General features: G+C 62.7%; 54 protein-coding genes (1 of these 54 running past the window's edge). 24 read left to right on the top strand and 30 right to left on the bottom strand.

Features of this window, described 5'->3' with window-relative positions:
* The 3 genes in view from JQ609_RS29685 to JQ609_RS29675 are tightly spaced (at most 26 nt apart) and all read left to right on the top strand, a layout consistent with a single transcriptional unit that may run on beyond the window.
* Positions 1-81 carry the 3' portion of a thiamine pyrophosphate-binding protein gene (locus JQ609_RS29685; RefSeq protein WP_212276313.1) on the top strand. 1,719 nt of this gene lie to the left of the window's left edge, so the window shows 81 of its 1,800 coding nt (coding positions 1,720-1,800); the start codon falls outside the window, past its left edge; its stop codon occupies positions 79-81.
* Between the two features lie 19 nt (positions 82-100).
* Positions 101-805, top strand: a complete 705-nt coding sequence (locus JQ609_RS29680; RefSeq protein WP_212214209.1) for an SDR family oxidoreductase — start codon at positions 101-103, stop codon at positions 803-805.
* 26 nt (positions 806-831) lie between these two features.
* The gene (locus JQ609_RS29675) at positions 832-1,215 is read left to right on the top strand and encodes a cupin domain-containing protein (protein ID WP_212276312.1); all 384 of its coding nucleotides are present in this window, start codon (positions 832-834) and stop codon (positions 1,213-1,215) included.
* A 13-nt stretch (positions 1,216-1,228) separates the two neighbouring features.
* On the opposite strand, the gene JQ609_RS29670 is transcribed toward JQ609_RS29675, so the two are convergent.
* From JQ609_RS29670 to JQ609_RS29655, 4 genes are all read right to left on the bottom strand, one after another.
* Positions 1,229-1,453 (bottom strand): hypothetical protein, encoded by a 225-nt coding sequence (locus JQ609_RS29670; protein WP_212276311.1) that lies wholly within the window; start codon positions 1,451-1,453, stop codon positions 1,229-1,231.
* 180 nt (positions 1,454-1,633) lie between these two features.
* Positions 1,634-2,434 (bottom strand): SDR family NAD(P)-dependent oxidoreductase, encoded by an 801-nt coding sequence (locus tag JQ609_RS29665; RefSeq protein ID WP_212276310.1) that lies wholly within the window; start codon positions 2,432-2,434, stop codon positions 1,634-1,636.
* 1 nt (position 2,435) lies between these two features.
* Positions 2,436-2,990 (bottom strand): carboxymuconolactone decarboxylase family protein, encoded by a 555-nt coding sequence (locus JQ609_RS29660; protein WP_212214197.1) that lies wholly within the window; start codon positions 2,988-2,990, stop codon positions 2,436-2,438.
* Between the two features lie 63 nt (positions 2,991-3,053).
* Complete coding sequence (locus tag JQ609_RS29655) at positions 3,054-3,998, bottom strand: hypothetical protein (RefSeq protein ID WP_212276309.1); 945 nt, start codon at positions 3,996-3,998, stop codon at positions 3,054-3,056.
* A gap of 213 nt (positions 3,999-4,211) precedes the next feature.
* Between JQ609_RS29655 and JQ609_RS29650 the strand changes: the two genes are divergently transcribed.
* Together JQ609_RS29650 and JQ609_RS29645 are read left to right on the top strand one after the other, a co-directional pair.
* Positions 4,212-7,685: an indolepyruvate ferredoxin oxidoreductase family protein gene (locus tag JQ609_RS29650; RefSeq protein ID WP_212276308.1), complete on the top strand. Its 3,474-nt coding sequence runs from the start codon at positions 4,212-4,214 to the stop codon at positions 7,683-7,685.
* Positions 7,686-7,826: 141 nt separating this feature from the next.
* A complete protein-coding gene (locus JQ609_RS29645) occupies positions 7,827-8,240 on the top strand; it encodes a hypothetical protein (RefSeq protein WP_212276307.1) in 414 nt (137 codons plus the stop codon).
* Positions 8,241-8,250: 10 nt separating this feature from the next.
* Here JQ609_RS29645 and JQ609_RS35680 read toward each other — a convergent pair whose 3' ends face one another.
* A complete protein-coding gene (locus JQ609_RS35680) occupies positions 8,251-8,379 on the bottom strand; it encodes a hypothetical protein (protein ID WP_283813476.1) in 129 nt (42 codons plus the stop codon).
* Between the two features lie 137 nt (positions 8,380-8,516).
* Between JQ609_RS35680 and JQ609_RS29640 the strand changes: the two genes are divergently transcribed.
* Together JQ609_RS29640 and JQ609_RS29635 are read left to right on the top strand one after the other, a co-directional pair.
* Positions 8,517-9,335 (top strand): aldo/keto reductase, encoded by an 819-nt coding sequence (locus tag JQ609_RS29640; RefSeq protein ID WP_212214185.1) that lies wholly within the window; start codon positions 8,517-8,519, stop codon positions 9,333-9,335.
* A 101-nt stretch (positions 9,336-9,436) separates the two neighbouring features.
* Positions 9,437-10,609 carry an acetyl-CoA C-acyltransferase gene (locus tag JQ609_RS29635; RefSeq protein WP_212214181.1) on the top strand — a complete coding sequence of 391 codons (1,173 nt, stop codon included), beginning with the start codon at positions 9,437-9,439 and terminating at the stop codon, positions 10,607-10,609.
* Between the two features lie 96 nt (positions 10,610-10,705).
* Here the strand turns inward: JQ609_RS29635 and JQ609_RS29630 are convergent, their stop codons facing one another.
* A complete protein-coding gene (locus tag JQ609_RS29630; RefSeq protein ID WP_212276306.1) occupies positions 10,706-10,936 on the bottom strand; it encodes a hypothetical protein in 231 nt (76 codons plus the stop codon).
* A gap of 334 nt (positions 10,937-11,270) precedes the next feature.
* Here JQ609_RS29630 and JQ609_RS29625 point away from each other — a divergent pair, with 334 nt between their 5' ends.
* A complete protein-coding gene (locus JQ609_RS29625; protein WP_212276305.1) occupies positions 11,271-12,551 on the top strand; it encodes an amidohydrolase family protein in 1,281 nt (426 codons plus the stop codon).
* Between the two features lie 4 nt (positions 12,552-12,555).
* On the opposite strand, the gene JQ609_RS29620 is transcribed toward JQ609_RS29625, so the two are convergent.
* Positions 12,556-13,800, bottom strand: coding sequence for a PLP-dependent aminotransferase family protein (locus tag JQ609_RS29620; protein WP_212276304.1), 1,245 nt, complete (start codon positions 13,798-13,800; stop codon positions 12,556-12,558).
* A 347-nt stretch (positions 13,801-14,147) separates the two neighbouring features.
* On the opposite strand from JQ609_RS29620, the gene JQ609_RS29615 reads away from it, so the two are divergent.
* The 6 genes from JQ609_RS29615 to JQ609_RS29590 all read left to right on the top strand — a co-directional run bounded on the left by JQ609_RS29615 (position 14,148) and on the right by JQ609_RS29590 (position 21,874).
* Positions 14,148-15,869, top strand: coding sequence for a cation:proton antiporter (locus JQ609_RS29615; protein ID WP_212214169.1), 1,722 nt, complete (start codon positions 14,148-14,150; stop codon positions 15,867-15,869).
* Positions 15,870-16,087: 218 nt separating this feature from the next.
* Entirely contained in the window at positions 16,088-16,831 is a 744-nt protein-coding gene (locus JQ609_RS29610) for a hypothetical protein (protein WP_212276303.1), read from the top strand.
* A gap of 335 nt (positions 16,832-17,166) precedes the next feature.
* Positions 17,167-18,243 (top strand): 3,4-dihydroxy-2-butanone-4-phosphate synthase, encoded by a 1,077-nt coding sequence (ribB, locus tag JQ609_RS29605; protein WP_212214147.1) that lies wholly within the window; start codon positions 17,167-17,169, stop codon positions 18,241-18,243.
* A gap of 172 nt (positions 18,244-18,415) precedes the next feature.
* Complete coding sequence (locus tag JQ609_RS29600) at positions 18,416-19,630, top strand: acyl-CoA dehydrogenase (RefSeq protein ID WP_212214143.1); 1,215 nt, start codon at positions 18,416-18,418, stop codon at positions 19,628-19,630.
* A 166-nt stretch (positions 19,631-19,796) separates the two neighbouring features.
* Positions 19,797-20,723, top strand: coding sequence for an MBL fold metallo-hydrolase (locus JQ609_RS29595; RefSeq protein ID WP_212276302.1), 927 nt, complete (start codon positions 19,797-19,799; stop codon positions 20,721-20,723).
* A gap of 35 nt (positions 20,724-20,758) precedes the next feature.
* Positions 20,759-21,874 carry a murein L,D-transpeptidase family protein gene (locus JQ609_RS29590; protein ID WP_312014910.1) on the top strand — a complete coding sequence of 372 codons (1,116 nt, stop codon included), beginning with the start codon at positions 20,759-20,761 and terminating at the stop codon, positions 21,872-21,874.
* Positions 21,875-21,958: 84 nt separating this feature from the next.
* Here JQ609_RS29590 and JQ609_RS29585 read toward each other — a convergent pair whose 3' ends face one another.
* The 4 genes from JQ609_RS29585 to JQ609_RS29570 form a co-directional block, all read right to left on the bottom strand.
* Positions 21,959-22,852, bottom strand: coding sequence for a L,D-transpeptidase (locus JQ609_RS29585; protein ID WP_212276301.1), 894 nt, complete (start codon positions 22,850-22,852; stop codon positions 21,959-21,961).
* A 221-nt stretch (positions 22,853-23,073) separates the two neighbouring features.
* Positions 23,074-23,919 carry a DUF1499 domain-containing protein gene (locus JQ609_RS29580; RefSeq protein WP_212214121.1) on the bottom strand — a complete coding sequence of 282 codons (846 nt, stop codon included), beginning with the start codon at positions 23,917-23,919 and terminating at the stop codon, positions 23,074-23,076.
* 148 nt (positions 23,920-24,067) lie between these two features.
* Complete coding sequence (locus JQ609_RS29575) at positions 24,068-24,967, bottom strand: LysR family transcriptional regulator (protein ID WP_249119741.1); 900 nt, start codon at positions 24,965-24,967, stop codon at positions 24,068-24,070.
* Positions 24,968-25,306: 339 nt separating this feature from the next.
* The gene (locus JQ609_RS29570; RefSeq protein ID WP_212276300.1) at positions 25,307-26,935 is read right to left on the bottom strand and encodes a fatty-acid--CoA ligase; all 1,629 of its coding nucleotides are present in this window, start codon (positions 26,933-26,935) and stop codon (positions 25,307-25,309) included.
* 82 nt (positions 26,936-27,017) lie between these two features.
* On the opposite strand from JQ609_RS29570, the gene JQ609_RS29565 reads away from it, so the two are divergent.
* Positions 27,018-28,124, top strand: coding sequence for an extensin family protein (locus JQ609_RS29565; protein ID WP_212276299.1), 1,107 nt, complete (start codon positions 27,018-27,020; stop codon positions 28,122-28,124).
* A 284-nt stretch (positions 28,125-28,408) separates the two neighbouring features.
* On the opposite strand, the gene JQ609_RS29560 is transcribed toward JQ609_RS29565, so the two are convergent.
* The gene (locus tag JQ609_RS29560; protein WP_212214104.1) at positions 28,409-29,092 is read right to left on the bottom strand and encodes a L,D-transpeptidase; all 684 of its coding nucleotides are present in this window, start codon (positions 29,090-29,092) and stop codon (positions 28,409-28,411) included.
* A 399-nt stretch (positions 29,093-29,491) separates the two neighbouring features.
* Here JQ609_RS29560 and JQ609_RS29555 point away from each other — a divergent pair, with 399 nt between their 5' ends.
* Positions 29,492-30,469: a magnesium transporter CorA family protein gene (locus tag JQ609_RS29555; protein ID WP_212214101.1), complete on the top strand. Its 978-nt coding sequence runs from the start codon at positions 29,492-29,494 to the stop codon at positions 30,467-30,469.
* 269 nt (positions 30,470-30,738) lie between these two features.
* On the opposite strand, the gene JQ609_RS29550 is transcribed toward JQ609_RS29555, so the two are convergent.
* From JQ609_RS29550 to pdxH, 3 genes are all read right to left on the bottom strand, one after another.
* The gene (locus JQ609_RS29550; RefSeq protein WP_212276298.1) at positions 30,739-31,002 is read right to left on the bottom strand and encodes a hypothetical protein; all 264 of its coding nucleotides are present in this window, start codon (positions 31,000-31,002) and stop codon (positions 30,739-30,741) included.
* Positions 31,003-31,075: 73 nt separating this feature from the next.
* On the bottom strand, positions 31,076-31,828 hold the full coding sequence (locus tag JQ609_RS29545) for an SDR family NAD(P)-dependent oxidoreductase (RefSeq protein WP_212214099.1): 753 nt from the start codon (positions 31,826-31,828) through the stop codon (positions 31,076-31,078).
* Positions 31,829-31,844: 16 nt separating this feature from the next.
* The gene (gene pdxH / locus JQ609_RS29540) at positions 31,845-32,498 is read right to left on the bottom strand and encodes a pyridoxamine 5'-phosphate oxidase (RefSeq protein WP_212214096.1); all 654 of its coding nucleotides are present in this window, start codon (positions 32,496-32,498) and stop codon (positions 31,845-31,847) included.
* Positions 32,499-32,626: 128 nt separating this feature from the next.
* Here pdxH and JQ609_RS29535 point away from each other — a divergent pair, with 128 nt between their 5' ends.
* Positions 32,627-33,025: an RT0821/Lpp0805 family surface protein gene (locus tag JQ609_RS29535; RefSeq protein WP_312014768.1), complete on the top strand. Its 399-nt coding sequence runs from the start codon at positions 32,627-32,629 to the stop codon at positions 33,023-33,025.
* Positions 33,026-33,173: 148 nt separating this feature from the next.
* A complete protein-coding gene (locus tag JQ609_RS29530) occupies positions 33,174-34,124 on the top strand; it encodes a DnaJ C-terminal domain-containing protein (protein ID WP_212214093.1) in 951 nt (316 codons plus the stop codon).
* A 372-nt stretch (positions 34,125-34,496) separates the two neighbouring features.
* Here the strand turns inward: JQ609_RS29530 and JQ609_RS29525 are convergent, their stop codons facing one another.
* The gene (locus JQ609_RS29525; RefSeq protein ID WP_212276297.1) at positions 34,497-35,273 is read right to left on the bottom strand and encodes an anti-sigma factor; all 777 of its coding nucleotides are present in this window, start codon (positions 35,271-35,273) and stop codon (positions 34,497-34,499) included.
* A gap of 82 nt (positions 35,274-35,355) precedes the next feature.
* The gene (locus JQ609_RS29520; protein WP_209846728.1) at positions 35,356-35,844 is read right to left on the bottom strand and encodes an RNA polymerase sigma factor; all 489 of its coding nucleotides are present in this window, start codon (positions 35,842-35,844) and stop codon (positions 35,356-35,358) included.
* Between the two features lie 253 nt (positions 35,845-36,097).
* On the opposite strand from JQ609_RS29520, the gene JQ609_RS29515 reads away from it, so the two are divergent.
* Together JQ609_RS29515 and aroC are read left to right on the top strand one after the other, a co-directional pair.
* Complete coding sequence (locus JQ609_RS29515) at positions 36,098-36,697, top strand: histidine phosphatase family protein (RefSeq protein ID WP_212276296.1); 600 nt, start codon at positions 36,098-36,100, stop codon at positions 36,695-36,697.
* Between the two features lie 103 nt (positions 36,698-36,800).
* Positions 36,801-37,886: a chorismate synthase gene (gene aroC / locus JQ609_RS29510; RefSeq protein WP_212276295.1), complete on the top strand. Its 1,086-nt coding sequence runs from the start codon at positions 36,801-36,803 to the stop codon at positions 37,884-37,886.
* A 112-nt stretch (positions 37,887-37,998) separates the two neighbouring features.
* Here the strand turns inward: aroC and JQ609_RS29505 are convergent, their stop codons facing one another.
* A complete protein-coding gene (locus JQ609_RS29505; protein WP_212276294.1) occupies positions 37,999-38,199 on the bottom strand; it encodes a hypothetical protein in 201 nt (66 codons plus the stop codon).
* Between the two features lie 171 nt (positions 38,200-38,370).
* The gene (locus JQ609_RS29500) at positions 38,371-38,904 is read right to left on the bottom strand and encodes an isoprenylcysteine carboxylmethyltransferase family protein (protein ID WP_212214079.1); all 534 of its coding nucleotides are present in this window, start codon (positions 38,902-38,904) and stop codon (positions 38,371-38,373) included.
* Positions 38,905-40,136: 1,232 nt separating this feature from the next.
* Here JQ609_RS29500 and JQ609_RS29495 point away from each other — a divergent pair.
* Positions 40,137-41,324 carry an adenylate/guanylate cyclase domain-containing protein gene (locus JQ609_RS29495; protein WP_212276293.1) on the top strand — a complete coding sequence of 396 codons (1,188 nt, stop codon included), beginning with the start codon at positions 40,137-40,139 and terminating at the stop codon, positions 41,322-41,324.
* A gap of 19 nt (positions 41,325-41,343) precedes the next feature.
* Here JQ609_RS29495 and clpS read toward each other — a convergent pair whose 3' ends face one another.
* Together clpS and JQ609_RS29485 are read right to left on the bottom strand one after the other, a co-directional pair.
* Entirely contained in the window at positions 41,344-41,649 is a 306-nt protein-coding gene (gene clpS / locus JQ609_RS29490; RefSeq protein ID WP_211999152.1) for an ATP-dependent Clp protease adapter ClpS, read from the bottom strand.
* A gap of 39 nt (positions 41,650-41,688) precedes the next feature.
* A complete protein-coding gene (locus JQ609_RS29485; RefSeq protein WP_212276292.1) occupies positions 41,689-42,960 on the bottom strand; it encodes a tetratricopeptide repeat protein in 1,272 nt (423 codons plus the stop codon).
* A 294-nt stretch (positions 42,961-43,254) separates the two neighbouring features.
* On the opposite strand from JQ609_RS29485, the gene JQ609_RS29480 reads away from it, so the two are divergent.
* Complete coding sequence (locus tag JQ609_RS29480) at positions 43,255-44,124, top strand: DUF1194 domain-containing protein (protein ID WP_212276291.1); 870 nt, start codon at positions 43,255-43,257, stop codon at positions 44,122-44,124.
* A gap of 83 nt (positions 44,125-44,207) precedes the next feature.
* Here the strand turns inward: JQ609_RS29480 and JQ609_RS29475 are convergent, their stop codons facing one another.
* The 9 genes from JQ609_RS29475 to JQ609_RS29435 all read right to left on the bottom strand — a co-directional run bounded on the left by JQ609_RS29475 (position 44,208) and on the right by JQ609_RS29435 (position 54,517).
* Positions 44,208-45,461 (bottom strand): methyltransferase, encoded by a 1,254-nt coding sequence (locus JQ609_RS29475; RefSeq protein WP_212276290.1) that lies wholly within the window; start codon positions 45,459-45,461, stop codon positions 44,208-44,210.
* Entirely contained in the window at positions 45,454-46,209 is a 756-nt protein-coding gene (locus JQ609_RS29470) for a TlyA family RNA methyltransferase (protein ID WP_212209002.1), read from the bottom strand. Before JQ609_RS29470 ends, JQ609_RS29475 begins: the two co-directional genes overlap by 8 nt.
* 3 nt (positions 46,210-46,212) lie before the next feature.
* On the bottom strand, positions 46,213-46,776 hold the full coding sequence (locus JQ609_RS29465; RefSeq protein ID WP_212209003.1) for a nucleoside 2-deoxyribosyltransferase: 564 nt from the start codon (positions 46,774-46,776) through the stop codon (positions 46,213-46,215).
* 99 nt (positions 46,777-46,875) lie between these two features.
* A complete protein-coding gene (dxs, locus tag JQ609_RS29460) occupies positions 46,876-48,822 on the bottom strand; it encodes a 1-deoxy-D-xylulose-5-phosphate synthase (RefSeq protein ID WP_212276289.1) in 1,947 nt (648 codons plus the stop codon).
* 325 nt (positions 48,823-49,147) lie between these two features.
* On the bottom strand, positions 49,148-50,446 hold the full coding sequence (locus JQ609_RS29455) for a hypothetical protein (RefSeq protein WP_212276288.1): 1,299 nt from the start codon (positions 50,444-50,446) through the stop codon (positions 49,148-49,150).
* 142 nt (positions 50,447-50,588) lie between these two features.
* Positions 50,589-50,840: an exodeoxyribonuclease VII small subunit gene (locus JQ609_RS29450; RefSeq protein ID WP_065730974.1), complete on the bottom strand. Its 252-nt coding sequence runs from the start codon at positions 50,838-50,840 to the stop codon at positions 50,589-50,591.
* Between the two features lie 79 nt (positions 50,841-50,919).
* A complete protein-coding gene (locus JQ609_RS29445) occupies positions 50,920-51,846 on the bottom strand; it encodes a histone deacetylase family protein (protein ID WP_212209006.1) in 927 nt (308 codons plus the stop codon).
* Positions 51,847-51,950: 104 nt separating this feature from the next.
* A complete protein-coding gene (locus JQ609_RS29440) occupies positions 51,951-53,612 on the bottom strand; it encodes a bifunctional UDP-sugar hydrolase/5'-nucleotidase (protein WP_212276287.1) in 1,662 nt (553 codons plus the stop codon).
* 143 nt (positions 53,613-53,755) lie between these two features.
* Entirely contained in the window at positions 53,756-54,517 is a 762-nt protein-coding gene (locus JQ609_RS29435) for a crotonase/enoyl-CoA hydratase family protein (protein WP_212209008.1), read from the bottom strand.
* Between the two features lie 134 nt (positions 54,518-54,651).
* On the opposite strand from JQ609_RS29435, the gene JQ609_RS29430 reads away from it, so the two are divergent.
* Both JQ609_RS29430 and JQ609_RS29425 read left to right on the top strand, forming a co-directional pair.
* Positions 54,652-55,605 carry a ring-cleaving dioxygenase gene (locus tag JQ609_RS29430; RefSeq protein WP_212209009.1) on the top strand — a complete coding sequence of 318 codons (954 nt, stop codon included), beginning with the start codon at positions 54,652-54,654 and terminating at the stop codon, positions 55,603-55,605.
* A gap of 4 nt (positions 55,606-55,609) precedes the next feature.
* Complete coding sequence (locus JQ609_RS29425) at positions 55,610-56,302, top strand: phytanoyl-CoA dioxygenase family protein (RefSeq protein ID WP_212276286.1); 693 nt, start codon at positions 55,610-55,612, stop codon at positions 56,300-56,302.
* Positions 56,303-56,423 lie beyond the last annotated feature (121 nt).

Here is a 56,423-nt window from a genome sequence, read left to right as displayed (position 1 = left end):
CCCACGGGCGCCGGCGTCTGGGAATTGCCCGGCCTTGGCCAAAGCAAGGCGGGCATCGGCACCCGCTATCAGCCCGTCTGACTTGAACTGAGGAGAGCGCATGTTGCTTGCAGGCAAGAAAGTCGTCGTCGTCGGTGGTTCCTCCGGCATCGGTCTTTCGACCGCGGAAATGGCCAAGCGCGAGGGCGCCGACGTGATTGTTTCGTCCCGGAATGTCGAGCGCCTCGACAAGGTGGCGGAAAAGCTCAACGCGATCGCGATCCCGGCCGATGTCACCAGCGACGAAAGCATCGCTAAGCTGTTTCGCGCCTGCGGTCCGGTCGATCATGTCGTGGTCACGGCAGCCCAGCTTCGCACCGGTCCGTTCAAAACGGTCGCGATGGACGACGTGCGGTCCACGATGGAAAGCAAGTTCTGGGGCGCATGGCGGGTGGCGCGATCGGCAGAGATTCGCCCCGGCGGATCGCTGACATTGGTCTCAGGTTTCCTCAGCGTTCGCCCACGGCCGAATTCGGCCATCGTCAGTGCGGCCAATGGCGCGCTCGAATCGTTGGCAAAAGCGCTGGCGCTCGAACTGGCACCGGTGCGCGTCAACGCCGTCTCGCCCGGCGTGATCGATACGCCGATCCGCGCCGCGATGCCGGAGGAGGCGCGCCGTGATATGCTCGCCAAGACCGCCGCGGCGTTGCCGGTCGGCCGGGTCGGGATCGGCGACGATATCGCGCGGCAAATCCTGTCGTTCATGGCGAACGGCTTTGCGACGGGATCGATCGTCTATATCGACGGCGGCGCGCTGGTGATCTGATCGTCGCGGTAACTGAGGAGCACCATATGGCATCAGAGGATCACGGCGCTTTCATCCGCAATATCGCCGAAGTGCCCTGGCGCGAGTTCCCCAATCATTTTGGCGGCGCACTGTCGAAACCGCTTGTCATGCCGGAGACGGCGGGCTCGCGTCATATCGACTACCGGATTTCGATGTATCAGCCGATGGCCCATGTCGCGCGGCACAAGCACAGGATTCAGGAACAGATCTATCACGTGCTCGAGGGCGAGGGGTTGATGGAAATCGCCGGCAAGAACCACATCGTGCGCAAGCACGATTTTATTTTCCTGCCGCCCGGAGTGGACCACGCCATCTCGAATTCCGGCCTGGTCGATCTGGTGTTCCTCGTCATCACATCACCGGTGACGGATGACGAGAAGCCGGTGTGACACGACGGCGACATTACGCCGCAAGATCAAGCAGCAGACACGATGAGCCTCTAATCAGCACCTTGCGTCCGTTTGACGTGAGGACCGGCACATCGCCGTTGATCGCAACGAGTCCAAGCGCAATCAGGCCTTGAATGGTGAATCGATTCATCCGCTGTGGCCGGGATGTGGAGTTGCGCAAGTTCTTCAACACTTCCCACTGGTCGGGCGTCAGATCGTAGTCGACTTCGTCGTTCATGGCGTCCAAAGACTCCTCGCATTCTCAAGGCGCGTGATAGCCGCCGCTCATGAAATTCATGCGACCACAACGAGTCAGGATTTGGACGTGCAATGATGCGCCGTCACATCATCGTGTCATTGGAAACCTTCAACTGTTCCGAATCGTGACGTGCTGCACTGCGTCAATGCGCCATAATCCTTAACCGCGCCGCACGCTGGCGCCGCCGTCGACCGGTAACGTCACGCCGGTGATGAAACTTGCTTCGTCGGAGGCAAGGAACAGCGCGGCATTGGCGACGTCCCAGCCGGTGCCCATCTTCTGGCGCAGCGGAACCTTGCTGTCGCGCTCGGCTTCGACCTCGGCGCGGGTCTTCTTGAATTCGCGCGCGCGGGTATCCACCGCCATCGGCGTGTTCATCAGCCCGGGCAAGATCACGTTGGCGCGAATGCCGTATTGCGCGTTCTGGTAGGCGAGCTGTTCGGTAAAGGCGATCATCGCCGACTTGGTCGCCTTGTAGGCCACATACGGATAAGTGGTGATCGCGGCCATCGAGGAGATGTTGATGATGCTTCCGCTCTGTTGCTGGCGCATGATCGGGATCACATGCTTGGCGGCGAGAATGCAGCTCTTCAGATTGATCGCGACGCAACGGTCGAACGCCTCCTCGGTGATATCGAGCAGTTCGGCGTCGCCGCCGGACAGGCTGACGCCGACATTGTTGTGCAGGATATCGACACGTCCCCACCGTCGATGCGCATCCGCCACCATCGCCTTGATGTCTGCATTCCTGGTGACGTCGGCCTTGAAGGCGATCGCCGTGCCCTGTTTGGCCGCGATCAAGTCGACGGTCTCTTGTGCCGATTCGAGATGGTGATCGACGCACAGCACCCTGGCGCCCTCGCGTGCGAAGGTGAGCGCGGTGGCGCGGCCGTTGCCGATACCCTCGCCGGGGCTCTGGCCGGCGCCGACGACGATGGCGACACGATCTTTCAGACGCATTTCATTCCACTCCCGGGATCGGGTACTGTTGCAGTACCTCTTTGTAATAGGGCTCGTTGTCCATCTTCATCGTGGCCAGCACGCGGACCACGGCGCAGTAGAACGCGATGGTGACCACGAGGTCGGTCATGTGCTCGTCGGAGAGGTCTTGCTTGATCTCGGCGAAGGTCGCATCCGACATCGCAAGCTCGCGCACCATCTCGCGGGCGCCGCGCAGGATCGCTTTGGCTGATGGTTCGAGGTTCGAGGGTTTTCCGTCGGTCTCGGCCATCATCGCCTTGATGTCGTCATCGGTGACGCCGAACTCCTTGCCGATCTTGACGTGATGGGTGAATTCGTATTCCGACTTCTCCATCCAGCCGACCTGCAGGATCGCAAGTTCGCGCAAGCGCGGGTCGAGCTTGCTCTTGTGTCGGATGTAACCGCCGAGGCCGGAGAAGGCGCGCGCCATGTCAGGCGAGTTGACCAGCAGCTTGTGCAAATTGGTGTTGCGCTTGAGCATGTCGCGATATTCAGGGGCGACCTGGTCGGCCTCGAGATAGGGCAGGCGGGCCATTTTATTGTTTTCCTTATTGGCAAGTTCGTCCGGCCGCGTCGGACGCGGCCGCGTTAGGTCGGCTCAGCCGTAGAGGGCTTTATGCTCGCTCGCGTAATTGGCGTAGGAATCCTTGATGCTCGCGAGATTGAGCAGCATGGTGGCGACGGACGTGTCGTCGGCGCCGAATACCGTGGTGCGCACCCACATGCTCTCGGTCCGGCGGCTGCCGCTCAGCGCAACGACCTCGCGTTCGGTGACGTAGTTCTCGCCGGCGAATAGTGGCCCGCGCAGCAGGCGGATTTCCTGATCCGCGAACAGTCCGACCGCGGGGCCTCGTACCGGCAACTGATCCTCGCGCGCGCGGTATTGAAACAGCACGCTCAGCATCTCCATGGGGATGATCGCCCGGCCCCAGGGATTGAGCTCCTGCGAATAATACGCCGAAGGCTCGGTGATCACCTTCAGCTTCTCGGCCAGTGAAAACGGATAGAGATCGCCCATGTTCTGGTCGAAATCCATTCTCACGGTTTGCCGGCCGGTCTTCATGCCGACCTTGAGGTCGGCGAGGATCACGGGGTCGGTGAGCGGCTTCAGTTCGCCGAGCCGCCGGTGCAGTGCGGTTTCCGTCCCGTCACCGCCGACCGACGCGGTGCCGCGCAAGATCTCGGTGCCGTCGCGTTTGGTCATGCCGATGGCGCAAACGGTCTGGCCTGGCTTCGGCTTCTCGATATTGGCCTGGACTTCCTCGCCCTCGAAGGCTGGGTTGCGATAATGCGCCGAGAGACAGCCGGTCTCGAACCAGGCCTGGCCCCAGATCCGTTCGCACAACGGCGCGAACTGGCTGAAATGGGTCGGGCCTTCGATGGTGCCACCCTGAAAGCCAAGCTTTTGCGCTGTCGCATCGTCGTGGATCGAGGCGTGCGAATCGTAGACCTGCGCCTGCAGCATCTGCTTTGGGCTCCGCCACGGCCCGACCAGCACATCGCCGCTCTCCAGTATTTCGGTCGTGAATGCCGCTTCTGTCATCTCTAAGCTTTCCTTGGCTCTCCCGTTTGCCGCCAGCGTTTCAAAGAAGAGGGGGTTCGGCAAGGGTGAGGGCGAAATCCACATCGCAGCCGAGATATGTCCTGCCGCCATGCATTCAGGCTGGGCACGCATAGCAAAACCGGTGCATTCTGACCCCCAATTAGACCGGTTCAAAATAGCCGGCAGAGCGATAGACGCGATGGGGAGCGAAAAATGGCGTTGATGGACGTTGGGCTGGACGACAAGTACCGGCTGGATGCGAAGCGCATCTTTCTTTCCGGTACGCAGGCGCTAGTCCGGCTGCCGATGTTGCAGCGCGAACGCGACCGCGCGCAGGGGCTCAACACCGCGGGTTTCATCTCGGGTTATCGCGGTTCACCGCTCGGCATGTACGATCACGCGCTGTGGCGTGCGAAATCCTTCCTGAGGGAACACAACATCGAGTTCGCGCCCGGCCTCAACGAGGATCTGGCGGCAACGGCGGTGTGGGGCAGCCAGCAGGTCGGAATGTTCCCGGGCGCCAAGGTCGATGGCGTGTTCGGCATCTGGTACGGCAAGGGTCCCGGCGTCGATCGCTCGATGGACGCGCTCAAGCATGCCAACTCGGCCGGCACTTCGCCCAATGGTGGCGTGATCGCGCTGGCCGGTGACGATCACGGCTGCCAGTCCTCGACGCTGGCACATCAGAGCGAACAGGTTTTCGCGGCAGCATTGATGCCGGTGGTCAACCCTGCGACGCTGCAGGACTATCTCGACCTCGGCATTTTGGGATTTGCGCTGTCGCGTTATTCCAGTTGCTGGGTTGGTTTCAAGGCAATCTCGGAAACGGTTGAGAGTTCGGCCTCGATCGTCAGCGATCCCGACCGCATCAAGATCATCACCCCCAGTGATTTCGAGATGCCTCCGGGTGGTTTGTCGATCCGCTGGCCGGATGCGCCGCTGGAGCAGGAGCGCAGGCTTCACGGCCCGAAGATGCAGGCGGTCGCCGCCTTCACGCGCGTCAATCGCTTCGACCGGATCGTGCTGGATTCGAAACCGGCGCGGCTTGGCATCATGGCGACCGGCAAGGCCTATCTCGACCTGCGCCAGGCGCTGGCCGATCTCGGTATCACCGACGCCGAAGCGCAGGCGCTGGGACTGCGCATCTACAAGGTCGCGCTGACCTGGCCGCTGGAGGAGCACGGCGCACGCGCGTTCGCCGAGGGCCTGCAGGACGTGCTTGTGGTCGAGGAGAAGCGCGGCTTCATCGAGGATCAACTGCTGCGCATCCTCTACAATGTCGATGCTATGAGGCGCCCCTCGGTGGTCGGCAAGCGCGACGAGACCGGCGCGATGCTGCTGCCAAGCGAAGGCGAACTCACGCCCACCATGGTCGCCGCCGCCGTCGTGGCGCGGCTCCGCCGGCTCGGCCATCGCAGCCCGGCGCTGGAACAGCGCCTGGCAAAACTCGAGGCGTTCGACCGGCCCGCGGAGGGCATTGGTGCTGCAAAGCTGCAGCGGACGCCGTATTTCTGCTCGGGCTGCCCGCACAACACCTCCACCAAAGTGCCTGAGGGCAGCCGCGCGATGGCCGGCATCGGCTGTCACGGCATGGCGCTATCGGTGCCGAACCGCCGGACAGCTACGATCTCGCATATGGGCGCGGAAGGCGTCACCTGGATCGGGCAGGCGCCGTTCACCAGCGAACAGCACGTGTTCCAGAATCTCGGCGACGGCACCTACACGCATTCGGGCTTGCTGGCGCTGCGCGCGGCTTCCGCCGCCGGCGTCAACATTACCTACAAGATCCTCTACAACGACGCTGTCGCGATGACCGGCGGCCAGCCGGCCGAGGGCGGCCTGACCGTGTCGCAGATCGCGCACCAGGTTTCCGCCGAAGGCGCCAAGCGGCTTGCGATCGTCTCCGATGATCCCGAGAAATACCCCAGCAATTATTTCCCCGCGGGCGCCACTGTTCATCACCGCCGCGAACTCGACGCCGTGCAGAAGGAACTGCGTGACGTCAAGGGCCTCTCGGTTCTGATCTACGACCAGACCTGCGCCGCCGAAAAGCGCCGCCGCCGCAAGCGCGGGCTCTATCCGGATCCGCCGAAGCGTGTCTTCATCAATGAGCGCGTCTGCGAAGGCTGCGGTGACTGCTCGGCGGCTTCCAACTGCGTCTCGGTGCAGCCGCTGGAAACGGAACTCGGCCGCAAGCGCCGGATCGACCAGTCGAACTGCAACAAGGATTTCTCCTGCATCGAGGGCTTTTGTCCGAGTTTTGTTACCGTGCATGGCGGCAAGTTGCGGAAGGCCGATCGTGCTGCGGCTGATCCGTCGGCGTTGTTCGCCGATCTGCCGCTGCCGACACTGCCTGCGCTGGACGGCGCGTTCAACATCCTCGTCACCGGCATCGGCGGCACCGGCGTCATCACCATCGGCGCGTTGCTCGGCATGGCCGCGCATGTCGACGGCCGGGCCTGCTCGACGCTCGATTTCACGGGATTGTCGCAGAAGAACGGCGCGGTCATGAGCCACGTCCGCATTGCGCCCTCGGCGGACGATCTCGCCAATGTCCGGATCGGACCCGGCAGCGCCAATCTCATTCTCGGCTGCGACATCGTCGTCGCCACCAGCATCCCGGCGCTGAGCCGCGCCGAGCGCGGCCTGACGCGCGCGATCGTCAACGCCGACCTGTTGCCGACCGCAAGTTTTGTCATTGATCCCGATATCGATTTCCAGGCCGGTGCGATGCGGGACGCGCTCAACGAGGCCGTCAGCGCAACCGATCTCGATATCCTCGACGCGACCGGTCTTGCCTCATCCCTGATGGGCGACAGCATCGCGACCAATTCCTTCATGCTCGGCTTTGCATTTCAGCGCGGCGCGATTCCGCTGTCGCTGGAGGCGATCATGAAGGCGATCGACCTCAATGGCGCGGCGATCGAGATGAACAAGCTGGCGTTCTCCTGGGGCCGGCTGGCCGCGCACGACCTGCAACGCGTGGTCAGCGCCGCGCGCTTCAAGGCGCAGGGCGCCGCACCGGTCAAGCGGACGCTGGACGAGACCATCGCTCACCGTGCCGGCTTCCTGACCGATTACCAGAACGAGGCCTATGCGAAGCGCTACCTCGCCGAGGTCGCGCGCGTGCGTGCCGCCGAAGCCAAGGCGTCGCCCGCGGCGCAGGACCTCACCGAAGCCTTTGCAAAGGGCCTGTTCAAGCTGATGGCCTACAAGGATGAGTATGAGGTGGCTCGACTTTATTCCGACGGTGAGTTTGCAAAAGCGTTGAAGGAGCAGTTCGACGGCGATCCGGGCGTCAAGGTCAATCTCGCGCCGCCCCTGTTGGCGAGCCGCGACAAGGTGACCGGGCATTTGCGCAAGCGCGAATTCGGTGGCTGGATCCTCAAGGCGTTCGATGTCCTGACGCGCTTCAAATTCCTGCGCGGCACCGCGTTCGATCCGTTCGGCTATACCTCCGAGCGCCGGATGGAGCGGGCATTGCCAGGCGAATATTCCGACATGATCCTCCGCCACCTCGACACGGCCAAACCACAGGACTGGCCGCGGCTGGTGGCGCTGGCGAAGACGCCTGACCTGGTGCGCGGCTACGGCCACATCAAGGAGGCCAATGTCGCGCGCTACCGCCAGGAATGCATGCGGCTGCAGGGCACGATCGGGCAGCCGGTTGCGCAAGCCGCGGAATAGGTTCCGGGGAACGGGCCGCGGATTTTTCGCGGCCGCCGTAGTTAGCAGGTAACCTTGCCGAAAATTTCGGCTGGAAAAGGCCTGCCGGCTTCCTACATGTTCCCGGTTATCGTTATTTTTAGTCATTTCAGGAGGCCCATAATGGTCCTGAAGAGCGCTTTAGCTGCAGCGGTTTACACGGGGTTTTTGGCATTGGCCGGCTCCGCGACGGCGGCCGAGTATCGTCCGGGTGAGTTGCTCAGCCTTGATCTTCCGAGCGCCGTATTTTCGCCCAAGCGAATCGGGCCGGAGGCGCGGTTCGGGCCGGTTCGGATCGAGGCAAGGTCGGAGGACACGGAGGCGGATCTGGATTCGACCATCTGGCCCAAGCTGCCGCCACGCAAGGCGCATGCCGCCAAATCTCAGGCCGAGAAGTCCGGCACTGAGGCGCCGCGCGCCGCAGCGCGTGCCAAGCTGGCGAAGCCGCGCCACAATCCGCTCGATGCGCAGGCGCGCGATACCCGGATTCAAACCTGGCCGTGCAGGTCCGGCGGCATCTGCAACTGGCAGCGATAGAAGCGGTCGATCAGGGCTTTCCGATCAGAAAGAAGACAGCCACGATCAGTACCGAGAGCGTCGTGATCACGCCGAGCACGGCGGCGGCGATCGCCGGCAATTGATGCGAATCCAGCCATCGTTGCAACGCGTTGCCCATCGCTCTTCCTGACCCGATCTTGATTTGCCCAGCGCCTTGCGGGCAGTCTATTTATAGCGGTCAATCCCACGCAATCCAATGCCGTCCATGCGGCTTTCGTCTTCCCCCGCGACACCTTACGCCTTTGGGAGCATTCAATGGAAAATCTGCAAACGCAGGGCATTGCCCTGCCGAGGCTTGGGCTTGGCACCTTTCGCCTGCAAGGCGATGCCTGCCGCGCTGCGGTTGAAAGCGCGATTGCGCAGGGTTACCGCCATATCGACACGGCTGAAATGTACGGCAATGAGGAGGCGATCGGTGCTGCAATCGCGGCTTCGCGCGTCGCGCGAACGGACCTGCATGTCACCACCAAGGTCTGGAACGAAAACCTGGCGCCGGACGCGATCCGCCGGGCGTTCGATGCTTCCCTGAAGAAACTGCGGCTCGATCAGGTCGATCTCTATCTGGTGCACTGGCCGTCGCGGAACATGAACCTGCCGGCGATGTTCGAGACCTTGATGAAGCTGAAGCAGGAGGGCCGCACCCGCGCCATCGGGGTCGCCAATTTCAACATCGCGCTCTTGAAAACCGTGGTCGAGGAGATCAAGGCTCCGATCGCCTGCAACCAGGTCGAATACCACGTGATGCTGGATCAGACAAAACTGCGCAAATATCTCAGCGCCAAATCGATTCCGCTGGTTGCCTATTGCCCGCTGGCGCAGGGCCGCGTGGCGTCGGACGAGACGCTGACCGCGATCGGTCGCAAGCATAATGCCAGCGCCGCACAGGTGGCCCTGAAATGGTTGCTCGATCAGGACGGCGTCGCCGCGATCCCGAAGGCCTCGCGCGCCGAAAGCCAAAAGGCCAATCTTGACGCGCTGCAACTGCGGCTTGATGACGACGATCGAAAGGCAATCGCGGCCTTGCCGAAGGACAAACGTTGTGTAAATCCCGCCTTCGGGCCGGCGTGGGATTGAAGGCGATTCCTCCTTTTCCGTCCGCCGGAATTCAAGGTTTTTCGCTACACACGGGCTGAGGTCCAGTCCATACTGGGTGGCATCAAAGGGAGATCTAGAAAATGCGTGAAGCTGTTATCGTTTCCTATGCACGTACGGGGCTGGCGAAGTCCGGCCGCGGCGGGTTCAATATCACCCCTCCGATGTCCATGGCGGCCCACGCCATCAAGCACGCGGTCGAGCGCGCCGGCGTCGACAAGGATTACGTCGAGGACTGCTATCTCGGCAATTGCGCGCACGGCGCGCCCAATATCGGCCGCCAGGCGGCGCTGCTGGCTGGCATGCCAAAGTCGACGGCCGGCGTTTCGGTCAACCGCTTCTGCTCCTCGGGGCTGCAGACCATCGCGATGGCCGCCAACTCGATCCGTTCGGACGGCGCCGACTGCATCGTGGCCGGTGGCGTTGAAAGCATCTCGATTCCCGGCGGCGGCTCGCCCAAGGAATCGATCGATCCGGATCTGCTCAAGGCCGCGCCCGACATCTTCATGGCGATGATCGATACCGCCGACATCGTCGCCGAGCGCTACAAGCTCAGCCGCGAATACCAGGACGAGTACTCGCTGGAATCGCAGCGCCGCATGGCCGCGGCGCAGCAGGCCAACAAGTTCAAGGACGAAATCGTCCCGATGAAGACCAGGATGAAGGTGGTCGACAAGGCGACCAAGGCGGAAAGCATCGTCGACTACACGGTCGATCGCGACGAGTGCAACCGTCCCGAGACCACCATGGAAGGCCTCGCCAAGCTCGAGCCGGTCAAGGGCCCGGGCAAATACGTCACTGCCGGCAATGCCAGCCAGCTTTCGGACGGTGCGGCGGCTGTCGTGCTGATGGAAGCCAAGGATGCCGAAAAGCGCGGCCTGCAGCCGCTCGGCCGTTTCGTTGCCTGGGCGGCGGCGGGCTGCGAGCCGGATGAGATGGGCATCGGCCCGATCTTCGCCGTGCCGAAGCTGTTGAAGCGCCATGGCCTCAAGATCGACGACATCGACATCTGGGAATTGAACGAAGCCTTCGCGAGCCAGTGTCTGTATTCCCGCGACAAGCTCGGCATCGACCCCGAGAAGTACAATGTCAACGGCGGTTCGATCGCGATCGGCCATCCCTTCGGCATGACCGGCGCGCGGCTCACCGGCCACATATTGCAGGAAGGCCGTCGCCGCAAGGCGAAGTGGGGCGTCGTCACCATGTGCATCGGTGGCGGCCAGGGCGGCGCAGGCCTGTTCGAAATCTACAGCTGATCGGCCGTTACAAGCCGCTTCGCTGAACAAGCTTGACGATCATACGAACAAAAAAATGGCTCCGCGAGGAGCCATTTTCCGTTGAGGCGCAAGTTCTCAGTAACGATAACGTTTCTTGATCACGACCGTGTTGCGATGATGACGGTGTCCGCGATGGTAGCCGCGGTCGTGATGACGGCGGTATTCGGCCCGCGCACCATGACCATGGTGATGATGGCCGTGGTAACCGCTGCCTCGCTTGATCACAACGGTCTGAGCGCTAGCAATCGACGGCGCCGCAACGATGATCGCGGCAACGGCCGCAAGCACATATCCAAACTTCCTCATAGTTCTCATCCTCTTTCAATTGAGCGGAGATGTAACATTGCGGTGACACGAACGTTCCCGAGGGAACTCGAAGAGAATTCTGAATGTCTATTAAGCAAGGATCTGCGGATGCAATGCGTGCGTTGGTTCCAGGCACGAGCACGTTTCTTTAGTCCAATGAATCACGCTCGACACATTGCGTTTGCACGTAGCCGTTCCGGACAATCGCGATCCCACGGACCGTCCAGCCGCATGGTTATTGATACCCGTGTGGGTTGATCGCATGCGCCGGCTTGCGGAAAGCCCGGTCCCGGCGCATCATCGCGCCATAAAAATCATATGGGGGAGCGATGCCATGAGCGGGTTTTCACGCCGTGATTTTCTGAGCCTGACCGGGTCAGCCACCGTTGCCGCGATGTCCGCACCGGCCAATGCCGCGATGGGACCGAACGACAAGTTCGACCTTGTGATCAAGGGTGGCGATGTGCTCGATCCCAGCCAGTCGCTGCGAGGAAAACGTGATATCGGCATTCGCTGGGGGATGATCGAGGCGGTTGAGGCCGATATTCCGGCGGCACGAGCCTCCAAGACCATCGACGCCACCGGCAAACTGGTGACGCCGGGATTGATCGACCTGCACTCCCACGTCTATCCCTATGGCTCGGGGATCGGCATTCCGGCCGACGAATTGGTGCAGGCCCAGGCAACGACGACAGTGGTGTCGGCAGGGGATGCCGGCGTCAACAATCTCGCCGCGCTCCGCCGTTACATCGTGGCGCAATCGCGCGCGCGGATTTACGCCTTCGTCCATATCGCCAATCACGGTCTGTCGGGCTTCCCGGTGGCCGAACTCTACAACATCGACCACGCGCAGCTCGACGCCTGCGCGATGGCGCTGGCCGAGAATCCGGACTTCCTGCTCGGCGTCAAAGTCCGGATGTCGGAGAATGTCATCGCCAGGCACGGTCTCGAACCACTGAAGCGAGCCATCAAGGCCTGCGAGATGTGCGGCTGGCCGGCCAAGATGATGGTGCATATCGGTGGCGTCGAGACCAGGGAGTTGATGTCGCAGATTCTCGATCTGCTGCGGCCGGGCGACGTGCTGACTCATGCCTATTCCGGCGCACCGAACATCGGCGGCGTCTTCACCAACATCGTGCAGGATGGCAAGCTGCTGCCGGCAGCGCTTGCCGCCAAGCAGCGCGGCGTGATGTTCGACGTCGGGCATGGCGGCGGCAGCTTCGATTTCACGGTGGCTGAGCCCGCGATCGCGGGCGGCTGCCCGCCCGACACGATCTCGTCCGATATCCACGTCTTTTCCGGCAACTCGCCCGGCATGCCGTATCTGCCGAACGTGATGAGCAAGTTCATCCCGCTCGGATTTACCGTGGAGCAGGTGGTGGCGATGGCAACCTCGGCGCCGGCCAAGATCATCAACCGCGCCCCGAAAATCGGCACGCTGCAGGTCGGCGCGCCCGGCGACGTCGCGATCATGGAGCTGGTGGAGGCGCAGGTCTCGTTCGTCGATACCCGCAACAACAAGCGTGAGGGCAAGCTGCTGCTGAAACCGGTGCAGACCGTGATCAACGGCGTGCCGTTCGGGAGGCCGTATCAGGCGCCGTTCGCGGTGCGGTAGAGTCTCATATGCGCGCCCGTTTCTCCACGTTGGCGCTGCGCTCGGGCACGCCGAATTCCTTGCGGCAGACTTCCGCGAGCACGGCGACGCCTTCGCGGATCTGCTCATGGGAGGGGCTGGCAAAGCACAGCCGCAACCGGCTGCCGGCATAGGACTTGTCGGTCGACCATTCCGGCCCCGGGTTGATGGCGACGCCGGCGGCCAATGCAGCCTGATACAGTTTCAGCGTATCGACATTGTCGGGGAGTTTGACCCACAGGAAGATGCCACCCTTGGGATCCTCGAACTCGGCTGATGTGCCGAACTGCTCGTTGAGCGCCTCCATCAGCGTGTCGAGCTTGGCGCGCAGGCCGCGTGTCAGCTTCGGCACGTGGGTTTCGAAATGCGGCGCGCAGAATTCCGCCAGCACCATCTGCTCCAGCGCGCCACTTCCGGCATCGGTCTTCAGCGCCAGCATCCGCGACATCATCTCCCAGGGCGCGACGATGAATCCGACCCGCAGCGCCGGCGCAATCGATTTGGAAAACGAGCCGATATGGATGACGCCGCCTTGCTTGCTCATCGCATATATCGCGGGCGGGCGCTGGCCGTTCCAGATCAGGTCGGCGTAGCAATCGTCCTCGAAGATCGGCACGCCGTACTCCTGCGACAGTTTTATCATTTCGGCGCGCCGCTCCTCCGGCAGGATCGAACCGGTCGGGTTCTGCACGGTCGGGATGGTGTAGATGTATTTCGGCATGATGCCGCGGCGCTTGTGGTCGGCCAGCGCGGCCGCCAGCGCATCCATCCGCATGCCCTCGTCGTCGAGGGGAATGCCGACTGTCTTGACGCCGAGCCGGGTCAGCCGGCTCAGCGAGCCCTGATAGGTCTCCTGTTCGATCAGCACGGTATCGCCGCGCGCCAGGAGCGTCGCGTTGACGAGGTCGAGCGCCTGCAGCGAACCGGAGACGATCATGACGTCGTCGGCGGTGCAGCCGATGCCGGCATCGCGCTTGAGTTTGCCGGCGAGGAATTCGCGCAGGGGGCGGTAGCCCTGCGGGCCGCTGGCGAGGCCGTAGGTCGCGAGCGTCTTGCCCTCGCGCTGGAGCACGGCAGTCATCGCCTCGATCAGGCCATCGACCGGCACCTGGTCGGGATCATTGTTGCCGCCGACGAAACTGTATTTGGCCAGACCCGTCCACCGCGCCGCCGGCGCCGGCAATCCGGCCGGCAGCAATGGTGCGAAATCGAAAATTGATGCGGTAGACATTGGACATTCACTCCCGTTTTGTTTTTCGTTGAGACGGCCGCTGGCGCGGCCCTCCGGTATTTGGTTAGTTCTTGCCGGTGATCTTAGTCGGTCGCCGCCGGGGGATGAAAGCGGAATGTCTGCTATCGATGCTGCCCGATATGCGGGGGTGCGTGCGGGGTTCGCCGTCAGGAACCTTCTAAAATTGCCGGATGCTGCCGGCCGCCTGCGCCTGAGCGTCCGGTGCGGAAAGGATCGACAGGCAGGCAAGAATCGCTAGAAAGAGACCTGTCAGGCGGATATGACACATTGCTCGTTTGACCATTGCGCCCCGGCCTCTAGGTTGCAATGAGGAAAAGTCAGGAAATATGCACGAGCTTATCGGCGATATCACTTTATGCATCCTGTTTGCCTGGGTGCTTGGCTTGCTGGCCCATTTTACCCGGCAGCCGCTGATCCTCGCCTACCTTATCGCCGGGTTTGTCATCGGTCCATTCGGCATGAAATGGGTCCATTCCAAGGACTCGATTCACGTCATTTCCGAACTCGGCCTGATCTTCATGCTGTTCATGATCGGGCTGGAAATCGACCTGAAAAAGATTGTGCGCGCCGGCAAGGTCATCTTGTTTGCCGCGGGCGGGCAATTGGTCGGCGGCTGCCTGCTCGGGATCCTGTTCTTCTGGGGTATCGGGCTGTCGATGGGGGCGGGCCGTTTCGACGCGCTGTATCTCTGCGTCGCCTGCGCGCTCTCCTCGACCGTCATCATCGTCAAGGTGCTGTACGAGAAGCGTGAACTCGATACGCTGCCCGGCCGCATCACGCTCGGCGTCCTGGTGCTGCAGGACATCTTCGCGATCCTGTTCCTGGCGGTGCAGCCGAGCCTCGACAATCTCCAGGTGAGCGTGATCCTGATCTCGATCGGCCGGGTCGGCGTGCTGGTCGCGACCGCGTTGGTGTTGAGCCGGTATTTGCTGCCAAGACTTTTTCACCAGATCGCGCGGCGGCCGGAGTTGATCCTGCTCGGCGCCCTGGCCTGGTGCTTCCTGATCGGCGAGATCGCCGAACGCTTGCATCTGTCACGCGAGATGGGCTCGCTGGTCGCCGGCGTCTCGCTCTCGACATTCCCCTATGCGCTGGACGTCACCGCCAAGGTGACGACGCTGCGGGACTTCTTCATCACGCTGTTCTTCGTCGCCTTGGGCATGACCATTCCCATTCCCGGCGCGTCGGTGATTTGGCTGGCGCTGCTGATTGCCGCCTTCACCGTCGTGAGCCGCATCGTGACGACGTTTGTGCCGCTCTACCTGATGAAACAGGGTCTGCGCGCCAGCCTGTTGCCGGCGATCAATCTGGCGCAGATCTCGGAGTTTTCGCTGGTCGTGATCCAGACCGGTGTGGTCGCGAACCATATCGGCACTGAGACTTCGAGCGCGGCTTCATTCGCCTTCGTCATTTTGGCCGTGATCAGCACCTTCGTGATGGGCAAGAGCGATGAGATCACGCGAGCTCTGATCAATCCGATGAAGAAGATCGGCCTGCGCGATCTCGATCACGGCCAGGGCGAGGCCGTACATGAGGGCGGCCACGAAGCCCGCCGCATTGTCATTCTCGGCTTCTTCCGCGCTGCGAGCGCGCTGCTGGCCGAAATCGAGCGGCAGAATCCGCTCGTGCTCGAACAGATCACCGTGATCGATTTCAATCCCAACGTGTTCCGGACGCTGGCCGATCGCGGCCTGCACGTGATCTATGGCGATATCAGCAATGTCGATACGCTGCTGCATGCCGGTATCGGCAAGTCGGAGCTGATCATCCTGAGCGTGCCGGACTCGCTGCTGAAGGGCGCCAACAACGAAAAGCTGGTGCGGCACGTCCGCACTCTCAACCCATCAGCCAAAATCGTGGCGACCGCGGATATGCTTCGCGACGTCAATGATCTCTACGCAGCCGGCGCCGATTACGTGACCGTAACGAGGGTCAGCGACGCCCACGAACTCTATACCGTGATCGAGGCAGCGCAGGCGGGATTGCTGGGCGAGAAGCGCGCCGAAATGGACACGCTGCTCGCCGAGCGCAAGGAAGTGCTGCCGTAAGGCCTTCTGCTCGCAGATGGGAGCGGGATGTGGACGTGTGACGTCCCGCACGCATCCGCTTGAACCGGATTTAATGCAGCCGACACTGAGTACCGTATGGCGCGCCATTTCCTGGCGGCAAAGAAATTTCATTCGGTATGCGGTTATCATTATCGTCATCAAACAGCGCTCGTGCATCGGGCCTGGCGTCCCCGTCGTCCACGCTGTTCGGTTGCCTGATGGCGGGAACGGCCGCGATCCTGTTCCAGCTGACGCTCGGCACGCTGGTCGTTGCGTACACGCCGGTCGTGCCGTGGATCATCGGCGTGTTCCTGCTCGGTCTGCCGCTGGCCTTCGGCGTCACGCGATCTCGGCCCGGCCTGTTCATGCCTGCGGTCGCGATCATGACGTTGACGGGCGTGTCGCCGGTCTTTGTCGTGGATGCCCCCTTGTGGGGCCGCATCGTCAATCTGCGTCTGGTCGACGATATTCCTGAAGGTGTCGGCGTTGCCGGCTACACCGCGCCGCGCTGGCGCGTTGCAGGCGAGTTCGCAAGCGAGGCGCGCTTGAGCGGCGGTCGTGGCAGCAAGAGTTATGGCACCCGCCGTCTTGCGCCGCTGGTCGGCGAGGGCTGGAGACCGGAGCTTCTCGTCGAGGTCTGGGTCGCGGGCGAAATCAGGGATTCCGGACGCATTCTCGCCTCGCATCCGCAATTCTGGAACGAATCCGGCGGCGAATATGTCCGGTTCGTCGGCGTGGCCGTATCCGGTGCGCAGATCATCGCGCACGATGCGGCCATAAAATTCGGCCTCAAGACCCTGGATGAGCCGCTGATCGTGACCCGTGCCCCTTCGGTTGCAGGCGCCCTCGCAGCGCAATACCGGGCCATTGCGCGGATCGCCGCCGTGCCCTTGCTGGGGTGGGCCTTCTGCATCATCCTTGCTGCAGGCTTCGCCAAATGGCGCGAGCAGCGCGGGCGGTGAGTTCTCGCGCTACAGGCTGCTTTCCTGCGCTGGTGCGCCAGCGCTGAGGTCGTGCCGAGCCCGATCGTGTAGCCGTCCGGCTGGGCGTGGATGACGGCCCCCGTGCCGATGGTGGCGGAAGCGGTGGGACTGGCCTGCGGCCCCTGCCATCAGGGCGAACCCCGCCCATGCCGTCAGCTGGAAATTCAACCGAAAATGCATATGTCTCTTCCCCGAGTGCCTGCCGATTTCGTACAGCGAAACGCTTCGGCGACGTTCTGCCCCGCGTATTGATGCTGGCGCGGGCCCATGAGTCCGGCTAATGCACTCCCTGTCCAAAGCGAGAATTTGAGAAAATGGCCGATACGATCCAGGAAGTTCTGCAAGCCTTTGCCAAGGGCGAACTCGTCGTCGTCACCGATGATGACGACCGGGAGGGTGAGGGCGATCTGATCGTCGCCGCCTCGCTCTGCACCGCCGAGAAAATGGCGTTCATCATCCGCCATACCTCGGGCATCGTCTGCGCGCCGATCACGCAGGAAGACGCGCGCCGGTTCCGGCTCGATCCGATGGTCGCGCATAATGATTCCAACCACACCACCGCCTTCACCGTCTCGATCGACTACAAGCCCGATGGCGGCACAGGTATTTCGGCTGACGAGCGCGCCTCCTGCTGCCGGGCGCTGGCCAACCCGAACGCCGGCGCCAGTGATTTTGCCCGGCCCGGTCATATCTTTCCGCTGATCGCCCGCGACGGTGGCGTGCTGCTGCGTTCCGGTCATACCGAGGCCGCGGTCGATCTTTGCAAGCTCTCCGGCCTGCCGCCGGTCGGCGTCATCTCCGAGTTGATGAACGACGACGGCACCGTGATGAAGGGCATGCAGGTCGCAAAATTCGCCGCCACCCACAAGCTCAAGCACGTCACGATCGCTGACATGATCGCCTACCGCCAGGCGCGCGAGAAGCTGATCGAGCGGGTCGCAACGTTTACGACGGATAGCCCGATCGGGCCGCTGCAGGGCTACGCCTACCGTTCGCCGTTCGATGAGATCGCGCATGCCGCCTTCGTCTATAACGGCATCGGCGACGGCAAGAACGTGCTGACGCGGCTGCACAAGCCCAACATCGTCAAGGACCTGTTCACCGGCCAGGCGCGCATGCAGATCGTGCTGAACCATTTCAAGCAGGCTGGCCGCGGCGTGCTGGTGTATTTGCGCGACGGCGCCGCCGGCGTTCCGGTCGAGCCGGTCGGCGAACAGAAATCCGCCGAGGCCGATCGCAACCGACAATGGCGTGAAGTGGGCGTCGGCGCGCAAATATTGCGCGACCTCGGTATCACTTCGATCCGGCATCTGACGTCGTCGGTACACGACTACAAGGGACTGTCCGGTTTCGGGATCGAGATCGTCTCCAACGAACGGCTCGAAGGGTAGCCCGTCATTCCGGGGCGATGCCAAGCATCGAGCCCGGAATCTCGAGATTCCGGGTTCGCATCTTCGATTCGCCCCGGAATGACGGCGAGGCCCAATTCAATTGCGCTTCGGACGATAGCGCACTAATTTGGCCGCCAATTCCAATCAGGACAGTGATGCGAAAGGGATTTTTATGAGCGTGCGCCCTCAGTCCAAGGACAAACCGACATCGGCGGGTTTCCAGTGGGACGATCCGTTCCTGCTCGATGAGCAGCTTACCGAAGACGAACGCATGATCCGCGACACCGCGCGTGCCTATGCGCAGGACAAGCTGCTGCCGCGCGTCACCAAGGCCTATCTCGAGGAAAAGACCGATCGCGAGATCTTCAACGAGATGGGCGAACTCGGCCTGATCGGCATCACGCTGCCGGAAGAATATGGCTGCGCCAGTGCAAGCTATGTCGCCTATGGCCTGGTGGCGCGCGAGATCGAGCGCGTCGATTCCGGCTATCGTTCGATGAACTCCGTGCAGTCCTCGCTGGTGATGCATCCGATCTACGCCTATGGCGACGACAGCCAGCGCAAGAAATATCTGCCCAAGCTTGCGACCGGCGAATGGGTCGGCTGCTTCGGGCTGACCGAGCCGGATGCCGGCTCCGATCCCGGCGGCATGAAGACCCGCGCCGAGAAGGTCTCCGACGGCTACAAGCTGACCGGCAGCAAGATGTGGATTTCCAACGCGCCGATCGCCGACGTGTTCGTGGTCTGGGCCAAGTCCGCCGCGCATGACAATCAGATCCGCGGCTTCATCCTGGAAAAAGGCATGAAGGGCCTGTCGGCGCCGAAGATCGGCGGCAAGCTTTCGCTGCGCGCCTCGATCACCGGCGAGATCGTGATGGACGGCGTGGTGGTGCCCGAGAGCGCGCTGTTGCCCAACGTGTCCGGCCTGAAGGGACCGTTCGGCTGCCTCAACCGCGCCCGCTACGGCATCTCCTGGGGCGTGATGGGCGCCGCCGAGGATTGCATGGCGCGCGCGCGCCAATACACGCTCGAGCGCAAGCAGTTTGGCCGGCCGCTGGCGGCAACCCAGCTGGTGCAGAAGAAGCTCGCCGACATGCAGACCGAGATCTCGCTGGGCCTGCAGGCCTCATTGCGGGTCGGCCGCCTGATGGACGAGGGCAAGGTCGCGCCGGAGATGATCTCGATCGTCAAGCGCAACAATTGCGGCAAGGCGCTCGACATCGCCCGCGTCGCCCGCGACATGCATGGCGGCAACGGTATCCAGATCGAATATCACGTGATGCGCCACTCCTCGAACCTGGAAACCGTCAACACCTATGAAGGCGCCCACGACGTCCACGCCCTGATTTTGGGCCGCGCGATCACGGGCATCCAGGCGTTTTCGTAAAGGCAAACTCTATCCAATCGTCATGGCCGGGCAGAAGCGCGAAGCGCGTCTTCGCGCTAGATGTCCCGGCCATCAACGTCTTGGACGCCGCGAGAAGAAAGACGTGGATGCCCGGGACAAGCCCGGGCATGACGGAGCAAGAACCCCACGCTGCGAGCATTCCTGCATGGCCGAAACCGAAGACGAAACCATCCCGTTCAACCGCGACTTCCCGCTCAAACCTGGCGTCGTCGACGAAGCCCGCCCTGGCGTACGGCGGGTGCTCTGCGACAATCCGAGCCCCTTCACCTTCACCGGCACGGTCAGCTACATCGTGGGCAAGGGCAAGGTTGCGATCATCGATCCCGGCCCGAACAATGAGGCGCATGCGAAAGCGCTGCTGGACGCCGTCCGCGGCGAAACCGTGACGCATATCCTGGTCACCCATACCCACAACGACCATTCGCCGAACACCGCGCGGATCAAGGCCGCGACCGGCGCGCCCGTCTACGCCGAGGGGCCGCACCGCGCCTCGCGGCCGCGCTTCGAGAGCGAGAAGCACAATCCGGAATCGGGGGCCGATCGCAATTTCCGGCCGGACATCGAGGTCAAGAACGGCGACACCATCGAGGGCTCCGGCTGGGCGCTGGAAGCGGTGGCAACCCCCGGCCACACCGCTAACCATCTGGCGTTCGCCTGGCCCGAGCGGAAGATCAGTTTCGTCGGCGACCACGTGATGGGCTGGTCGACCTCCATCGTGGCCCCGCCTGATGGCTCGATGATCGACTACATGGATTCGCTGGCGCGGCTGGAGAAGCGCCCGGAGGATCTGTATTTCTCAGGCCATGGGCCGGAAATTCCGGAAGGCCCGCGCTTTGTGCGTTTCCTGACCCGGCACCGCCGCGCCCGCGAAGCCTCGATCCTGCATCGTCTTGCCAAGGGCGAGACCGACATCCCGAACATGGTGCGCGCGATCTATATCGGCCTCGATCCGCGGCTGACCGGTGCCGCCGGCTATTCCGTGCTGGCGCATCTGGAAGACCTCGTGTCACGCGGCATCGTGGCGACCGACGGCGATCCCGTGATCGGCGGGACCTATCGGATGGCTTCCTAGAACGAACCATCTTTCGTCACGTTCGAGGTACAGCAGTGATCCGCGCCATGGTCCGACGTGCGCTTGTACTGATCGCGGCATTTGTCGCAGGGCTGACGCCGGTCACGTGCCTTGGCGAGGGCAACAATCGGTTACCGACCAAGGCAACAAAGGAACTTCCTCCTGAACTGCTCTCGCTGCTCCAACAGAAGAAGATGCCCAAATATTCACCTATCGTGGTGCGCCTTTTCAAGGAAGAGGCGGAGCTCGAAGTCTGGAAACAGGACACCACTGGCCGTTTCCAGATCCTCAAGACCTATCCGATCTGCCGGTGGTCGGGCGATCTTGGACCGAAGCTGCACGAGGGCGACCGTCAGGCTCCAGAGGGATTCTATACAGTTACACCTGAGTTGATGAATCCCAACTCCAGCTTCTATCTTTCGATCAACCTTGGCTACCCCAACAGATTCGACAAGGCGAACAACCGCGACGGCAGCTTCCTCATGATCCACGGCGACTGCTGGTCGAGCGGTTGCTATGCCATGACCGACGAACAGATCAGCGAGATTTATTCGCTGGCACGCGACTCATTCCTCAGCGGGCGACCGTCGTTCCAGGTCCAGGCCTATCCGTTCCGCTTGACGCCGGCGAATTTGGCGCGGCATCGAAATAGTCCGAACCTGGCCTTCTGGAAAATGCTCAAGATCGGCAACGATCATTTCGAGACGACGCAACTCGAACCCAAGGTGGACGTGTGCAATCGCCGCTATGTATTCGATGCGCAACCTCCCCCAAATTCGCCGCATCCTCTTGTGTTCAATGCATCGGAAAAATGCCCCTCCTTTGTCGTCAATCCGGAAATCGCGCGGCGGGCGCGGGAAAAAAATCGCATCGACGAGCTCGAATACTCCCGATTGGTTGAAGACAATTTGCCGGTCGCCCCGATCTACAGCGGTTTGGACGGCGGAATGAACAAGGCTTTTCTGGCGCGGTTTCCGGGCAGAGTGACGCTTGCGAAAGTGATGCCGTATGCATCTTACCTGCCGCAATTGCCACCGATCCCCTGGATCGACAACGATGGCTCGTTGACGAGCAAATGGTTTGGCGTCTCGTTCTCCAAGCCGATTGTGTGCGATCCGGCTCGTGCCAGCTTCCCATCGGGCCGGTGCTGAACTCTTGTCCAACGTCCGCCATGGGCCAGACGCTGACTTAAAAGCGGCGACCCGAATGTTGCAGACGAAGGACGGAGGACTGAGTTACTGGACCTCGGCGATCTTCGGTCCAGATGACGGCATCTGCGCGTTGTTTGTCGGGGGCCGGTTCGACGGCAATGCCGGGTCCGGCAATCGGAAAGCGGCGCCGGGCGGCGCTCCCTGGGATGGTCGACGGGCAGCGGTTACAGGAAGCACGATCACTTTCGCTCCGACTTTCACCCGCTCATAAAGGTCCACGATGTCCTCGTTGGTCAGCCGGATACAGCCGGACGAAACCTGCTTCCCGATCGTATCGGGCTTGTTGGTGCCGTGAATTCTATATTCGGTCTCGCCCAGATACATCGCCCGGGCGCCGAGCGGGTTGCCGGGGCCGCCTGCCATGAACCGCGGCAGATAAGGCTGACGCACCAGCATATCTGCAGGCGGACGCCAATCCGGCCATTCTGTCTTGCGGGCCACCGTCTGTTCACCGGACCAGGTGAAACCTTCGCGGCCAACACCGATGCCGTAGCGCATTGCTTGCCTGTCGTTCAGAACGAAATAAAGGAATGTGTTTTTGGTATCGATGATCACGGTGCCCGGCGTTTGGTGGCTGGCGTAGTCAATCACCTGCCGAACAAATGCTCCGGGAGCGTCAGCGGCTTTTGGCGGTTCGACCGGAGGCGCGGGAGGCAAAATCGGAGCCGGAGCTGGAGCTGGAGCCAGAGCCAGAGCCGGAACTGTCGCTGATGCATGAACTGGAGTTGCCACGTAAACCGGAGTTGACGACGCCAGAGCCTGGTGCGCGGACGGCTTTCGGGTCGGTTGCACGCTCGTCGGGCGCCACAGCAAACTGTACCCCAATGCGGCGAGCGCCACGGCGCCAACTGCAACTCTCGCGACCATTGGTAGTGCGAGCGTCGCCTTTGCCTTTCCACGTTTGGCCCGCTTGCTCATATCTTTCTCCAGGTCACCATGCCCAGAAGAAGTACCCAGCAAAATTTAAGAAACTTCGAAGCGATTGCGCTCGCACTGGAACCGTTAGCGGTGGTTAACGCCGAACTCTCATTCGGCAACATAAAAACTGGGCGGAGCAGACACGCTCCGCTGGGTCAATAGCGTCTATGGGCCCAGGAAGCGCCAAGTTCGCAAAGGAGGATTGAGCCGCAGCCAGCGCGCTACTGCTTCTTCACCGTCTTGGCCGGTGCCTTCGCGGGCGCCGCCGGTTTCTTGGCGGCCGGCTTGGTGTCGGCCACGGTGTTGATGTCCGCGATCAGCTTGGTGATGCGTGAGGCGTTGCTGCCGAGATCGCTGTCGAAATAGCGCGATGCGGAGCGGATATCGACGCGGGAATCCTCGCCGTCGGCCTTGATTCGGATCGAGACGTCTTCGCGAAATCCCATGATCATCGTTTGCGCGATCGCCTCGATGCGTCCTTCGCGGCGCGCCTGCGGCGGGCGCTCGTCGACGACGCGCCATTTGCGCTTGTTGACGAGCGCGAGCGTGATCTCATAGGCGCGCTGCGGCGGGACTTCGAGTTCGACGGTCTCGACATCAGGGTAGGCGATCGCCTGCTGCTCGGCTGAATAGAGCCCGGCATAGACGGCGGGATTGGTGCCATCGCCGGCACGCAGCGGCGCCAGCGCCTGGAAGCGTGGCGGATCGATCGAATCGGTGGTGATGTCGTAGATCCGTGGCAGGTTGCGGTATTGCAGGGCGAGATAGGCGGGGTAGGCGAGGATGGCGGCGTCGAGCAACAGCGCCAGCAGGATGCGGCCCATGCCGCGCGAACCGTTTTGCCAGATCGCAGCAAACGCGGCGAGGCCGACCAGGATGGAGAGGCCGGCCAGGGCCAGGGCGCCGAAGAACGTCGCCAGCGCCGGCTTCATTTCGAGGAAGCCGAAGCGGACGATCATGATCGACACCACCACCGCAACCAGGGAGAATATCGCGAGGTTGCGCGCCCACGTGGCGAGGCTGGACACGGGCTCCGTCTGGTAGGGAGCGGAAAACCTGCGGGCCATCCCTAGACTTCCATCATGAATTCAGTTGCCGTTGCGGTCGCAATGCTGGAGACCCGGCGCCTTGAACTAGCGCATTTTTCGCACCTGTGGAAAGCAGCTTGCGCCGGAAAATCAGTCCAAATGGTGGTGCAAGTAGCGTCATGGCGCCTCATGCCGGATGGCTGAACTGCGCCACCACAAAGTCGATAAAGGCCTTGATGCGCGGAGCGCGGTGGCGGCCCGGGACAGTCAGCGCATGGATCGCAAACGTCTCGGGGATGTGGCTATCTCCGAGCAGCGGAACGAGGGTGCCTTGCTGGATTGCTCGCGCGACCATGAAATCCGCCAACCTGGCGATGCCGAGCCCGGCTACCGCCATATCAAGCAGCAGGTCGGCATTGTCGCTGGTAAAGGTGCCTGACACGGCGAGGCGATTGATGCCTTCATGGGTGTGGAAGGGCCATTGCGACCACGCCGGCCCGGGTAGCGTCAGGCAATTATGCTGCAGCAGATCGGCCGGCACGCGCGGCGATCCGTGTTGCTTCAAATAGAGCGGACTGGCGCAAATGACCCGTGTCGCGTCACCGAGCTTGCGTGCCACGAGGGTTGAGTCGCCGAGTGCGCCGGAGCGGATGGCGACGTCGACCTGTTCGGCAACCAGGTCGACCTGGTGGTCCGAAACATGAAGCTCGACGCTGATGTCTGGATATTTGGCGAGGAAATCTGGAAGGGCGGGCCCGAGTATCTGTTTGGCGAGGGCTGTTCCGACGCTGATCCGCAAATGGCCGCGTGGCAGCCGGCTTGCCGCCGTTACCTCGGCTTCAGCGGCTTCGATCGAAGCGAGGATGTCCCGGCTCCGGGCCAGGAACAGATCGCCCTCGGCGGTCAAAGCGAGCCTGCGCGTGGTCCTGGTCAACAGGCGCACCCCCAGCCGGTCTTCGATGCGGGTGACCAGCTTGGACAGGGCAGAGGGGGTCACGCCGAGGTCGTCTGCCGCGGCGGCAAAGCTGCCGCGTTCGACCACCCGCACGAACCCGTTCATTTCGGCCGAGGCCGCGTTGATATTCATGAATTTATTTCACGAGTGAATATGAATACCCACCAATTATATCACGTTAGAAACGTAATAAAAGGTGGTCGCAGACAATGAAGGAGCGCCCACTATGTCTTGGGAAAAGAAGCTGCACGGTCACGTAAGGGGTGTTGAAGGCGCGCTGCGCCATCCGGACGGCAGCCCCGATATCGCCGCTTACGGCAGGATCGCTCACCGCGAGCGGGACGCAGCCGTCCTTGCCGCCGTGCAGGACACAGCCCGCAGCCTGCGCGCGATGTGGTCGGCGATCTGGCGTGTCTTGGGTGGGTCCTCGGGCCGGTCGGGGCGCATCCGGTCGAACGCGCCCCTCCGGGGTTAAGCCGCCGCGTTCGGAAAACTGTAGCTCTTGAACTGGTCGCGTAGCGCGGTTTTCAGGATCTTGCCGGTCGCGGTGTGCGGAATGCCCTCGACGAAGGCGACGTCGTCGGGCATCCACCATTTCGCGATCTTGCCATCCATGTATTTCAGGATGTCCTCGCGCGTCGCTTGCTGGCCGGCCTTGAGCTGCACGATCAAGAGCGGACGCTCGTCCCATTTGGGATGATGGATGCCGATCACGGCGGCTTCCGCGACCGCCGGATGGCCGACCGCGAGGTTTTCCAGATCGATCGACGAAATCCATTCGCCGCCCGACTTGATGACGTCCTTGGAGCGGTCGGTGATCCGCATATAGCCGTGCTGGTCGATGGTCGCGACGTCACCGGTGTCGAAATAGCCGTGTTCGTCGAGAATCTCGCTGTCGACCTTGAAGTAGGCCTTCGCGACGGCAGGTCCTGCGACTTTGAGCCGGCCAAAGGTCTTGCCGTCCCACGGCAATTCCTTGCCGGCATCGTCGGTGATCTTCATCTGCACACCGAACGGCGGATAACCCTGCGTCTGCAGGATATCGAGCCGCTCCTCGCCGGAGAGTTCGGCAAACGGCGGCTTCAGCGCCGCCACGGTGCCGATCGGGCTCATCTCGGTCATGCCCCAGGCGTGGCGCACGCGAACGCCCATGTCGACGAACGACTTGATCATCGAGCGCGGCATCGCCGAGCCGCCGCACACCACGCTCTTCAGGTGGGGCAGCTTCAGGTTTCCGGCGGCCATGTGATTGAGCAGCATCAGCCACACCGTCGGCACGCCGGCGGTGTGCGTGACCTTCTCGGTGTCGAGAAGCTCGTAGACCGAAGCGCCGTCGAGCTTGGCGCCCGGCATCACGAGCTTGGTGCCCATCGAGGGCGCGGAGAACGCGATGCCCCAGCTGTTGGCGTGGAACAACGGCACCACCGGCAGCATTGTCTCGGCGGCGCTGGTGCCGAGCGCGTCGACATTGTTGGCCATCAACCCGTGCAGTACGTTGGAGCGGTGCGAATACAACACGCCTTTTGGATCGCCCGTGGTACCCGAGGTGTAGCACATCGCGGCTGCGGTATTCTCGTCGAAGGTCTTCCACTCGAACTTGCCGTCGGCTTCCGCGATCCAGTCCTCATAGGCGACCGCGTTCTTCAGCGTGGTCTGCGGCATGTGGGCCTTGTCGGTGAACACGATGTAGCGTTCGACGCTGGGCAGGCTGCCCGCGATCTTTTCCAGGATCGGAATGAAGGTGAGATCGGTCATAACCACGCGGTCTTGCGCATGGTTGATGATCCAGGCGATCTGGTCGGGGAACAGCCGCGGGTTGACGGTATGGCAGATCGCGCCGATGCCCATGATGCCGTACCAGGCTTCAAGGTGGCGCCAGGTGTTCCATGCGATGGTGGCGACGCGGTCGCCGAGCTTGATGCCGTCGCGATCGAGCCGCTGCGAGACTTTCAGCGCGCGATCGCGAATTTCGGCGTAATTGGTGCGATGAATGGGCCCTTCGACCGACCGCGTGACGACCTCTTGCGTACCGTGATACTGCGCCGCGTGTTCGATAATCCGGTGGCAAAGCAAAGGCCAGTCTTGCATCAATCCGAGCATACGCACGTCCCTCCCAAAGGTTATTTCCTCGCGCATGATCCGCCAAAGTGCTGGTGTTTTGGCGCGCGATCATGGAATTGACATGAACTGTAGCGCGGAGAAAGCAAGCCGAAAATGGGCTTATGGCGCCTTTGGCCGCACGGCGGCGGCAATGGTTACCGTTGCGGTGGGCCTGCTTCTGCCCGGCGTGTTCTGCGAACCGGCCTTGGCGGCCAAAGCGTCCCGATCGACGCCCTGGGGCGACCTGTTCGGGATCCACCCGCCGAAGCCGCGGGCAAAGGTCCACCGGGCGGCGGTGCCGCTCCCGCGGCCGCGCCCGGCCGATGCCCCCTCCGCTGAGGAGCTTGCCAAAGAAACTGCCAAGGAGACCACGAAGGAAGGCAAGCCCACCGAACAGGCCACGCCCCAGCCACCTCCGCCCTCGGCCTGCCGGCTGGCGCTGACGGAGGCCATCGCCATTGCTCCCAGCATTCCCGATATCCGTGGCGCCGGCGGCTGCGGGGGCGAGGACTTGGTGCGACTTGAGGCGATCGTGCTGCCGGACAAGCGGCAGGTCTCGGTGAAGCCGGCGGCGATCCTGCGCTGCGCGATGGCCTCCGCATTGGCGGACTGGATCCGGACTGACATCGCGCCGCTGGCGGTGCGTCTCGGCAGCACGATCAGTGATCTCGACAATTTCGACTCGTTCGAATGCCGCGGCCGCAACCGCATCGTCGGCGCAAGACTCTCCGAACACGGCCGCGCCAATGCGCTCGACGTCCGCGCCCTCAAGCTGTCCAATGGCCGCTCGATCTCGCTCACCGATCGCTCCGTGCCGCGCGAGGTGCGCGAAGCCGTGCTGCATACGGCGTGCGCGCGATTCTCGACGGTGCTGGGTCCGGGGTCGGACTGGTACCACGAGGACCACATCCATCTCGACCTCATGGAACGGCGGAATAACTACCGGATCTGCCAATGGGACGTGTGGGACCCGCTGCCGCAGACCGCGCCGCTGCTGCCGGCCGAGCGGCCGGAAGAAGCGCCGCCGCGCGAGGTTGCCGCCAAACCCGACGCGGCCAAACCCGACGCGGCCAAATCCGCTGCGGGGAAATCCAGCGCCGCTCCGGCGGATGAGAAATCCGATGCGGCAACGTCCAAACCCGAACCCAAGCCCACAACAAAAAAGCGCCGGCAAAACCGGCGCTCGTGATCGTCCTTTTGCGGCGTCGCCAGTCGCGCCCAATACGTGACGATTCATTGGCGTAACTCCAGCGTTTACGTGCCCTTTGGGCTCTTCGCTGAACGATAAGTGTGTCTTTCTGGCCGCATTACCGCACCCCCGTGGGTTCCGGTCGATATTTTGGCCACGTTCCTCACGTCCTGGTTTTCAATCCTGCCGATTGCACGTGTTCAGCGCGATATTGTGCGGCCAAATAAAAAAAACGCCGGCAAAGCCGGCGTTCTGATCTCGTTGCGGATGGTGCGATCGATCCGCTATTGCATCACGTTGCCGCTGCCGCCCTGGAGCGCCATCTTCGAATTGTACGGCGAGTCGCCCTGCTTGGGGTCCAGCACCACCACGATCGTGCCCTGCTTGACCTTGCTGTAGAGGTCGATGACGTCCTCATTGGTCATGCGAATGCAGCCCGAGGAAATCGATGCGCCGATATATTCCGGCTGGTTGGTGCCGTGAATCCGGAACAGGGTGTCGCGGCCGCCCTGGTAAAGATAGAGCGCGCGGGCGCCGAGCGGATTATCGACGCCGCCGGGCACCGACGCGGGCAGGCCTTCAATGCGCTTGTGGATATCCGCGGTCGGCGTCCATTTCGGCCATTCCGCCATGTTGCCGACCTTGGCAATGCCGGAGAAGGCCAGCGCTTCTTCGCCGACGGTAATGCCGTAACGGATCGCCTTGCCGCCGTCCTGCACCAGGTAAAGATAGTGGTTGTCGGAATCGACCACGATCGTGCCGGGTAGTTCGCGGCGGTGATAGTCGACGATGGCGCGGCGGAACGGTTCGGCCACGGCGACCTTGGCGTAACGCGCCTTTGCCAGCTGGACCTTGTCATTCGGCTTGAGCGTGGCCTCCGGCGCGGCCTGATAGCTCGTGGTCTGCATGCAGCCCGACAACATCAGGCCTGCAGCCAGAATTCCCAACTTTGCCTTCAGCGACGTCATTGCGCACTTCCAATCGAACAATATCGCGGTTACGCGCCAATTTGCGTCGCAAACGCCACGATTCCAATAATCCCATTATTGGCAAAAACCGGTAATTATTCCAGTGCTTAGACGCTGTTCGGCGCTGCGGGAGCCTGGCTGTGGCTTTTTTGCCGCAAGTTTTTCGATTTCCGGTTGATTTATAGGCAACGCTGGCGTCCTTGCCGAATCGTGGCCACGCTACCGCCACCCCACCGCCATAAATGTGGATGGCGGGTTAATACGCCAGTCATCAAGCGCTTGCCAGAATCGCGTTTAGTCCGCTCGGTGCCTGTGGCGTTTTCGTGCGGAGCGGGTACGGGTTTCGCGTGAAGAAGACACGTCAGAACCAACGACCGCTGCCCTGTTCCGGAGTTTCCTATGTTGTCAGTGTACGTCCCCTCTGAATCCACCCTGAAGAAAGTCGAGGTGGCTGAACCGGCGAAGTTGCCGGAAAGCGCAGTCTGGATCGACATGGTGAAACCGACGGGCGAGGAAGACCGCGCGGTGGAGCGGCTGACCGGGATCGCGGTGCCGACCCGGGAGGACATGCAGGAGATCGAGATTTCCAGCCGGCTCTATATCGAGAACGGCGCGCGCTACATGACCGCGACGCTGATGTGCCATTCCGACACCGACATGCCGCGGACGACGGCCGTCACCTTCATCATGGCCGGTCACCGGTTGGTAACCGTGCGCTACGACATGCCGAAGCCGTTTGCCCTGGTGGAGAACAAGCTGGCGCGCTCGTGCATGCCGGGCATAACCGGCGAAATGGTGCTGATGGAACTTGTCGACGCGGTGATCGACCGTTGCGCCGACATTCTGGAGAAGGTTGGCGCCGACGTCGATCAGGTTTCCCATGACATCTTCGAACCCGAAAGCGAGCGTCACGGCCAGGCCAAGCGATATTCGCAGATCCTGATCGCGATCGGGCGCAAGGGGGATTTGACCTCGAAGGTCCGCGAGAGCCTGGTCTCGGTCGGCCGCGTCGTCACTTTCCTCTCGGCGGTCATGGAAGGCGTCAAATGGTCCAAGGACATGCGCGAGCAGCTCAAGACCATGCAGCGTGACGTCGCCTCGCTGACCGATCACGCGTCCTACCTCTCCAACAAGATCACCTTCGTGCTCGACGCCATGCTCGGCGTTGTCAATCTCGAACAGAACAACATCATCAAGCTGTTCTCGGTGATGGCCGTGGTCTTGATGCCGCCGACGCTGATCGCCTCGATCTACGGCATGAATTTCAAGGCGATGCCGGAGCTCGAATGGGCGCACGGCTATCCGATGGCGCTGGTGATGATGCTCATGGCAGCCGTGCTGCCTTACTTTCTTTTCAGATGGAAGAAGTGGCTGTAGTCGCAACCTGATTGTTCGCGGCGGTGACTGTCGTCGCCAAGGTGACTGTCGTCACTGAGGTGACTGTTGTCACCGAGGTGGCCGTAGTAACCGAGATGTTAAGGCGCGCGCATGATCTCGGGGGCATTCATGCGCCAGCAAAAAAAACAGGAAGCTGCCCCATTTGTACGAGTAAAATTTGAGCGTCGCGATGAACCTTTGCGCGACGGCTTTCTGCGATAACGCTGTCACAAGCCGCGAGGACAGCAATGGTTGAAAAATTCATAACGTCACCCCGCAACGTCATCGATTTTGCGCGCTACCAACAGGACCGCATCGTTGGCAAGGCGCAGGCGATCGCGGCGCGGCTCTGCCGGCATTGTGGTGCGGCGCTTGCCGATGGCGAGAACGAAGACGAATGCTCGAGCGCCTTCAATGTCGAGACGCGTGATCTGCGAACCACGCCAAGGAAAACGCGAAGCAAGTTTTACGCGGATTGAAGCGCGCCAGCGTTTCGCGCGAAGCATGCCCTCGGACTTGATCCGGGGGAGCATGCCGGTTCGCGCAAAGAAAACGCGTCAAAAAGAGAATCCGGAGCTTCGGTTCTGATTCAAATCAGATCGCGCTCTAGACGTGCTGGCCGCCGTTGATGTGGATCTCGGCGCCGTTCACGTAGCTGCTGGTTTCGGTGCACAGCACGTAGATGATCTTGGCCACCTCGTCCGGTGTGCCGAGGCGGTGCATCGGGATCTGCTGGTCGACGATCTTCTCGGTGCCCGGCGACAGGATCGAGGTGTCGATCTCGCCCGGTGCGATCGAATTGACACGGACGCCGACGCGGCCGAAATCGGAGGCCATTTCACGTGTGAGTGAAGCAAGTGCCGCCTTCGACGTCGCATAGGCCACGCCCGCGAACGGATGCACGCGCGAGCCCGCAATCGAGGTGACGTTCACTACCGAGCCCTTGGTGGCCTTCAATTCCTCGATCAGCCCGCGCGCCATCATGATGGGTGCGAAGAAGTTCACCCGGAAAACATGGCTCCAGGTCTCGATGTCGGTATCCATGGTGCCCATCCGCGTGCCCGCTGCGGTCTTCGGCGAAATCGCGGCATTGTTGACCAGCGCATGCAGCGCGCCGCCTTCCAGCCGTTGGCGGATTTCCGAAATCGCCCGCGTGGTATCGGCATGGTCGGCAAGATCGACCTGGATGTGATCCTCAGGCCCGGCGTCCCACGGGCAGTCTTCGGGGAAAGGATGCCGCGAGCAGGTGATGACGCGCCAGCCGGCGGAGGAAAAGCGGATCACGGTGGCATGGCCGATGCCGCGGCTGGCTCCGGTCAGGAGCAGCGTGCGTCGCGGCGCATTGGTGGAAGTCGACATGCAATACTTTCAGGCTTCAGGGATAGAGCCGCACTTTGGTCCAAGGCTGAACTTGCCCCTGGACCGGCGCGTCGCGGCGGAATTCGATGCGGTCGTGGAGGCGGAACGGACGGTCGTGCCAGAATTCGAAACGGACCGGCTCGATGCGCCAGCCGCTCCAGCCCGGCGGACGCGGCACCTCGCCGATGACGTGCTTGGCGGCGACCAGCGCGATCGCCTGCTCGAAGGCAAAGCGGCTTTCCAGCGGCTGCGATTGCTTAGAGGCCCAGGCGCCGATCTGCGCCTGCTTCGGGCGGGTGGCGAAATAGGCGTCGGCTTCTTCCGGCGTCACAGGCGACACGTTGCCGCGGATGCGCACCTGACGGCGCAGCGATTTCCAGTGAAATAGTAAAGCCGCTTTAGGATTTGCGGCGAGTTCGCGGCCCTTCTGGCTGGCGATGTGGCTGTAGAACACGAAACCATCCGCATCATAGCCTTTCATCAGCACCATCCGCACATCGGGAAGGCCGTCGGCATCGACGGTTGCGAGCGCCATCGCGTTGGGATCGTTCGGCTCTGCCTTCACCGCTTCGGCGAACCACGCACCGAACAATGCAAACGGTTCCTCGGCGGCGGTAAAATCACCCGATGTTAACGGTGTCGGGTGTTTGATGGAGGTTGTGTCGGTCATGCCAGGAGTTCCAGTTGCGTCCGTTCGCGTTAGAGAGCGCGCTACAGCCCCAGTATAGGTTCGCCCTATATAGGACATGGGGACGCATTGGCCTATCGGCGATCCGGCCGGCGGGTGCGGTGATGACGATGATTTTGATCGGCCTCGGCGCGGGCGGTTGCAGCATGTCCCGCTCCGACGTCCTCGCCAAGCTGGAAGAAAAAGACGTCACGGGGTCGGTGACACCACCGGCCGCCCCTCCGGTGCCGACCGAGAGCGATCTGGCCTTTGCCCGCACGGCCGCTTCCGATGTGTTGACCAAAGGCGGCAAGGATTCCAGCCAGCCCTGGGAAAACCCCGAAACCGGCGCGCGGGGTTCGGTGACGCCGCTGTCCCAGGCCTATGCCTCGGACGATGGCCGCACCTGCCGGGATTTCCTGGCCAGCTACGTCAAGGATCGTGCGGAAAGCTGGCTGCAGGGTGCCGCCTGCCGGGGTGAACAGGGTCGATGGGAAATTCGTACCCTCAGGCCCTGGAAACGGAGCTAAACTACCCCAAGAATCTTGAGCGCCCGTTTTGGGGCCAGTTTTCAGCAGCATGGGCAGTTGCAAAAATGCAACTGGCTCCCCAGATGAAGGCAAAGCGGGCGAATAGCCCTTTGGTTAGAACCGATTTCCCGTGAAGGAGACGTGACGGATGCGCGACCCCTATGAGGTCTTGGGGGTGCCGCGGGGCGCCAGCGCTGCGGCGATCAAGAGTGCTTACCGCAAGCTCGCCAAGAAGCATCACCCCGACAACAACACCAACGATCCGAAATCCGCGGCGCGGTTTTCCGAGATCAACTCGGCCAACGAGATCATCGGCGACGAGGACAAGCGCAAGCAGTTCGATCGCGGTGAGATCGACGCCGAGGGCAAGCCGCGCTTTCAGGGTTTTCCCGGCGGCGGCCCGCGCGGCCGTGCCGGCCCCGCCGGCGGCTTTGAAAGCCATACTTTCCGCAGCGGCGGCGGCCCCGGCGGCGGCGGCTTCGAGGACATCCTCAACAGCATGTTCGGCGGCGCGGCCCGCGGGCAACGTCCCGGCAGTGGCCGCGCATTTGAATTCGATACCGGCGGGATCGGCCTCGATCTCGATCTCAGCGTCGCCATGACGGTGTCGCTGGAGGAGTCGGTCAAGGGTGCCGAGAAGCGCGTCCGCTTGCCGACCGGCAAGGAGCTCAACGTCAAAATTCCGGCAGGCGTCGCCGCCGGTCAGCAAATCCGGCTGAAGGGCCAGGGCGAGACCGCGCAGGGCCATCCCCCGGGCGACCTCCTGATCACTGTCAGCATTGCGCCGCATCCCTTCTTCAAGATCGACGGCAGCGACTTGCGGCTCGATCTGCCGATCACGCTCTATGAGGCGGTGCTCGGGGCCAAGATTCGGGTGCCGACGCTGGGCGGCGCGGTCGAATTTCCGATCCCGAAGAACACCTCCAGCGGTCGCACCTTCCGTCTCAAGGGCAAGGGGTTGCCGAAGGCAGGCGGGACCGGCGACCTGTTCGTCACGACAAGGATTATCCTTCCCGACGGGAACGATGCCGAGCTTGAAGCATTGATGCAAAAGTGGCGCGACGGCCACCCTTACAACCCGCGCAGCGATTTCGGCTGACCAAAAACACGGCTAATAAAACAGCGGAGTACGGCAGGCCATTTCCCGAACCAATTCAGGCGCTTCCCTTTAAAAGGGCGGCCTCGAAAGGGGGACCAGCGCGGTACCAAACCCCGATCGAGGCCGCTTGCGCCGATCGGCGGATCGAACGCCGCTCATTTTCGCGTGATCACCCAGTGCGATAATGAGACGTGCCGATGTCTTGATTCCAGATTTTCGATGTCAGAATTGGGACAAACGGCTTGACCTACGGCGTTTTCGAACGACGCCGTGCCGCGCACCCGACGCGGAGTGAACAGCGGCTCGCGCAAGGAAAACGCCAAGGAAAACGCATCGAACAACAGGCTTGTGCAACCTTGATGGTGAGCGCGCTCAACCCCCGGGTTTTTCCATCTGGTCATACACCGATTGGGCGATTTGCGTCAGTCGGCCACGGTCGCCGATGCTGCTCACCACCACATAGGCCACGCCGCGATCGGCCCAGAACAAGGCGCTCTCCTTGCCCTCCGACGAAAATCGCATCTGCGTCGCCTCGGCTTCCGACTTTGCCGTGTAGATCGTGAAGCGTTCGCCCGATGTGCTCTCATACATCATGAAGGATGCAGGTCCGCCGGAGCCGGGCAACAGCCGTCCGCCGACCAGCTTCAATCCTGCCCCGGTCAGTTCCGGCGCACGCACCAGCCAGCCGCAGCGCTTGGTCAGCCAGGCCTGCAGATGCGCCCGTTCGCTGCCCGGCACTTCGACGGGATGGCGCACCTCGACCACATAGAGCCGGTGCGCTTCGAGCGCATGAAGCGTGAAATTCTGGATCGCCGACGGGGCCGCCGCGGACGCACCGCGCGCCATCCAGCCGACACCGCCGCCGACAATGAATGCCGCCAGCGTTGCGGCAATCGCGGCGTAGAACCATTTGCGCGGCTGGCGCACCAGCCGCTCGATCTCGAGCCGCCCCGGCACCGCCTCATCGACGATGCCGTCGTAGCGGACATGCAGCGCTTCCGCCATCGTGCGCCACGACCGCACGCGCGCCGCATCGTCGGGGTGCGTCGCGAGCCACGCTTCGACATCGCCGCGGCGCTCCGCCGGCAACTCGTTGTCGACGTAAGCATGCAGCTCGTCTTCGGTGACGGGAATATGGGGGTTGGTCATCGTCGTCGTCTCTGTCTATTCCGGATCGGAATCTGCCTATGCATATCGCCTGCCATCACGCGTCTTCTTTGCATCGCCTGCATCACTTCACCCGTCTCAGCGCGGTGCGCTCGCCCTCGAGCGAGGCTTTGACGTGCGCGCGCGCCCGGGCAAGCCGGGACATCACGGTCCCGATCGGTACGCCCTGGATGTCGGCGACCTCGCGGTAGCTCAAGCCTTCCAGCATCACGAGCAGCAGCACCGAGCGCTGCTCTTCCACCAGCGTCGACAGCGCGCGGGCGATGTCGCGGCCTTCCGCTTCGGTCCCGCTGGCGTCCGGGTTGTTGTCGAGCAGCGGCATGAACTGCGGCCGCCGCGCCAGCGATCGCCGCCGGTTCTTGTTGAGGTTGGTCAGGATCGTATAGAGCCAGCTCCTGACGTCGCCGCCGAGAAACAACCGTTCCGAACGCAACGCGCGCACCAGCGTGTCCTGCACCAGATCATCGGCGATATCGGCGTCGCGCGCGAGCGCTCGCGCGTAGCGGCGCAACGCCGGAATCATGGCTTCGACACTTTGGCGAAACGCGGTCATTGTCACCAGATATTCAGGTCGGTACGGCGCGAACGCCTTAACCAACATAACACCTAAACGACGCGTCTATTCCGCCTGTTGAGGCTCAGGCAAGACAGCGTTAATCCCAGGGTTAATCCAAGGATTACCCTCAAGCGGATTTGGACTGTACCACGCTGGGGCGCTGGTGTACCTCCAACCGTAATGCCAAGCGCGACTGGAAGCCGCATGCCGCGCTCTCCCATTCGTCGCCTGAGGAATAGCCGCCAGTCCGATGCCTGCGCCTGTCATCTATTACATTCGCCATGGCGAGACATCGTGGAATGCCGAAGGGCGGCTGCAAGGCGTGCAGGACATTCCGCTGAACGATCTCGGCCGCAGGCAGGCGGCCCATGCCGGCAATGTCCTCGCCGATCTCCTTTTGCGCAACGGCCATGACAAGAATTCGCTTTCGTTTGTCGCAAGCCCGCTGATCCGCGCCCGCGCGACGATGGAGCTGGTGCGCGGCTCGCTGGAACTGCCGCGCGACGGCTACGCGCTCGACGACCGCCTGCGCGAGATCGGCTACGGCGAGTGGGAAGGCGCGACGCTGCCAGAGTTGCAGCGGCGCGACCCCGATCTCTATGCCAAACGCCAGGCCGAGAAATGGACGGTGTCGCCGCCGGGGGGCGAGAGCTATGTCGACGTGCAGGCGAGGATGCAGGATTGGTACGCGTCGGTGGCGGCCGACACCGTCGCGGTGGCGCATGGCGGCACGGCGCGGGCCCTGATGGTGGCGCTCGGCATCGAGACGCCGCTCAGCGCCGCCGACCTGACCATCGAGCAGGGGGCGGTTTACGTGTTCCGGGATGGGGCGCTGCGGAAGTATAGTTAATCCAGCCATCGTCATGCCCGGGCTTGTCCCGGGCATCCACGTCCTTCATAACGTTGACAATCAACGTGAGCGTTGCCTGTCAACGAAACCAGCGCGAAGCACCATGTCCTTCAACACCTTCGGCCACATGTTCCGGGTCACGACCTTCGGCGAGAGCCATGGGATCGCGATCGGCTGCGTGGTCGACGGCTGCCCGCCGCTGATCCCGCTGACCAACGAGGACATCCAGCAGGATCTCGATCGCCGCCGTCCCGGCCAGTCGCGCTTCACCACCCAGCGCCAGGAACCGGACGCCGTCAAAATCCTGTCCGGCGTGATGGCGCATCCCGAGACCGGGGTGCAGGTGACGACGGGAACGCCGATCGCGCTTCTGATCGAAAACACCGACCAGCGCTCGAAGGACTATTCCGAGATCAAGGACAAGTTTCGGCCCGGCCATGCCGACTTCACCTACGAGGCCAAATACGGCCTGCGCGATTATCGCGGCGGCGGACGCTCGTCGGCGCGCGAGACCGCGACGCGGGTTGCGGCCGGCGCCATCGCGCGAAAGATCCTGCCCGGCGTCAAGGTGCGCGGCGCGCTGGTGCAGATGGGTCCGCACAAGATCGATCGCGAGAAGTGGGACTGGGACGAGATCGCACGCAATCCGTTCTTCTGCCCGGACAAGGACAAGGCCGCGTTCTTCGAGCAATATCTCGACGGCATCCGCAAGAGCGGCTCCTCGATCGGTGCCGTGATCGAAGTCGTCGCCGAAGGCGTGCCGGCCGGCCTCGGCGCGCCGATCTACGCCAAGCTCGACGGCGAACTGGCGGCGGCGATGATGAGCATCAACGCGGTGAAGGGCGTCGAGATCGGAGCAGGTTTCGGCGCCGCCGAATTGTCGGGCGAGCAAAACGCCGACGAGATGCGCACCGGCAATAACGGCACGCGCTTCCTGTCAAACCATGCCGGCGGCGTGCTGGGCGGCATCTCCACCGGCCAGCCGGTCGTGGTGCGCTTTGCGGTGAAGCCGACGTCGTCGATCCTGTCGCCGCGCCAGACCGTGGATCGCTCCGGCGCCGACACCGACATCATGACCAAGGGCCGTCACGATCCCTGCGTCGGCATCCGCGCGGTGCCGGTCGGCGAAGCCATGATGGCCTGCGTGCTGGCCGATCACCTGCTGCGCCATCGCGGGCAGGTCGGCTGAACAGGTCTTGTAGTCTTGTAGGGCGGATTGGAGCGAAGCGTAATCCGCCGTTTTTGGATCAGCCAAGGCGGCGGATTACGCTTCGCTCCAATCCGCCCTACGGTCGACGGGCTTAATCCTTGCTGCCGTTATTGTTTGCGCACTGATCAGCAGATATGTCGGGGACATTGAACAAAGCAGCTGGCTTGGTCCGCGTGATCATTGCGTCGTAATTGCCCGCAAGGCGTAATAGGCGTTGCTTAATGAATGGATCGGCTTGAGTGGCGAGTTCACGTATTTGTCGTGCTCGCTCCTTATAAAAATCATCGTCCATCTGGGATCCCCACTAAACACCTCGATGGCTTATAGAGACGATCTCGTCTTGTTCATGTGATTGAGGACACAGTTCAGGCATTTTTTGCGAGTGCTAGCGGCGCCGGTGAAGCGTCCGAGAAGCATCCGAGACCGGTCGCGAGTAGCGGCTCGCACAACCGCGGGCCACCGATCATTTCGACCGCCATGGGGTCATCCGCGGTATCCAGCGCGGGACGGCGGCGCGGAACGCCTCGTACTCTCTCCCAAACGTCTGCTCGAGCGTGGGTTCTTCGTAGGCCACGACGAAGGCGTGGAAGGCGAGCCAGAGCAGCGCGCCGTAGACGATGAGGCGCCAATCGCCCATCAGCACCGCTTGACCCAGGATGATGGCAACGACCGCGACGTATATTGGATTACGCACATAACAGTAGAGACCGGTCACCACGAGATTCCGGGTTGGCGCGATGGGCGCGGGGGTGCCGAGACCCTGCAGCGCGAAACGCGCAAATGCGTCAACGAGCCCAGGCACGCCTGCGAGAATCATTATCGCGCCGATGCCGCGCGTCAGCTCCAGACCAAGGAACGGTGGCCGGAGTTGCCAACCCGTGATCGACCATGGAACGAGCCCCGCCAGCGTACATGGGGCGACCACGAAGAAAACCGCCGAGCCCAGCACGGCAATGGTTCGTTGCACGGCGGTTCCCGACACTCGCTGCGAGCTCATTCCAAGCTCCCTTGGTTTCACGCTCGCCAAGTTATCCCAAAAGCGGAAACCGCGCACGACCAAAGCCAATGCCACGACGGCAACGAGGCACGGCTCGCAGGGCAGATTGAGCCGACTTGTCCGCCGTAGCTCGCAGAGCGAAGGCGGAAGGCGTAATCCGCTATCCAGGTTATCGTCAGGCGATCATCTTCGCTAGAATCTCCGCTGGTCGATCGCGTGACGATCATTCGACATAGAGCTTTTGATAACACGGACCCCGTTTGCGATGTAGCCAAGGTGGCGGATTACGTCCGACAGGTCCGCTTTGCGCGGACCCGTTGGGCTCCAATCCGCCCTACCGACGTTGCTGCGTCCCCTCGCATGCAAGCGTAATCTTGAGGACTGCGTGCGACAAATCAACCCGACGGGCAAATCACTTCTGATTTATCGAAATCATGTCAAGTCCTAAATTTCCGAAAATCAAAACTATTTCGCTTTCCTTCCACCCAAATCACCGGCACATTCTCGCCATCCCGTCCCACTCAGAGGGCGTTGGCCATCGTCACGACGAGGGGCGGGTCGCGGTGGACGCCGATGTTGCGATTGACGGTCGCGGCTGAAGCGTACGGTGAAAGCGTGTGGTCCTGGCGCCCGTAACGGCGTCAAGTCCTGCGGGAGCTAACGCTTCCGAGGGGCGACGGTGGCAATAGAGGCCGTCTCACCGGGGAGAGCACGTCATAAGCCGTAAAGCCATTGCGCAGGGAATGTCGGATGTTCTCCGCTGCCCTGTATGCTCGTGTGCAGCTGTCTTAGCACAATCGCACGCGAGACCGCGGGTGCAGCGCGCATCCGGCATTCCCTGCGCCCTCTGAATTGAGAGGGTGGAGAATTTTCAACAACTCGGGCGCAATGCGTCGCGAGAATGCGAACACATATTCAGTTGTCGTCACCCGCGAAAGCGGGTGACCCAGTATTCCAGAGACGCTGATGATAGAACCGAGAAGCTGCGGCGTACTGGATCCCCGCCTGCGCGGAGATGACAGCGTCGTGTGGGGCCGCACTATCTCCGTCATTGCGAGCGCAGCGAAGCAATCCATGCATCTGTTATGCCGAGACGTGGATTGCTTCGCGGAGCCTGTCATCGGGCGGCGCTGCGCGCCGACCCGTTGGCTCACAATGACGCGGATAGACCCCCGGCGTGTTGCGATGTCAGCCTTGACGCGCGCTGAACTTGCGCGACAAATGCATCTGTCATGAACGCATCTGAATTGCAGAAACTCAAGGACTGGCTGGTAGATGGCGCGCGGTCGGCGGCGAACCCGGCGCTGGCGATGGCGGAAGTTTGCGAAGGGCTGGTCAAGGCGGGCATCCCGCTGTGGCGCGTCGGTGTTTTCATCCGGACCCTGCATCCGGATATCTTCGGCCGCAATTTCATCTGGAAGGCCGGCGCCGAGGTCGAGGTCGGCACGGTCGATTTCGGCATCCAGGATACGCCGGGATTTCACACCAGCCCGCTGTCAATCGTGTTCACGCAAGGACGCGAGGTCAGGGCTCACACCAACGATCCGGAGGCCGCGGCGCGTTTTCCAATTGTCGAGGATATGCGAGCCGAGGGCGCCACCGACTACGTCGCCCTGCCGCTGCCGTTCACCGACGGCGCCATCAACGCCTCGAGCTGGACCACCAGGCAGCCGGGCGGCTTTACCGATGAACAATTGAACGCATTGCGTTCGGTGCTCCCGCCGCTGACGCGTTACATCGAGATCATCAGCCTGCGCCGCACCGCCATGAGCCTGCTCGACACCTATGTCGGCAACCGCGCCGGCGAGCGGATCATGGCCGGGCAGATCCGCCGCGGCCATACCGAGTCGATGAATGCGGCGATCTGGCTGTCGGATCTGCGCGGCTTTACGGCGTTGTCCGACCGCCTGCCGTCGGAGACGGTCGTGGACATCCTCAACCAGTATTTTGACTGCCAGGTTGCGGCGATCCGCTCCCATGACGGCGAGGTCCTGAAGTATATGGGCGACGGATTGCTGGCCGTGTTTCCGATCGACGAATATGTCGGCGACGAGCAGCAGGTGTGTTCGAAGGTGCTCGAAGCCGCCCGTGAGTCCCGGGCCAGCGTGATGGCAATGCGGTATGCGATCGGGGACACGATCGAACGTTTTCGCTTCGGTCTCGCCCTGCATGTCGGACCAATTCTCTACGGCAATATCGGCGGCGGCAACCGGCTCGACTTCACCTGCATCGGTCCTGCCGTGAATCTGGCGGCGCGGCTGGAAAAGATCGCCAGCCGTCTGCAGCGCACGGTGGTGGCATCGGAAGGATTCGCCGGCATCTGCCGGGGAGGGTGGAGCGATCTCGGCGAGTTTCCGATTGCCGGATTCTCGAAGGCGGAGCGTGTCTTTGGCCTGGCCGACGAAACGCCGGCGGCCTAGCCGCGGTCAACCTGTCCCGCTATTCCTCGGGCTCGGTGGTGAACAGCAGCGGATAGCCCTTGGCGCGGCCGGCGTCGGTGGCGCGGGTCGCTTTGGTCTCGGCGACATCCTTGGTGAAGACGGCGACCACGCACACCCCGCGGCGGTGTGCGGTGATCATGACCTTGTGGGCCTGATCTTCGGTCATGCGGAATTCGGCTTTCAGCACCGTGACGACGAATTCGCGCGGGGTGTAATCGTCATTGACGAGGATAACCTTGTGCAGGCGCGGCCGTTCGGTCTTGGTTTTGACCTTTGTTTTTGGCTTGGCGACGGTATCGATCATTCCTGTGGCGGCTCCGAGCAAAACAGCTCCGCGCCGTTGTCAGCCGGCGCGGCAATCCGCCAGGCGCTGCGTCATGCTCTGATCGCCGCGGCTGACGGCCGTCTCGATCAGTTTACAGGCTCCGGGCCGGTCCTGAAACTGGGCGTTCTGCGACAGTTTCAGGTCGATCAGCGCGGCCATCGCGCCGGGTTCGTCGAGTTCCGCGGCCTCGGTGGCGTAATAGAGCAGATGTCTGGGATTCTTGATCCGGACTTCGGGGTTGCCTGCGAGGATGCGCACCACGTCGATGCGCGCGTCGAGGTCCCAAACGCCGGCCTGGTCGAGCAGGTTCGCCGCCTGCTGGACGTCGCGGGGCACCACCTTGCCTTCGAGATAGAGCCGTCCCAGCACGCCCTTGACGCCTGTCGTGTCGGTGCGTGCCGTGAGCAAAGCAAGGGCGCGCTTGGGATCGGCGGGCCCGCCTTCGCCGGCGATCAGCATTTCGGCCAGCGGCGGCGGCGCGCCGCCGGGATCGGACCGCAGGGACTCTTCGAGCAGCGTTCGCGCGCGAACCGGGTCGTCCTTGCGGATGGCGATCGCCAACTCCCGCCTGGCGCCGAACACGCCGGCCGCTGCCATTCGCTCGAGGATGTCGATGCCGCGGGCGCGTTCGTCCGGCCTGTCCGACGTCACCAGCAAGCGGCCGAGCAGCACCAGCAGGTCGGCCTTGCTCGCGTCTTTCGCCGGGTTGGCGACCGCACGCTCGGCCCAGTACCGCGCGGCAACCGGATCGCGTTTCACCGTAGAACCACGGTCCAGCAGGATCGCGAGCATCTGCGTGGAAAAGGCATGTCCGAGTTCGGCCGCCTTGCGCAGCGACTGATCGGCCTCGGCGCGCGTCACCATCGGCACCTTGTCGAGGTCGCCGCGGTCCCAGGATTTGTGATGCTCATAGAGTTCGTAATAGGCCTCGGCGTTGCCTTGTGCGGCGGCCTCGCGCAGCAGGGCCAGCGCCTCGACCTTCCTTGCGTAGGGCATCGACCGTGCCACCGCGACCTTGAAATGGGTATTTTCGGGCTCATTGACGAATGCCAGGGTGCAGCTCTCGCTCCGCAAGGTCCAGCGGCGCAGCGCCTCGTCGCTCATGTAGCCCTTGGGATTTTCGGAAAGGCGCAGACAGAGCTCGCCGGCATTGGCCGAATTCAGCGCCGGTTCCGCTGGCGCAGCCTCGGGCTGCGCCGCGCCCGACAATTTCGGTGGCAACAACAGCGCCGCCGCGACGGCGAGCGTGGAAAACAGCAGGACCGACGGCACGACCGCGCGCGGCGACATTCGCCGACGCGCAATTTCGGGACGTTTCGGGGGTATGTCCATGTCCACGCCATCTGCGGCCTGGTCGCCGCACGCCCCTTCTGTCGCGGTGAATGCCGGATTTGTTCAATCGGAGATCACGGTATTGCTTCGCTCTGTGACTGATCCTCACCATCGCGAATCGAGGCGCGGCAACGCTTGCCTCGAATCGAGGCAGTGGAGAGCTAACCCAAATGTGAAGGACAGATGATATCTGCCCTTTGCGCGGCGCAATTTGCGTGTCACCATTGTCGCCAGTCGACGGGAGGGCAGCTGATGCGCTGGTATGTCTCGATCGGAGCTGTGCTTGTGGCAGGCGTGCTCGCCGGTGGCGATGTCGCGGGGGTCGCCGCGCCGGGCACAAGGAACCAACTTGGCCATCCACCGAGCCGTCAATTGGCGGACAAAGCAGCCAACCCGACCGTCGATGTCGAACTGGTACTCGCCGTCGACGTCTCCTATTCGATGGACATGGACGAACTTGCGATCCAGCGCGAGGGGTACGCCCAGGCCATCGTCTCCAAGGAGTTCCTGCAGGCGCTGAAGACCGGCCCGCACGGCAAGATCGCGGTGACCTATTTCGAGTGGGCGGCTTCCACCGACCAGAAGATCATCATTCCGTGGCGATTGATCGATGGTCCGGAAACGGCGGATGCCGTTGCCAACGAGATCATGAAGACCCCGATCCGTCGGGCGTCGCGCACCTCGATATCGGGTGCGATCAATTTCGCCATGCCGCTGTTCGACGAGAATCCGCATCGCGGGTTGCGGCGCGTGATCGATATTTCCGGCGACGGTCCGAACAACAACGGTGGTCCCGTCGTCGTCGCCCGCGATGCCGCACTGGAGAAGGGGGTCGTCATCAATGGTCTGCCGATCATGGTGAAGGAGCCGTCCTATTCCACCATGGATATCGACAATCTGGATGCCTATTATGAGGATTGCGTGATCGGGGGGCCCGGCTCGTTCGTGGTGACGATCAAGGAGCGCGAGAAATTCAAGGAAGCGATCCGGACCAAATTATTGCTCGAAATCGCGGGCCGCACGCCGGAACGGGCGGTGGTGCCGGTTGCAGCCAAGGAGAAGGAGCCGCGGGTCAATTGCCTGATCGGTGAGAAGATCTGGCAGGACCGCTGGGGGCGGTGACGTCGTAGGATGGGTGGAGCGAAGCGATACCCATCATCGCTACTGCAACGGCGGTCGATGGGTTTTGCTTCGCTCAACCCATCCTACGATTTTTTCCGCACGAAGCGCGCCACCAGTTCGATATGCGGCGTGTGACGAAACTGGTCGACCGGGGTCACGCCTTCGATCGTATAGCCGCCGTCGATCAGGATTTTGGCGTCGCGCGCGAAGGTCGTGACGTTGCAGGACACCGCTACCACTGTCGGGATTTTGCTCGCCGCGAGCTGCGTCACCTGCGCCTGCGCACCCTGCCGTGGCGGATCGAACACGATCGCATCGTAATCGCGCAGTTCCTGCGGCATCAGCGGCCGGCGGAACAGATCGCGCGCCTCGGCCTTGACCGGCTTCAGCCCCGACGTCGATGTCGCGGCCTTCTGCAAAGCTGCTACCGCATTTGCGTCGCTGTCGAAGGCGGTGATCCGCGATCTGGTGGCGAGGCGAAGCGCGAACGGGCCGACGCCGCAAAACAGGTCGGCGATATGTTTAGCGCGCTTGCAGTGGCCGGCGACCAATGCCGCGAGCGCTTCCTCGCCGGCCACGGTCGCCTGCAGGAACGATCCGGGCGGCAGGGCTAGCTGGGCGGCACCGATGCTGACGACCGGCGGCGTTCGCATCAGCACCAGTTCGCCATGGCGCGTCAGCCGCGCCAGCTTGTGCCGCTCGGCGACATCAGACAATCTTGCGATCAACGCGGTCGCAAGCGCGCCGGAGCCACGCACGTCGACATCGAGGCCGCTGCTGGTGGCCGTGATCTGAATGTCGAGTGGCTTTCCAACCGAGATCAGCGGTTCAGCGATCGCCCAGGCGGCCTCAAGCGCGCCGTCCAGATGCGGGTCGAGGATCGGGCAACGGTCGATCGGGATGATATCGTGCGAACCGGCCGCCGCAAAGCCAACCTTGAGCACTTCATGCGTACCCATCCGCGCGTGCAAGGTGATGCGGCGTCGGCCAAGGCCATGGGCGTCGATCAGGGGGGCGACGTCGCAAGCAATCCCGGCTTGCGCCAGCGTCGTGACCACGATTTCCCGTTTCCAGGCGCGATAGGGCGCAGCGTCCCAATGCTGGATGGCGCAGCCGCCGCAGACGCCGAAATGCGGACAGAAGGGTGCTATGCGCGCCGCGCTGGCGCGTTCGACCTTGATCAGGCGTCGGCGGTCGGGATGACCCGGCACGTGCTCGACCTCGACGGTTTCGGTGCCGAGCGCGTAGGGCACGTAGACGCTGATGCCGCCGGCCGTGACGACGCCGTCACCGCGGTGGCCGACATGGTCGATGACAAGTTGTTCGGCTTCAGCCACGGCGCGCACCGAGGAAGAATTCGAAGTTGCCGTCGCCGCCGGTGATCGAGGATGGAAATACCTGGATGTCGGTGCAGCCCTGCGAGGTCGCGAATGCCGCGATGTCGTCGCAAATTTCCTGATGCACCATCGCATTGCGGATGATACCGCGCTTGGAGTGCTTTCGTGCCGCCTCGAACTGCGGCTTGATCAGCGCCAGCAGATGCATGGGGGCGGCCGCCAGCGACAGCGCCACCGGCAGCACCGCCTTCAGCGAGATGAAGCTGACGTCGATCACGACGATGTCGGGTCGTGCGGGCAGGCGCTTGCCTTCGAAGGCGCGAATATCGGTCGCTTCCATCGAAACGATCCTGGGATGGCCCTGCAGCGAGGGATGCAGCTGGCCGTGGCCGACATCGATCGCGAACACGAGGCTGGCGCCGTTCGCGAGCAACACCTCGGTGAAGCCGCCGGTCGATGCGCCGACGTCGAGGCAGACATGGTCTTCGATTTCGATCGGATATTGTTCCAGCGCGCCCGCCAGCTTGACGCCGCCGCGCGAAACATAGGGATGCGCGGGTTGCCCGGCGAGATTGGCGTCGGCGGCGATCAGGTCGGACGCCTTCGCGACCGGTTTGCCGTCGGCCGTTACGCCGCCGGCCTCGATCGCGGCGCGGGCGCGAGCCCGGCTTTCGAACAGGCCGCGTTCGACCAGCAGTACGTCCGCGCGCTTGCGGGAAGCAGTCTTGTTGTCGTGCGTGTCAGCCAATTTTCAGCTCGATTTACCTTTGACGTGATCCACCGCCAATTCGACGCAGGCCTCGAACGCGGTGAGGTCGTGCCAGACATCCGCAGACAGCTGACGCGGTGTCACCAGCGGGCAACCGTGCAGATCGAGCGCATGAATCATCATGAGATTATCCGGCCAGCCGAAATCTTCCACCGTAAGCCCCTCCGGATCGACGAGCCGCCCGTCGGCAGATGTCGTCACGTCGCACATTCGCGCGACGCGATCGCGATAGACAGTCGGGTCGTTGCTGTAGGCGAGACAGAATTTGCCGCGACCCGCCGCATAGCCGAGTTCATAGACCGTACCGGCGTCGGCACTGGGGCCCCGAAATGGCGTCAAATTGGCAATAATGGCATCCGCCGCATCCATCATCGCTTCATTGGCCTTGAAGATCGTAAGCGAAGCGTCGCTGGCCGACAGGTCGACGAGATTATCGAGCGGATAAAGTCCGGTCAGGCCTTGGCGGGCGCAGATTTCGGCCTTGCGCCGTCCGATCTCGATCGCGTCTGGCAGGAATACATCGGGGCCTGCCAGATAGATCTTCATGGGCTCACCGGGTATTTCAGACGCGTTTTCTTGACGCGAACCGGTTCCCACCCCGGATCAAATCCGGGGCAGGCCTTCGCCTGAAAACGCCATGCAATCTCAGGCGAGCTTGACCGTCTCGGCCTTGTAATCCTTGCCGAGCGCCTCGAACACCTTGGCCACGATGCCCTTGGCGTCGAGGCCGGCATAGGCATACATCGCGTTCGGCGAGTTATGGTCGATGAACTCGTCGGGCAGGATCATCGCGCGCATCCGCAGTCCACCGTCAAGCATACCGTTGTCGGACAACGTCTGCATGACGTGCGAGCCGAAGCCGCCGATCGAGCCTTCCTCGATCGTGAGCAGCACTTCGTGCTCGCGCGCCAGCTTCAGCACCAGATCGACATCCAGCGGCTTCATGAAGCGGGCGTCGGCAATCGTGGTGGAAAGGCCGTGCGCTGCGAGTTCGTCGGCCGCCTTTTCGCATTCGGCCATGCGCGTGCCGAACGACAACAGCGCGACCTTGCTGCCCTGGCGGACGATGCGGCCCTTGCCGATTTCGAGGGGAATGCCGACTTCGGGCATCTCGACGCCGCGGCCTTCGCCGCGCGGATAGCGCACCGCGCTCGGACGGTCATTGATCGCAACCTGCGTGGCGACCATGTGAACCAGTTCGGCTTCATCGGAAGCGGCCATGATCACGAAGTTCGGCAGACAGCCGAGATAGGCGTTGTCGAACGAGCCGGCATGGGTGGCGCCGTCGGCGCCAACGAGACCGGCGCGATCGATCGCGAAACGAACCGGCAGGCTCTGGATCGCCACGTCGTGGACCACCTGGTCATAGCCGCGCTGCAGGAACGTCGAGTAGATCGCACAGAACGGCTTGTAACCTTCGGTGGCGAGGCCGGCCGCGAACGTCACCGCGTGCTGCTCGGCGATACCGACGTCGAAAGTGCGGTTGGGGAAAGCCTTGTTGAAGATATCGACGCCGGTGCCCGACGGCATCGCCGCAGTGATAGCGACGATCTTGTCGTCCTTCTCGGCTTCCTTAACGAGGCTCTGGCCGAATACGTTCTGGTAGGCGGGCGCGTTCGGCTTGGCCTTGGCCTGCGCGCCGGTGGCAACGTCGAACTTGACGACGGCGTGGTATTTGTCGGCGGAGGCTTCGGCCGGGCCATAGCCCTTGCCTTTCTGCGTCACGACATGAACCAGGATCGGGCCGGTCTCCATGTCGCGGACGTTCTTCAGCACCGGCAGCAGATGGTCGAGGTTGTGACCGTCAATCGGACCGACATAGTAGAAGCCGAGTTCCTCGAACAGCGTGCCGCCGTCCATCATGAAGCCGCGGGAATATTCCTCGACGCGGTTGGCGCGGTTGGCGATGATCTTCGGCAGGCGCTTGTTGATCTGCTTTGCCGCCTCGCGCAGCGTGCGGTAGGTCTTGCCCGAGTAGAGTCGCGACAGATACGCGCTCATCGCCCCAACCGGGGGCGCAATCGACATGTCGTTGTCGTTGAGGATCACGATCAGGCGCGAGTTCATGGCGCCCGCATTGTTCATCGCCTCATAGGCCATGCCTGCTGACATCGAGCCGTCACCGATCACGGCGATAATGTTGTTCTTGCCGCCGGAGAGGTCGCGCGCCACGGCCATGCCAAGGCCGGCCGAAATCGAGGTCGAGGAGTGCGCGGCGCCGAATGGATCGTAGTCGCTCTCGCTGCGCTTGGTGAAGCCGGACAGACCGCCGGCGGTGCGCAGCGTGCGGATCCGATCACGGCGGCCGGTGAGGATCTTGTGCGGATAGGCCTGGTGGCCGACGTCCCAGATCAGGCGGTCACGGGGAGTATCGAAGACGTAATGGATGGCCGTGGTCAGTTCGACGACGCCGAGGCCGGCGCCGAAGTGCCCGCCAGTCACCGAAACCGCGTCGATGGTTTCCTGGCGGAGCTCGTCGGCAACCTGCTGGACCTGCTCGATCTTGAGCTTGCGAAGGTCATCGGGGGTGCGGATGGTATCGAGAAGGGGCGTCTTACTAAATTCGGTCACAGCGATATTCCAATTTTGCATGTCGGAGCGAATGGTCCGACGCGAGATGGATTGCGCGTTAACCGCGCAGCGAAAATCCAGAGCCCGGGTGCCATCTCGGCAGGCCGATTTCTGATTTGAAAGCCAAGATACACTCCGGATCGAGCCATGTGATCTACATCACGCTGGTCCGTTTAACCCTTCCCGGTCAGTTTCTTCAGCCATTTGAAGAACTTGCTTCCGTCGGAAATGACCGGCAGACTCTCCACAGCCCATAGAATTGCAAGCTTTACACCAAAGCGGCGGCCAAAGCCAACCCGCTGCTAGGTCAGGGTTCCCGGCCGTTCGGTTCAAAAACCTCGATTTTTTAACCGCTCCGGCGGGCGGAAGGTTCCATGCCGCCTAAATCGTCGGCATCCGGCGCGCCGGTCCTGGCGGTTTCGATCCGTTTCCAGGCCCATTCGCGCGCGGCCGGATCGCCGGTTGCAACCGCCAACGCGGCATCCGGAACGGCCATGCGCGCGCTCAGGGGGATCGGTCCGCAGACGATCATGAAGAAATCGTAGGCGTCGGGCTGTTCGTTGGCCATCACGAACTGGAAATGGACCCGGAAGAACTGCCAGCGGAAGGTCTCGTAATGGTCGGCCCGGACGATGTCGCGGAAACGCACCGCCACGATGGTGGGATTGCGCCTGATGGTGCCGACCTCGATGCCGTGGCTCTTGATCGGATCGAACTGGTAGAAGTTCATCACGTCCTTGCGTGCCTGGCAGTCGATCCAGTCGATCGACGGCTCGACGGCGAGCTGGCGCAGATGCTCGCGGAAATCCTTCGCCGCCGCGTGGAAGCCGATGATTGGTAAATTGCCGCCGATCGTCAGCAGTACGATGCGCGGACCGTGACGTCCCAGTGCGGGGTCGAGCTTAAGCGCGCGCGCCAGCATTTCGGTGCCCAGGAATGATCCGGAACTGTGGCCGACAACGAGGATCTCTTCGGCGTCACTCGAATGCGCCACATTGACGAGGTGCTGCGCGAAGCGGTCGAGGCGCTGGTCCCAGTCGGGGCGGGCGCGGTGCGCAAAGTCCCAGGTCCAGATCCAGTCGGACAGCAGATAGAGCACGTAAGTGCTGTTCTCGGTGTATTTCAGCAGGGTGCCGAGCAGTGCCACGAATATCGCGATCGAAGCGGCAATGCTGAAGGGCGCCGGGATACCCAGCGCATCGAGGCCCTTCATGAATACGAAGGCGATGCCGGCCGAGCCCAGGGCTTCCAGCAGCAGCACAAAATGCGGGTAGGTGATGAAGGCCGCGAAACGCCAGTTCGCACGTGTGAAGCGCGCGAGCGTGCCGTTGAACACCAGCCGCCAATAGATCCAGACCGCGTTGAGAACCGTGCGCCAGATCGGCGAGGCGAGGTCGCGCTGGATGAAGTCTTCGAAGCGCAGGAAGTCGTAGCTGGTACGGGTCTGCCAGTCGTCCGCCTTGGTCTCGATGGTCCAGGACGCCATCTCGTCGTCGGCTGCTACCTTGGGCCGGCTGATGGTGGCGGAAAGCTGGTACAGCCGGCCGAATTTCCGCAGTTCGGTACGGAACATGCGATAGTATTGCGCCAATCCGCGCGGATCGTACCCCTGTATGTAGATGATATGGCGGTGCTGAACGCGCACGAACTGTCCCCGGGTGCTGGCCGGACTATATCAGGCCGTTTTGCGCGCCAAGAACTAATTCGGCGGCTAATTGGGTAGCTAATTCGGCCGCTACTCGGCCCCTTGCGGGATGGCGGGTGTCACATTCGCCTAATGTTCCCGATTATTGCACGTCGAGCGGCTCGGTGCCGGTCACCTGTCCGCTGGCATCGGTGGTGATCTTGTCGACGCGGGCCTCGGCCTGCCGCAGCAACTCCTCGCAGCGCCGCTTCAGGGCCTCGCCGCGCTCGTAGATCGCAACCGATTCCTCAAGCGGGACCTTGCCGTCCTCGAGCCGCTTGACGATCGATTCAAGTTCCTCGATCGCGCGCTCGAAGCTCAGCTTTTTGACGTCCACTTGGGTGTTTTCGGCCATATTGTGTTCCCGGATGCGCAGATCAAATCGTGATGCGCAGAATCAAACGAAGTTTTTGCGGGCGTATTGTGGCGAGGTTTCAGGCGCCCATCAATGCGGTGACATGGGATGCGACCGACTCTTTCAGCCCCTGCAGATCGTAGCCGCCTTCCAGCACCGAGACCACCCGGCCACCGGCGCTTGCATCCGCGACATCCATCAGCTTGCGCGTCACCCAGCCGAAATCCTCCGCCTTCACGTTGAGCGAGGCCAGGGGATCGCGGAAATGCGCGTCGAAGCCGGCGGAGATGATGATGAGTTCGGGGCTGAATTTCTGCAGCTGCGGCAGGATCAGGTTTTCGAACGCCATGCGGAACTTGACGCTGCCGTCCTCCGACGCCAGCGGCGCGTTGACGATGGTGTCGTGCTCGCCGCGCTCGCCGGAGGCGCCGGTGCCGGGAAACAGCGGCATCTGGTGCGTCGAGCAATACATCACGGTCGGATCGGACCAGAAAATATCCTGAGTGCCGTTGCCGTGATGGACGTCGAAATCGACCACCGCCGCGCGCGCGATGCCGTATTTCCGCTGGGCATGGCGGGCGGCGATCGCGGCATTGTCGAAGAAGCAAAAGCCCATCGGCTTGCTCACTTCGGCATGATGGCCGGGCGGGCGGACCGCGACGAACGCGTTGTGATGGGCGCCGGACATGACCGCGTCGGTCGCGGCCACCGCACCGCCGACGCCGCGCATCACAGCTTCCCACGTCCCCGGCGACATCGAGGTGTCGCCGTCAATATAGATCAGGCCGCTGGTGGGCGCGATGTGGCGGAGTTCGCCGACATAATGCTCGCCATGGCACAGCGTCACGGAATCAAGACTGCCTTCCGGCGCTTCGCCGCGCACCAGCGCCTTGAAGCGGTCCTCGCCGAGCACCTCGGCGACCGCGCGCAGCCGGTCGGGACGCTCGGGATGTCCCGGCGGCGTCAGATGGTCGAGACAGGCGGAATGCGTCAGTAACAGCGTCATGCGAAATCCTGGCGTGCGGGCGGGCCGCGAACGCACAATCTAGGCGCTCGGCGGCCGCTCGGAAAGGGCCATGGTTCCTTCCCGCGGGGGAGGCGGACTGCACCTCAGTTGATTCGAGCGATGCGATTGACCGCACCGGGGGCGACCGGACTGTTGGCCAGGAAATAGCTGTTCAACGCGTCGATGTCGTAGACGCCGATTCGCGGGGCGGTTCCTTGGGTGAGGACCGTAAAGCCGTCGCCGCCGACCGCGAGGAAATTGTTGACAGTCACGCGATAGCTCCCGGCGGGGTCGATCGGCGCGCCGTTCAGCGCCATTCGCTCCGGGAGAATGCGCTCGCCGTCCGGCTTGCTGTTGTCCCAGGCGTAGCTGAAACCCTTCGAGACCTGCAGGATCCGCGGCCGTTTCGGATCGAACCATTGCTGCTCCAGCATGTCCTTGATCTGCTTTCCGGTCAGCGTCAGCGTCACCAGTTGGTTGCGGAACGGCTGGCTCGCGAACAGATCGGCATAGGTCACGGCGCCATCTTCCTTGCGCGTGATGTCGATGCGCACGCCGCCGGGATTGGTGAAGGCCATCACCGCGCTGCCGTTCGCAGGCGCACTGGTCGCGGCCAGTTGCGCGTCGGCGATGACGTCGCCGAGCGGGCTCTCGCCGGCATTGTTGGGCACGCGCGACAGCGTTTCCGTGATCGAGCCCGCCGGACGGTTGGCGATCGGCGCGGCAACCCTGTCATAGGCTTCGATCAGCGCGGTCTGCTCGGGATTCTTGGCGTAGGCCTCGGTGCGGACGATGGTGTTGTTGGCCCTGGCGCTGACGATGTCGCGGCTGGCCGGATCGAGCTTGACGTCGATGGCGGTAACGATGGTGCCGTATTTGTCGCCTGACGTGACCAGCCTGCCGTCGATCTCACAGACATAGGCCTGATGGGTGTGGCCGGAGACGACGATGTCGACCGCCTTGTCGAACTTCCTGACGATATCGACGATCGGGCCTGATATGCCCGGGCACTCATTGTAGTCGCCGGTCGGCAGGCCGCCTTCGTGAATCAGCACCACGATGGCCTCGACGCCGCGCGCCTTCAGTTCGGGGATCAGCGCGTTCACCGTCTCGGCCTCGTCGCGGAATTCGAGGCCGGCGGCGCTCTCCGGCGAGATGACGTTGGGCGTGCCCTTCAGGGTCAGGCCGATGAAGGCAACCGGAATGCCCTCGAAGGTTTTGATTTCATAGGCGGGAAGCACGGTCTTGCCGGTCGCCTTCTCGAAGGTGCTGGCGGCCAGATAGCGGAATTTCGCGCCGAGGAAGGGATGCGGCCCCTGACATTTGTCGACGGGATGGCAGCCGCCGTTCTGCATGCGCAGCAGTTCGGCCTTGCCTTCGTCGAACTCGTGATTGCCGACCGAGGAAATATCCAGTCCCATCATCGACAGCGCCTCGATGGTGGGCTCGTCGTGGAACATCGCCGACAGGAACGGGCTGGCGCCGATCAGATCGCCGGCAGCGACGAAGATCGAATTCTTGTGGCCGTCGCGAAGTTCCTTGACCAACGTTGCCATGTGCTCGGCGCCGCCGGCGGCGACGAACATCTTCTTGGTCTTGTCCTCGGGATCGGCGATCCGGATCCCGAACTGCGGCGGGCGGAGATAGCCGTGAAAATCATTGATCGCGAGAATGCGCAGATCGATGGGGGCGGGGGTTTGGGCGAGGGACGCGGCGGGAGCCAGCATGATCGCCGAAACAAGGATGTGACGAAGGAGAATTTTCATGGAGCTAACATGCGAGAGCGGTTTTCTGATTCCCCGTCATTGCGAGGAGCGTAGCGACGAAGCAATCCATTCTTCCTTTATGCGGCGCGATGGATTGCTTCGCTGCGCTCGCAATGACGGATGGGGAGGGAACGTCTTTCCCTCTACCCCTTCTTGCGGTCGAAGAATTTCTTGAACGCTGATATCGCTTCCTTGGAGCGCATCCGTTCGCCGAACAAATGGCCTTCCTGGTCGATCCGGCGGGTCATGTCCTCCGGCTGCAGTTTCAGCAGCTTGCGCGAGATCGCCACCGCTTCGGCCGGCAGCGCGCAGATTTCGCGCGCCACCTTGCGCGCTTCGGCCTCGGTATGCCCCGGCGCCACCACGACGTTGACGAAGCCGGCGGCGTGCGCATCGTCGGCGCTGAATTTGCGTCCCATCACCAGCATCGCGAACGCGCGCTGGTGTCCCATGGCGCGGGGCGCCAGCAGGCTGGAGGCGCCTTCCGGCACCAGCCCGAGATTGATGAATGGTGTCGAGAACGTCGCGGTATTGCTGGCCAGCACGTGGTCGCAATGGAACAGCATCGTGGTGCCGATGCCGATCGCGATGCCGTCGACGGCGGCGATGATCGGCTTGGTGTTGTGCGCCAGCGAATAGAGAAATTTTGCGGCGTTGGAGGCGCGGGGCAAATCGGGATTGGAGGTGCCGTCTTTGAGGAAATCCTCCAGATCGTTGCCGGCGGTGAACACGCCGGAGCCGCCGGTGATGATGAGGCAGCGGATGGCTGGATTGTCCTGCGCCTTGTTGATCGCATCGCTCATCGCGCGATACATGTCCTGGGTGATCGCGTTCTTCTTCTCGGGCCGCCGCATCGTGATCACGCGCGTTGCGTCTTCGTCGGACACTATGATGTGTTCGGTCATGGAGTTTGTCCCTGAACAGGCCGGCGACAGGGCCGCTGGCGAATAATCACACTATATCCTACATGATCATATCCTACATGATCCCGAAGACCCAAATCGCCGCGTTTGTTTTTCCTCGCGATAAGGATGATGCCATGCAGCTCACCGGAATTCACCACTTGACCGCGGTTTCGGCGAAGCCGCGCGAGAATCTGGCCTTCTACACCGGCCTGCTCGGCATGCGGCTGGTCAAGAAGACGGTCAACCAGGACGACGTCAGCGCCTACCATCTGTTCTATGCCGACGGCAAAGCCAATCCCGGCACCGACCTCACCTTCTTCGATTTTCCGGCGGCGCCGGAGCGGCGCGGCACCAATTCGATCTCGCGCACGGGCTTGCGGGTCGCGGGTGAAAAGACGCTCGGGTTCTGGCGCGACCGCCTCAAGGCGGCGGGCGGCGTGACTGGCGATGTCATCGAGGTCGACGGCCGGCTGACGCTGCCGTTCGAAGACGGCGAGGGGCAGCGCCTGGTGCTGGTCGATGACGGCGGGGCTGGCGCTTCCTCGCCCTGGGAGCGCAGTACGGTTCCGGCCGAGCATCAGATCCGCGGTCTCGGCCCGATCGTGCTCACCGTGCATGATTTGTCGCGTACCGCGTTGGTGCTGACCGAGGTCATGAACATGCGCCGCGTCCGCGACTATGCCGCGCACGGCGCGCAGATTCACGTGTTCGCGATGGGCGAGGCAAGGGACGAGAACAATCTCGCCGCCGAACTGCATGTGCTCGAGGACAAGGCATCGCCGATGGCGGGGCAGGGCGCCGGCGGCGTGCATCATGTCGCGTTCCGCACGCCCGACGAGGCGCAGTATCATGCCTGGACGCAGCGGCTGAACGAGCTGCGCGTTCGCAACAGCGGCGAGATCGACCGGTTTTACTTTCGCAGCCTCTATTTTCGCGAACCCAACGGCATCCTGTTCGAGATCGCAACCGACGGCCCCGGCTTTGCGACCGACGAGCCGATGGAAACGCTCGGCGAGAAACTGGCGCTGCCGCCGTTCCTCGAACCGCGCCGCGCGGCGATCGAAGCGGGGCTGAAGCCGATCGGGTAAAGGCATGACCATCGCTCTTTCTGCGAATGAAGCGGCGGCGTTCGCCGAGATTGGCGCGCTACGCATGCACGCGGCTCTTGGCGCGTCGGAATTGCGGGACCTTGAAGATTCGGTCGCCAATTTGCCCGCGGATCAGGCCGGCATCAGGCTTCACGGCAATGCCGAGGTGCGGCGATTTCTTGCGCCGCCGGGAGCCGTTTGGAAAGTCGTTGCCGCGGTCCTCGGTGAAAGCTGTCATCCCGTCAGAGCCATTCTTTTCGACAAGACAGTTTCGACCAACTGGGCGCTTGCCTGGCATCAGGATCGAACGATCGCCGTCGCTGGACGCGTCGAGGTCGCGGGCTTTGGTCCCTGGACCGTCAAAAGCGGATTGCTTCACGTCGCGCCGCCATTTGACCTGCTGGCCGGCATGGTGACGCTGCGCGTTCATCTCGACCCTGTACCGGCGACGAACGCGCCCCTTCTGATCGCGCCGGGATCGCACCGGCTGGGTCTGATCCCCGAACCCGAAGTAAAGAGCGTGGTTGAAAAATGCGGGAGCGCCGTCTGCCTGGCCGAGGTCGGCGATATCTGGCTCTATGCGACGCCTATTCTGCACAGCTCGGAAGCGGCCAGCGATCCGGTTCATCGAAGGGTCCTGCAAGTTGATTTTGCCGTCGGCGATCTTCCGGGCGGCCTGATCTGGCTCGGGGTGTGAAGAGCGCGCAGCCTGCTTCTTGCTCGGTGTCGTCCCGGCCTTGAGCCGGGACCCATATGTGGACGGCCCCCGTGCCACAAGAGTTTTTTGACGGTCTGATCGGATCGCTTGCATCCATATG

Source organism: Bradyrhizobium sp. AUGA SZCCT0169 (genome assembly GCF_018130085.1).
GTDB lineage: Bacteria > Pseudomonadota > Alphaproteobacteria > Rhizobiales > Xanthobacteraceae > Bradyrhizobium.
This window is presented reverse-complemented; position numbering and strand designations above follow the sequence as displayed.

Bases quoted from the DNA above. Each gene is read 5' to 3' on its own strand.
- JQ609_RS29680 (WP_212214209.1), top strand. From the start codon at position 101: ATGTTGCTTGCAGGCAAGAAAGTCGTCGTCGTCGGTGGTTCCTCCGGC.
- JQ609_RS29675 (WP_212276312.1), top strand. From the start codon at position 832: ATGGCATCAGAGGATCACGGCGCTTTCATCCGCAATATCGCCGAAGTG.
- JQ609_RS29670 (WP_212276311.1), bottom strand. From the start codon at position 1,453: ATGAACGACGAAGTCGACTACGATCTGACGCCCGACCAGTGGGAAGTG.
- JQ609_RS29665 (WP_212276310.1), bottom strand. From the start codon at position 2,434: ATGCGTCTGAAAGATCGTGTCGCCATCGTCGTCGGCGCCGGCCAGAGC.
- JQ609_RS29660 (WP_212214197.1), bottom strand. From the start codon at position 2,990: ATGGCCCGCCTGCCCTATCTCGAGGCCGACCAGGTCGCCCCTGAATAT.
- JQ609_RS29655 (WP_212276309.1), bottom strand. From the start codon at position 3,998: ATGACAGAAGCGGCATTCACGACCGAAATACTGGAGAGCGGCGATGTG.
- JQ609_RS29650 (WP_212276308.1), top strand. From the start codon at position 4,212: ATGGCGTTGATGGACGTTGGGCTGGACGACAAGTACCGGCTGGATGCG.
- JQ609_RS29645 (WP_212276307.1), top strand. From the start codon at position 7,827: ATGGTCCTGAAGAGCGCTTTAGCTGCAGCGGTTTACACGGGGTTTTTG.
- JQ609_RS35680 (WP_283813476.1), bottom strand. From the start codon at position 8,379: ATGGGCAACGCGTTGCAACGATGGCTGGATTCGCATCAATTGCCGGCG.
- JQ609_RS29640 (WP_212214185.1), top strand. From the start codon at position 8,517: ATGGAAAATCTGCAAACGCAGGGCATTGCCCTGCCGAGGCTTGGGCTT.
- JQ609_RS29635 (WP_212214181.1), top strand. From the start codon at position 9,437: ATGCGTGAAGCTGTTATCGTTTCCTATGCACGTACGGGGCTGGCGAAG.
- JQ609_RS29630 (WP_212276306.1), bottom strand. From the start codon at position 10,936: ATGAGGAAGTTTGGATATGTGCTTGCGGCCGTTGCCGCGATCATCGTT.
- JQ609_RS29625 (WP_212276305.1), top strand. From the start codon at position 11,271: ATGAGCGGGTTTTCACGCCGTGATTTTCTGAGCCTGACCGGGTCAGCC.
- JQ609_RS29620 (WP_212276304.1), bottom strand. From the start codon at position 13,800: ATGTCTACCGCATCAATTTTCGATTTCGCACCATTGCTGCCGGCCGGA.
- JQ609_RS29615 (WP_212214169.1), top strand. From the start codon at position 14,148: ATGCACGAGCTTATCGGCGATATCACTTTATGCATCCTGTTTGCCTGG.
- JQ609_RS29610 (WP_212276303.1), top strand. From the start codon at position 16,088: ATGGCGGGAACGGCCGCGATCCTGTTCCAGCTGACGCTCGGCACGCTG.
- ribB (WP_212214147.1), top strand. From the start codon at position 17,167: ATGGCCGATACGATCCAGGAAGTTCTGCAAGCCTTTGCCAAGGGCGAA.
- JQ609_RS29600 (WP_212214143.1), top strand. From the start codon at position 18,416: ATGAGCGTGCGCCCTCAGTCCAAGGACAAACCGACATCGGCGGGTTTC.
- JQ609_RS29595 (WP_212276302.1), top strand. From the start codon at position 19,797: ATGGCCGAAACCGAAGACGAAACCATCCCGTTCAACCGCGACTTCCCG.
- JQ609_RS29585 (WP_212276301.1), bottom strand. From the start codon at position 22,852: ATGAGCAAGCGGGCCAAACGTGGAAAGGCAAAGGCGACGCTCGCACTA.
- JQ609_RS29580 (WP_212214121.1), bottom strand. From the start codon at position 23,919: ATGGCCCGCAGGTTTTCCGCTCCCTACCAGACGGAGCCCGTGTCCAGC.
- JQ609_RS29575 (WP_249119741.1), bottom strand. From the start codon at position 24,967: ATGAATATCAACGCGGCCTCGGCCGAAATGAACGGGTTCGTGCGGGTG.
- JQ609_RS29570 (WP_212276300.1), bottom strand. From the start codon at position 26,935: ATGCTCGGATTGATGCAAGACTGGCCTTTGCTTTGCCACCGGATTATC.
- JQ609_RS29565 (WP_212276299.1), top strand. From the start codon at position 27,018: ATGAACTGTAGCGCGGAGAAAGCAAGCCGAAAATGGGCTTATGGCGCC.
- JQ609_RS29560 (WP_212214104.1), bottom strand. From the start codon at position 29,092: ATGACGTCGCTGAAGGCAAAGTTGGGAATTCTGGCTGCAGGCCTGATG.
- JQ609_RS29555 (WP_212214101.1), top strand. From the start codon at position 29,492: ATGTTGTCAGTGTACGTCCCCTCTGAATCCACCCTGAAGAAAGTCGAG.
- JQ609_RS29550 (WP_212276298.1), bottom strand. From the start codon at position 31,002: ATGCTCCCCCGGATCAAGTCCGAGGGCATGCTTCGCGCGAAACGCTGG.
- JQ609_RS29545 (WP_212214099.1), bottom strand. From the start codon at position 31,828: ATGTCGACTTCCACCAATGCGCCGCGACGCACGCTGCTCCTGACCGGA.
- pdxH (WP_212214096.1), bottom strand. From the start codon at position 32,498: ATGACCGACACAACCTCCATCAAACACCCGACACCGTTAACATCGGGT.
- JQ609_RS29535 (WP_312014768.1), top strand. From the start codon at position 32,627: ATGATTTTGATCGGCCTCGGCGCGGGCGGTTGCAGCATGTCCCGCTCC.
- JQ609_RS29530 (WP_212214093.1), top strand. From the start codon at position 33,174: ATGCGCGACCCCTATGAGGTCTTGGGGGTGCCGCGGGGCGCCAGCGCT.
- JQ609_RS29525 (WP_212276297.1), bottom strand. From the start codon at position 35,273: ATGACCAACCCCCATATTCCCGTCACCGAAGACGAGCTGCATGCTTAC.
- JQ609_RS29520 (WP_209846728.1), bottom strand. From the start codon at position 35,844: ATGACCGCGTTTCGCCAAAGTGTCGAAGCCATGATTCCGGCGTTGCGC.
- JQ609_RS29515 (WP_212276296.1), top strand. From the start codon at position 36,098: ATGCCTGCGCCTGTCATCTATTACATTCGCCATGGCGAGACATCGTGG.
- aroC (WP_212276295.1), top strand. From the start codon at position 36,801: ATGTCCTTCAACACCTTCGGCCACATGTTCCGGGTCACGACCTTCGGC.
- JQ609_RS29505 (WP_212276294.1), bottom strand. From the start codon at position 38,199: ATGGACGATGATTTTTATAAGGAGCGAGCACGACAAATACGTGAACTC.
- JQ609_RS29500 (WP_212214079.1), bottom strand. From the start codon at position 38,904: ATGAGCTCGCAGCGAGTGTCGGGAACCGCCGTGCAACGAACCATTGCC.
- JQ609_RS29495 (WP_212276293.1), top strand. From the start codon at position 40,137: ATGAACGCATCTGAATTGCAGAAACTCAAGGACTGGCTGGTAGATGGC.
- clpS (WP_211999152.1), bottom strand. From the start codon at position 41,649: ATGATCGATACCGTCGCCAAGCCAAAAACAAAGGTCAAAACCAAGACC.
- JQ609_RS29485 (WP_212276292.1), bottom strand. From the start codon at position 42,960: ATGTCGCCGCGCGCGGTCGTGCCGTCGGTCCTGCTGTTTTCCACGCTC.
- JQ609_RS29480 (WP_212276291.1), top strand. From the start codon at position 43,255: ATGCGCTGGTATGTCTCGATCGGAGCTGTGCTTGTGGCAGGCGTGCTC.
- JQ609_RS29465 (WP_212209003.1), bottom strand. From the start codon at position 46,776: ATGAAGATCTATCTGGCAGGCCCCGATGTATTCCTGCCAGACGCGATC.
- dxs (WP_212276289.1), bottom strand. From the start codon at position 48,822: ATGCAAAATTGGAATATCGCTGTGACCGAATTTAGTAAGACGCCCCTT.
- JQ609_RS29450 (WP_065730974.1), bottom strand. From the start codon at position 50,840: ATGGCCGAAAACACCCAAGTGGACGTCAAAAAGCTGAGCTTCGAGCGC.
- JQ609_RS29445 (WP_212209006.1), bottom strand. From the start codon at position 51,846: ATGACGCTGTTACTGACGCATTCCGCCTGTCTCGACCATCTGACGCCG.
- JQ609_RS29440 (WP_212276287.1), bottom strand. From the start codon at position 53,612: ATGAAAATTCTCCTTCGTCACATCCTTGTTTCGGCGATCATGCTGGCT.
- JQ609_RS29435 (WP_212209008.1), bottom strand. From the start codon at position 54,517: ATGACCGAACACATCATAGTGTCCGACGAAGACGCAACGCGCGTGATC.
- JQ609_RS29430 (WP_212209009.1), top strand. From the start codon at position 54,652: ATGCAGCTCACCGGAATTCACCACTTGACCGCGGTTTCGGCGAAGCCG.
- JQ609_RS29425 (WP_212276286.1), top strand. From the start codon at position 55,610: ATGACCATCGCTCTTTCTGCGAATGAAGCGGCGGCGTTCGCCGAGATT.